This is a genomic window from Paraburkholderia sp. EG304, assembly GCF_046543485.1.
Taxonomy (GTDB): Bacteria; Pseudomonadota; Gammaproteobacteria; order Burkholderiales; family Burkholderiaceae; genus Paraburkholderia; species Paraburkholderia youngii.
Genome location: NZ_JBKGUA010000003.1, coordinates 281896 through 339566, shown reverse-complemented (window position 1 = coordinate 339566; position 57671 = coordinate 281896). Strand labels below are relative to the sequence as shown.

Annotated in this window: 48 protein-coding genes and 1 pseudogene (1 of these 49 running past the window's edge); 31 read left to right on the top strand and 18 right to left on the bottom strand. The window is 63.9% G+C overall.

Going from position 1 to position 57671, the window contains the following annotated elements:
* The 5 genes from ACLFKU_RS05915 to ACLFKU_RS05895 form a co-directional block, all read left to right on the top strand.
* Positions 1-1138, top strand: the 3' portion of a protein-coding gene (locus tag ACLFKU_RS05915; RefSeq protein WP_410848481.1) for an AMP-binding protein. The gene continues 437 nt to the left of window position 1, outside the view; only the last 1138 of its 1575 coding nucleotides appear in the window; its start codon lies off the left edge, out of view; the stop codon is at positions 1136-1138.
* Between the two features lie 4 nt (positions 1139-1142).
* Positions 1143-1949 (top strand): enoyl-CoA hydratase/isomerase family protein, encoded by an 807-nt coding sequence (locus ACLFKU_RS05910; protein ID WP_410848480.1) that lies wholly within the window; start codon positions 1143-1145, stop codon positions 1947-1949.
* 45 nt (positions 1950-1994) lie between these two features.
* Positions 1995-3716 (top strand): GMC family oxidoreductase, encoded by a 1722-nt coding sequence (locus ACLFKU_RS05905; protein WP_410848479.1) that lies wholly within the window; start codon positions 1995-1997, stop codon positions 3714-3716.
* Positions 3717-3782: 66 nt separating this feature from the next.
* Positions 3783-5159: an MFS transporter gene (locus ACLFKU_RS05900; RefSeq protein ID WP_410848478.1), complete on the top strand. Its 1377-nt coding sequence runs from the start codon at positions 3783-3785 to the stop codon at positions 5157-5159.
* A gap of 62 nt (positions 5160-5221) precedes the next feature.
* Positions 5222-5923 (top strand): sterol desaturase family protein, encoded by a 702-nt coding sequence (locus tag ACLFKU_RS05895; protein ID WP_410848477.1) that lies wholly within the window; start codon positions 5222-5224, stop codon positions 5921-5923.
* Here ACLFKU_RS05895 and ACLFKU_RS05890 read toward each other — a convergent pair.
* Positions 5920-6840 (bottom strand): LysR family transcriptional regulator, encoded by a 921-nt coding sequence (locus ACLFKU_RS05890; protein ID WP_368581584.1) that lies wholly within the window; start codon positions 6838-6840, stop codon positions 5920-5922. The two genes, ACLFKU_RS05895 and ACLFKU_RS05890, sit on opposite strands and share 4 nt — an antisense overlap.
* 290 nt (positions 6841-7130) lie before the next feature.
* Between ACLFKU_RS05890 and ACLFKU_RS05885 the strand changes: the two genes are divergently transcribed.
* Positions 7131-8717 carry a gamma-glutamyltransferase family protein gene (locus ACLFKU_RS05885; RefSeq protein WP_410848476.1) on the top strand — a complete coding sequence of 529 codons (1587 nt, stop codon included), beginning with the start codon at positions 7131-7133 and terminating at the stop codon, positions 8715-8717.
* 181 nt (positions 8718-8898) lie between these two features.
* Here ACLFKU_RS05885 and ACLFKU_RS05880 read toward each other — a convergent pair whose 3' ends face one another.
* Genes ACLFKU_RS05880 through ACLFKU_RS05870 form a run of 3 tightly spaced genes read right to left on the bottom strand, consistent with a single transcriptional unit; the run spans position 8899 to position 11196 of the window.
* Entirely contained in the window at positions 8899-9489 is a 591-nt protein-coding gene (locus ACLFKU_RS05880) for a flavin reductase family protein (RefSeq protein WP_368581582.1), read from the bottom strand.
* Complete coding sequence (locus tag ACLFKU_RS05875; protein ID WP_410848475.1) at positions 9479-10234, bottom strand: GntR family transcriptional regulator; 756 nt, start codon at positions 10232-10234, stop codon at positions 9479-9481. The genes ACLFKU_RS05880 and ACLFKU_RS05875 overlap by 11 nt, the downstream gene beginning before the upstream one ends.
* Complete coding sequence (locus ACLFKU_RS05870; RefSeq protein WP_410848474.1) at positions 10231-11196, bottom strand: polysaccharide deacetylase family protein; 966 nt, start codon at positions 11194-11196, stop codon at positions 10231-10233. The genes ACLFKU_RS05875 and ACLFKU_RS05870 overlap by 4 nt, the downstream gene beginning before the upstream one ends.
* 322 nt (positions 11197-11518) lie before the next feature.
* Here ACLFKU_RS05870 and ACLFKU_RS05865 point away from each other — a divergent pair, with 322 nt between their 5' ends.
* From ACLFKU_RS05865 to ACLFKU_RS05820, 10 genes are all read left to right on the top strand, one after another.
* Positions 11519-12577: an ABC transporter ATP-binding protein gene (locus tag ACLFKU_RS05865; protein ID WP_410848473.1), complete on the top strand. Its 1059-nt coding sequence runs from the start codon at positions 11519-11521 to the stop codon at positions 12575-12577.
* Positions 12578-12658: 81 nt separating this feature from the next.
* Positions 12659-13954: an ABC transporter substrate-binding protein gene (locus ACLFKU_RS05860; protein WP_410848472.1), complete on the top strand. Its 1296-nt coding sequence runs from the start codon at positions 12659-12661 to the stop codon at positions 13952-13954.
* Positions 13955-14082: 128 nt separating this feature from the next.
* Positions 14083-14997: an ABC transporter permease gene (locus ACLFKU_RS05855; RefSeq protein ID WP_410848471.1), complete on the top strand. Its 915-nt coding sequence runs from the start codon at positions 14083-14085 to the stop codon at positions 14995-14997.
* Between the two features lie 2 nt (positions 14998-14999).
* On the top strand, positions 15000-15905 hold the full coding sequence (locus ACLFKU_RS05850; RefSeq protein WP_410848470.1) for an ABC transporter permease: 906 nt from the start codon (positions 15000-15002) through the stop codon (positions 15903-15905).
* 325 nt (positions 15906-16230) lie between these two features.
* On the top strand, positions 16231-17325 hold the full coding sequence (locus tag ACLFKU_RS05845; RefSeq protein ID WP_410848469.1) for an ABC transporter substrate-binding protein: 1095 nt from the start codon (positions 16231-16233) through the stop codon (positions 17323-17325).
* A gap of 12 nt (positions 17326-17337) precedes the next feature.
* Positions 17338-18216 (top strand): ABC transporter permease, encoded by an 879-nt coding sequence (locus tag ACLFKU_RS05840; RefSeq protein WP_368581576.1) that lies wholly within the window; start codon positions 17338-17340, stop codon positions 18214-18216.
* Positions 18217-18239: 23 nt separating this feature from the next.
* Positions 18240-19139, top strand: coding sequence for an ABC transporter permease (locus tag ACLFKU_RS05835; protein ID WP_410848468.1), 900 nt, complete (start codon positions 18240-18242; stop codon positions 19137-19139).
* Between the two features lie 27 nt (positions 19140-19166).
* On the top strand, positions 19167-19952 hold the full coding sequence (locus ACLFKU_RS05830) for an ABC transporter ATP-binding protein (protein WP_410848467.1): 786 nt from the start codon (positions 19167-19169) through the stop codon (positions 19950-19952).
* Positions 19953-20006: 54 nt separating this feature from the next.
* A complete protein-coding gene (locus ACLFKU_RS05825) occupies positions 20007-21389 on the top strand; it encodes an LLM class flavin-dependent oxidoreductase (RefSeq protein WP_410848466.1) in 1383 nt (460 codons plus the stop codon).
* Positions 21390-21606: 217 nt separating this feature from the next.
* A complete protein-coding gene (locus ACLFKU_RS05820; protein WP_410848465.1) occupies positions 21607-22203 on the top strand; it encodes a nitroreductase family protein in 597 nt (198 codons plus the stop codon).
* An 87-nt stretch (positions 22204-22290) separates the two neighbouring features.
* On the opposite strand, the gene ACLFKU_RS05815 is transcribed toward ACLFKU_RS05820, so the two are convergent.
* Both ACLFKU_RS05815 and ACLFKU_RS05810 read right to left on the bottom strand, forming a co-directional pair.
* A complete protein-coding gene (locus ACLFKU_RS05815) occupies positions 22291-23238 on the bottom strand; it encodes a TauD/TfdA dioxygenase family protein (protein WP_368581572.1) in 948 nt (315 codons plus the stop codon).
* 102 nt (positions 23239-23340) lie between these two features.
* Complete coding sequence (locus tag ACLFKU_RS05810; protein WP_410848464.1) at positions 23341-23874, bottom strand: OsmC family protein; 534 nt, start codon at positions 23872-23874, stop codon at positions 23341-23343.
* A gap of 407 nt (positions 23875-24281) precedes the next feature.
* Between ACLFKU_RS05810 and ACLFKU_RS05805 the strand changes: the two genes are divergently transcribed.
* The 7 genes from ACLFKU_RS05805 to ACLFKU_RS05775 all read left to right on the top strand — a co-directional run bounded on the left by ACLFKU_RS05805 (position 24282) and on the right by ACLFKU_RS05775 (position 34227).
* Positions 24282-25523: an SfnB family sulfur acquisition oxidoreductase gene (locus ACLFKU_RS05805; protein ID WP_410848463.1), complete on the top strand. Its 1242-nt coding sequence runs from the start codon at positions 24282-24284 to the stop codon at positions 25521-25523.
* 465 nt (positions 25524-25988) lie between these two features.
* A complete protein-coding gene (locus ACLFKU_RS05800; RefSeq protein ID WP_410848507.1) occupies positions 25989-27197 on the top strand; it encodes an LLM class flavin-dependent oxidoreductase in 1209 nt (402 codons plus the stop codon).
* Between the two features lie 34 nt (positions 27198-27231).
* Positions 27232-28293, top strand: coding sequence for an ABC transporter substrate-binding protein (locus tag ACLFKU_RS05795; protein ID WP_410848462.1), 1062 nt, complete (start codon positions 27232-27234; stop codon positions 28291-28293).
* A 46-nt stretch (positions 28294-28339) separates the two neighbouring features.
* On the top strand, positions 28340-29959 hold the full coding sequence (locus ACLFKU_RS05790; protein WP_410848461.1) for an ABC transporter substrate-binding protein: 1620 nt from the start codon (positions 28340-28342) through the stop codon (positions 29957-29959).
* Between the two features lie 40 nt (positions 29960-29999).
* Positions 30000-31049 (top strand): aldo/keto reductase, encoded by a 1050-nt coding sequence (locus ACLFKU_RS05785; RefSeq protein WP_410848460.1) that lies wholly within the window; start codon positions 30000-30002, stop codon positions 31047-31049.
* A gap of 2 nt (positions 31050-31051) precedes the next feature.
* Positions 31052-32695: an ABC transporter substrate-binding protein gene (locus ACLFKU_RS05780; protein WP_410848459.1), complete on the top strand. Its 1644-nt coding sequence runs from the start codon at positions 31052-31054 to the stop codon at positions 32693-32695.
* Between the two features lie 23 nt (positions 32696-32718).
* Positions 32719-34227 carry an amidase gene (locus ACLFKU_RS05775; RefSeq protein WP_410848458.1) on the top strand — a complete coding sequence of 503 codons (1509 nt, stop codon included), beginning with the start codon at positions 32719-32721 and terminating at the stop codon, positions 34225-34227.
* Positions 34228-34254: 27 nt separating this feature from the next.
* Here ACLFKU_RS05775 and ACLFKU_RS05770 read toward each other — a convergent pair whose 3' ends face one another.
* From ACLFKU_RS05770 to ACLFKU_RS05755, 4 genes are read right to left on the bottom strand one after another with little or no spacing between them, the layout of a single operon-like run.
* Entirely contained in the window at positions 34255-35991 is a 1737-nt protein-coding gene (locus ACLFKU_RS05770) for an ABC transporter ATP-binding protein (RefSeq protein WP_410848457.1), read from the bottom strand.
* Positions 35992-36027: 36 nt separating this feature from the next.
* Positions 36028-37008, bottom strand: coding sequence for an ABC transporter permease (locus ACLFKU_RS05765; RefSeq protein WP_410848456.1), 981 nt, complete (start codon positions 37006-37008; stop codon positions 36028-36030).
* A 35-nt stretch (positions 37009-37043) separates the two neighbouring features.
* Entirely contained in the window at positions 37044-38024 is a 981-nt protein-coding gene (locus tag ACLFKU_RS05760; RefSeq protein ID WP_410848455.1) for an ABC transporter permease, read from the bottom strand.
* Between the two features lie 13 nt (positions 38025-38037).
* A complete protein-coding gene (locus ACLFKU_RS05755) occupies positions 38038-39645 on the bottom strand; it encodes an ABC transporter substrate-binding protein (RefSeq protein ID WP_410848454.1) in 1608 nt (535 codons plus the stop codon).
* A 294-nt stretch (positions 39646-39939) separates the two neighbouring features.
* Here ACLFKU_RS05755 and ACLFKU_RS05750 point away from each other — a divergent pair, with 294 nt between their 5' ends.
* Positions 39940-40770 carry a VOC family protein gene (locus ACLFKU_RS05750; RefSeq protein WP_410848453.1) on the top strand — a complete coding sequence of 277 codons (831 nt, stop codon included), beginning with the start codon at positions 39940-39942 and terminating at the stop codon, positions 40768-40770.
* Between the two features lie 40 nt (positions 40771-40810).
* Here the strand turns inward: ACLFKU_RS05750 and ACLFKU_RS05745 are convergent, their stop codons facing one another.
* From ACLFKU_RS05745 to ACLFKU_RS05730, 4 genes are read right to left on the bottom strand one after another with little or no spacing between them, the layout of a single operon-like run.
* Entirely contained in the window at positions 40811-41611 is an 801-nt protein-coding gene (locus tag ACLFKU_RS05745) for an ABC transporter ATP-binding protein (protein ID WP_368717440.1), read from the bottom strand.
* On the bottom strand, positions 41608-42477 hold the full coding sequence (locus tag ACLFKU_RS05740; protein WP_410848452.1) for an ABC transporter ATP-binding protein: 870 nt from the start codon (positions 42475-42477) through the stop codon (positions 41608-41610). Before ACLFKU_RS05740 ends, ACLFKU_RS05745 begins: the two co-directional genes overlap by 4 nt.
* Before the next feature lie 11 nt (positions 42478-42488).
* Positions 42489-44312, bottom strand: coding sequence for an ABC transporter permease (locus tag ACLFKU_RS05735; RefSeq protein ID WP_410848451.1), 1824 nt, complete (start codon positions 44310-44312; stop codon positions 42489-42491).
* Positions 44309-45487 (bottom strand): ABC transporter substrate-binding protein, encoded by a 1179-nt coding sequence (locus ACLFKU_RS05730; RefSeq protein WP_410848450.1) that lies wholly within the window; start codon positions 45485-45487, stop codon positions 44309-44311. The genes ACLFKU_RS05735 and ACLFKU_RS05730 overlap by 4 nt, the downstream gene beginning before the upstream one ends.
* Positions 45488-45825: 338 nt before the next feature.
* On the opposite strand from ACLFKU_RS05730, the gene ACLFKU_RS05725 reads away from it, so the two are divergent.
* From ACLFKU_RS05725 to ACLFKU_RS05705, 5 genes are all read left to right on the top strand, one after another.
* A complete protein-coding gene (locus ACLFKU_RS05725) occupies positions 45826-46836 on the top strand; it encodes a LysR family transcriptional regulator (RefSeq protein ID WP_410848449.1) in 1011 nt (336 codons plus the stop codon).
* Complete coding sequence (locus ACLFKU_RS05720) at positions 46833-48338, top strand: NAD(P)-binding domain-containing protein (protein ID WP_410848448.1); 1506 nt, start codon at positions 46833-46835, stop codon at positions 48336-48338. The genes ACLFKU_RS05725 and ACLFKU_RS05720 overlap by 4 nt, the downstream gene beginning before the upstream one ends.
* Positions 48339-48352: 14 nt before the next feature.
* Entirely contained in the window at positions 48353-48922 is a 570-nt protein-coding gene (locus ACLFKU_RS05715; RefSeq protein WP_410848447.1) for a CMD domain-containing protein, read from the top strand.
* Positions 48919-49494: a peroxidase-related enzyme gene (locus ACLFKU_RS05710; RefSeq protein ID WP_410848446.1), complete on the top strand. Its 576-nt coding sequence runs from the start codon at positions 48919-48921 to the stop codon at positions 49492-49494. The genes ACLFKU_RS05715 and ACLFKU_RS05710 overlap by 4 nt, the downstream gene beginning before the upstream one ends.
* A 125-nt stretch (positions 49495-49619) precedes the next feature.
* Entirely contained in the window at positions 49620-50795 is a 1176-nt protein-coding gene (locus tag ACLFKU_RS05705; RefSeq protein ID WP_410848445.1) for an ABC transporter substrate-binding protein, read from the top strand.
* A 53-nt stretch (positions 50796-50848) separates the two neighbouring features.
* On the opposite strand, the gene ACLFKU_RS05700 is transcribed toward ACLFKU_RS05705, so the two are convergent.
* Positions 50849-52171, bottom strand: coding sequence for an LLM class flavin-dependent oxidoreductase (locus ACLFKU_RS05700; protein WP_410848444.1), 1323 nt, complete (start codon positions 52169-52171; stop codon positions 50849-50851).
* Positions 52172-52460: 289 nt separating this feature from the next.
* Here ACLFKU_RS05700 and ACLFKU_RS05695 point away from each other — a divergent pair.
* Together ACLFKU_RS05695 and groL are read left to right on the top strand one after the other, a co-directional pair.
* Positions 52461-52752, top strand: a pseudogene (locus tag ACLFKU_RS05695) (co-chaperone GroES).
* Positions 52753-52765: 13 nt separating this feature from the next.
* Complete coding sequence (groL, locus tag ACLFKU_RS05690) at positions 52766-54406, top strand: chaperonin GroEL (RefSeq protein ID WP_368581548.1); 1641 nt, start codon at positions 52766-52768, stop codon at positions 54404-54406.
* 132 nt (positions 54407-54538) lie between these two features.
* On the opposite strand, the gene ACLFKU_RS05685 is transcribed toward groL, so the two are convergent.
* From ACLFKU_RS05685 to ACLFKU_RS05675, 3 genes are read right to left on the bottom strand one after another with little or no spacing between them, the layout of a single operon-like run.
* Positions 54539-55894, bottom strand: a complete 1356-nt coding sequence (locus ACLFKU_RS05685; RefSeq protein ID WP_410848443.1) for an LLM class flavin-dependent oxidoreductase — start codon at positions 55892-55894, stop codon at positions 54539-54541.
* A 41-nt stretch (positions 55895-55935) separates the two neighbouring features.
* A complete protein-coding gene (locus ACLFKU_RS05680) occupies positions 55936-57285 on the bottom strand; it encodes an LLM class flavin-dependent oxidoreductase (RefSeq protein ID WP_410848442.1) in 1350 nt (449 codons plus the stop codon).
* 21 nt (positions 57286-57306) lie between these two features.
* Entirely contained in the window at positions 57307-57651 is a 345-nt protein-coding gene (locus tag ACLFKU_RS05675; RefSeq protein ID WP_018436380.1) for a DUF3088 domain-containing protein, read from the bottom strand.
* Between the last annotated feature and the right edge of the window lie 20 nt (positions 57652-57671).

Here is a 57671-nt window from a genome sequence, read left to right as displayed (position 1 = left end):
CAGTGCAGAGGCGACCGACACGACGCGCGCCACCGCCGACGACATCTCGCTGATCCTCTATACGTCCGGCACGACGGGCAAAGGCAAGGGCGTGCCGCGCCGGCATCGGCATGAACGCGCGGGCGCGCTCGCGCACGTCGCGCAGAACCTCTACAGGCGCGGCGAACGCACGCTCGGCGTGATGCCGCTCTATCACACGATGGGCGTGCGCTCGCTGCTCGCGATGGCGCTCGTCGATGGCCTGTTCGTCTGCGTGCGGCGCTGGAACGCGAAGCTCGCGCTCGATTGCATTTCGAAGCACGCGCTCACCTGCCTCTATCTCGTGCCGACGCTCTATCACGATCTGCTCGCCGACAGCGCGTTCGCGAGCACGGACACGTCGTCGGTCAGAAAGCTCGGCTTCGCCGGCGCACCGATGAACGACGGCCTGCTCAAGCGCCTTTCGGCCGCGTTCGAGCCGGAGCTGTTCGTCAATCACTACGGCTCGTCCGAGGTCTACACGTTCAGCATCGACCAGGACGCGACAAAGAAGCCCGGCAGCGCGGGCCGCGCGGGCATCAATACGCGGCTGCGCGTCGTGAAGCTCGATGCCCTCTCGCCCAACGAGATCGCCGAAGCCGGCGAAGAAGGACAGATCGTCGTGGACCTGCTCGGCGACGAAGCCTTCGAAGGCTACTGGAATCGTCCGGACGCGAATGCGAAGTGCCTGCGCGAGGGCTGGTACTTCACCGGGGACACGGGCTATCTCGACCGCGACGGCGATCTGTACGTGACCGGCCGCGTCGACGACATGATCATCAGCGGCGGAGAAAACATCTCACCGGTGGACATCGAATCGGTGCTGTCGCTGCATCCCGCCGTCGATGAAGTCGCGGTCGCGGGCGTCAAGGACGAGCGCTGGGGGCAACGTGTGGTCGCATTCATCAAGCGCCGCGAGTACGTCGATGCCGACTCGCTCGATGCATGGTGCCGTCAGTCGGACCTCGTCAACTTCAAGCGTCCGCGCGATTACGTGTTCGTCGACGACATTCCGAAGTCGCCGGTCGGCAAGATTCTGCGCCGCAAGCTGCAAGCGGGCGAGTACACGCCCGATTCGAACGCCCAGGCCGCGCAACCTACAGAAACCACCAAGGAGTAACACAATGAGTGATCTCAACCATCGCGGCCAGACACTGCTGCAAGACCTCGACGGCTTCTCGGTCGAAATCGACGCGCAGCGCGAGCGCGCCGACATCATCCTGCATCGGCCGCCGTTCAACGTCATTTCGATGCACGCACGCGATCAGTTGTGCGCCGTGTTCGAAGCCCTCGACGAGGACGACCGCGTGCGCGTGATCGTCGTGCGCGCGAAGGGCGAGCATTTTTCGAGCGGCGGCGACATCAAGGGCTTTCTGGAAGCATCGCCGGAACACGTGTCGAAGCTCGCGTGGAATATCGCGGCGCCCGCGCGCTGCTCGAAGCCGGTGATTGCGGCCAATCGCGGCTTCTGCTTCGGCGTGGGCTTCGAATTGTCGCTGGCGTGCGATTTCCGGATCGTCACCGATACGACCTTCTATGCGCTGCCGGAGCAGAAGCTCGGCCAGATTCCCGGCTCGGGCGGTTCGGCGCGTTTGCAGTCGATGGTCGGCATCGGCCGCACGAAGGACATCGTGATGCGCTCGCGCCGCATTCCTGGCGAGCAGGCGTACGAGTGGGGCATCGCGGTCGAATTCGTCGCGGACGCCGAACTCGAAGCGGCGACGGACGCGCTCGTCGACGAACTGCGCGCATTCTCGCCGCTTGCGCAACGCACCGCGAAGAAGCTCTTGAACGATTCGGAAGACGCGCCCTTGTCGATCGCGATCGAACTCGAAGGCCATTGCTATAGCCGTCTGCGCTCGTCGGACGATTTCCGCGAAGGCGTCGAAGCGTTTCATGGCAAGCGCAAGCCGGTGTTTCGCGGCAGCTGATACCTGACACGCCGCGCGGCGGACGAGACAAGAGGAGACAACGCGATGAATCGCTTCGACTACGTGATCGTAGGCGGCGGCTCGGCCGGATGCGTGCTCGCGCATCGGCTGTCGGCGGCGCCGTCGGTGCGCGTCGCGCTGATCGAGGCGGGCGCCGATACGCCGCCGGGCGCGGTGCCCGCGGCGATTCTCGACAGCTATCCGATGCCTGTCTTCTGCGGCGACGCGTACATCTGGCCCGATCTGAAAGCGAAGGCCACGCAGCACGCCGCGCCGCGCGTCTACGAGCAGGGCCGCGTGATGGGCGGCGGCTCGAGCATCAACGTGCAGTCGGCCAATCGAGGCCTGCCACGCGACTACGACGAATGGGCCGCGAACGGCGCCGAAGGCTGGTCGTGGCGCGATGTGCTGCCGTACTTTCGCAAGCTCGAACGCGACGTGAACTTTCCCGGCGGCGAATTGCACGGCAGCGACGGACCGGTGCCGATCCGCCGGATCATGCCCAAGGACTGGCCGGCGTTCTGCCATGCATTCGCGAAGGGTTTGCGCGCGAACGGCTTGCCGGAACTTCAGGACCAGAATGGCGAATTCGGCGACGGCTTCTTTCCGGGCGCATTCTCGAACATCGACGACAAGCGCGTGTCGACGGCCATCGCCTATCTCGACGAAGCCACGCGCAAGCGTCCGAACCTCAGCATCTATTCGAATCTGCGTGTCGAACGCATCGTGATGGCAGGCGCGACGGCCCGCGGTGTCGTCGCGATCGCTTCGAACGGCGAGCGCGTGGGTTTCGATGCGGGCGAGGTGGTGCTGAGCGCGGGCGCGTTGCAGTCGCCCGCGATGCTGATGCGCGCCGGTATCGGCGATGCTCGCCAACTCGTGGCGATGGGTATTCCGTGTGTGGCCGACCTGCCAGGCGTCGGACGCAATCTGCAGGATCATCCGTCGCTCACCTTCTGTCATTTTCTCGAGCCGCGCTTTCGCATGCCGCTCGCGCGCCGCCGCGCGAGCATGATGGCCGCGCGCATGAGTTCGGGCGTCGCGGGCTGCGACGAGTCGGACCTGTATCTGTCGAGCGCGACGCGCGCCGCGTGGCATGCGCTCGGCAACCGGCTCGGCCTCTTTTTCCTCTGGTGCAATCGGCCGTATTCGCGAGGCCGCGTGCAACTGGCATCGCCCGATGCGGCCGTTGCGCCGCGCGTCGATCTGAATCTGCTCGACGACGAACGCGATTTGCAGCGGCTCGCCGCCGGCGTGCGGATGCTGGCGCGCGTCGTCGACGCATCCGGTCTTGGCCGCGATTCACGTGACTTCTTCCCGGCCGCGTTCTCACCGCGCGTGAAAGCGCTGAGCAAGGTCGGCGAAGGCAATGCGCTTCTGACTTCGATCCTCGGCGTGCTGCTCGATACGCCCGCGCCGCTGCGGCGTCTGCTGATCGAACGCTTCTTCACGCGCGGCCTGCAGATGACTTCGCTGATCCACGACGAGCGCGCGCTCGCCGATTTCATCCGCGCGAACGTGTTCGGCGTGTGGCATGCGAGCGGCACGTGCCGCATGGGCGGCGCGCAGGACCTCGACGCGGTCACCGATACCGAAGGCCGCGTGCGAGGCACGCGCGGGCTGCGCGTCGTGGATGCATCGCTGATGCCGCGACTGCCATCGGCGAATACGAACATACCGACCATCATGATCGCCGAGAAGATCGCCGATGCGATGGTCGCCCAGCGACGGGCGAGCGTGGCATCGCCGTTCGCCTCCGCGCACTGACGGTTTTTCAACCTCGACAAGAGCGCGCATCCAACAAAGCGCGCCTGTGACACAAAGGAGATGCAAATGTCTGTAGCAGCGCAAGACGGGGCCACCGTGCTTTCGGTCAATCAGCGCCAGGTGATGGGCGCTGTGATGGCTTCATGCTTCGGCTGGGCCCTCGACCTGTTCGACCTGTTCGTATTGCTGTATGTGGCGCCGGTTGTCGGGCGTCTGTTCTTTCCGTCCGAACATGCGATGCTCTCGCTCGCGGCGGTGTACGCGTCCTTCGCGGTGACGCTGCTGATGCGCCCGCTCGGTTCCGCGCTGTTCGGCTCCTATGCCGACCGTCATGGCCGCAAGGGTGCGATGATCGTCGCGGTCGTCGGCGTCGGGCTTTCGACGGCGGCCTTCGGCGCGCTGCCGACGGTCGCCCAGGTCGGGCTCGTGGCTCCGGTCCTGTTTCTGCTGCTGCGTCTCGTGCAGGGCGTGTTCGTCGGCGGCGTGGTTGCGTCGACGCATACGATCGGCACCGAATCCGTCGCGCCGAAGTATCGCGGCGCGGTGTCCGGTCTCATCGGTGGGGGTGGGGCCGGGCTCGGCGCGTTGCTCGCATCGCTCACGTATCTGGCGATGTCCGCGGTCTTTCCCGGCGATGCGTTCGACGCCTGGGGCTGGCGTTGCATGTTCTTCACAGGCATCCTGAGTTCGGTGCTCGGTCTCTTCGTGTTCAACGGTCTGGAAGAATCGCCGCTCTGGAAGAAGCTCGCCGCGGAAAAAGCTGCGAAAGCCGCTGAACAGAAGAAGATCGTCAACGCCGATCAGGCGCGCTCGCCGATCCGCACGCTGTTTTCGCGGGAATATCGCGGCGTGCTGTTCGTCAATCTGCTGCTGACTATCGGCGGCGGCAGCGGCTACTACCTCACGTCAGGCTATCTGCCGACCTTCCTGAAAGTCGTGAGTCATGCGCCGAACGGCGCCGCCGCCGCGATCCTGATGATCTGCAGCGTAGCCGTGGTGATCGCTTCGGTCGCGGCAGGGCACGTCAGTACGTTCATCGGACGCAAGGGCGCGTTTATCTGGATCGGCATCATCCGGCTCATCGCGATGCCAGCGCTGTTCCTGCTGCTGCCGACGGCGCAAAGCATCACGATGGTCGGCGTCTACGCGGTGCTGCTTTCCGCGCTCGGCAGCGCCGGCTATGCGCCCGTGCTGATCTTCCTGAACGAACGCTTCCCGACCGCGATCCGCGCGACCGGCACGGGTCTGTCGTGGAACATCGGCTTCGCGATCGGCGGAATGATGCCGACCTTCGTTTCCCTCGTCGCGAAGGACGCGGGCCAGTTGCCGTCGACGCTCGCGATCTTCGTCGGTGCGATCAGCATGATCTTTCTCGTGGGCGCGTTCGTGGTGCCCGAGACGCTCGGCAAGCTCGAAGGCGGTTGCGCGCGCAGTCGACCCTGAGTCATTGGACGTAACGGCGGACGTCAACCGGCGCACGCCTTTCACTATAGCCGGAGATATCGATGAAATATGAAGAAGACGTTCGTGCGCGTTCCTACAAGTTCCGTGACGAGTATGTCAATGCCACGCCATGGTGGTATCGCGGCGAAATGCACCTCGGCTTCACATTGCTCTTCACCGGCGGCGTGATCGTGTATTGCCTGATGCAGCTTCATACACCGACGCTTGCCGAATGGCTGGCGGTCATTCCGCTCTTTCTGTTCGGCAACTGGGCGGAATGGGCGGCGCACCGCTACGTGCTGCATCGTCCGACGAAGTATTTCAGCATGATCTACAAGCGCCATTGCGCCGTCCATCACCGGTTCTTCACGCATGTGACGCTTGAATACAAGGGCCACCGTCACTGGCGCGCGCTGCTGTTTCCGCCTTTTGCGCCGGTTGCGTTCGTGCTGGCGGCCGTGCCGTTCGCGCTCCTGATTGGGTTCGTATTCTCCCGCAACGCAGGTTACATCGCGCTGCTCACGATGGCGGCGTACTTTCTGATGTATGAGGGCCTGCATACGCTTTCACACGTCACCGACAGCCCGTTGCTCGACCGCGTTCCGTTCGTCAACACAGTGCGGCGCCTGCACGCCACACACCACGATCCGGAAGTGATGGCGACACAGAACTTCAACCTCACGTTCCCGATTTGCGACACGCTGTTCGGCACGCGCAGCGACGTTCCGAGCCGTGCGCGCGAACCGTTGGAACGCGGCCGCTAAGGCGCCTGTTTTCCCACAACGCCCGTCGTCACGCGCTTTATCTCATCAGTGATGATCGTGATGAGCGCCTGGGCGGCCGGTCCGATCGGCCGCTTCGGATGCGTGACCTGAATGATGTGGCGCACGATCGGCGGCGACGCTATCGTGCGTGCGCGCAAGCGCCCTTCCTCCACTTTCGCCTGCACGACGACGCGCGGCAGGATGGTCGCGACACCGCTCTGCTCGACGAACTGCACGATGGTGCTGAGCAGATCGATCTCGAACTTCGGCTTGATGACGACGTCAGCCGCCATCAGCGCGGCATCGAGCGCGCCGCGCAGGCCGTTGCGGCGCGTGGGCAACACGAATTCGATGTCCGACTGCTGCGTGAGATCGATCTCGTCGGGCAGCTTTGGGCCGTGCTCCACGCTCGTCACCAGCACCATTTCCTCCACCAGCAACGGTTCTACGTGGAGCGTCAGCCGTCCGCGCGGCTTGTTGATGATGGCGGCATCGAGCCGGCCCGATTCGACAGCGTCGATCAGCTGCGCGCTGAAGCCATCGGCGACGGAGACTTCGACTTGCGGGAAAAGCGCATCGAATCGGGCGAGCGATTCGGGCAATACGCTCTGCGCCTCCGACGACACCATTCCCAGCGACACGCGGCCCGTCACGATGACATCGCGACGGCTCAGGTGTTCGCGTGCGTGATCGATGTCGCGCATGATCGGCGTGTAAAGGCGGTACATCAACCGTGCGGCTTCGGTCGGCGCCATGCCGTGCGGCCCCCGCTCGAAGAGCTTCTGCCGAATCTCCGTTTCGAGCTTGGCGATCTGCATGCTGAGCGCCGGTTGCGCGATGTTGAGCCGCCTGGCGGCGCGCGTGACGGTGCCTTCTTCGAAAAGCGCGATGAAGTACTGGATCTGCTTCAGTTCCATGGGACAGGCGTATACGTGACGGGCCGACGAAGATAGTACCGCGCACTGTCTTTCATGAGGTGGGCGTCGTATGACTAACCCACGGTATCGAGTCGCTGTTCGCAGCCGAGCGTCCCTATGCGTGCCCGATCCGGCAGCACTTCGCACCGAAACGACATGTGCTGCGTGCTTGTCTCTATCGAGAGCGTTGCAGATCGGCATCGATTTTTTTCGATGCGCTCCGTGAACATATAATCCGTACTCCGACGAGCTCACGCGCGGCTCGTCTCCCTGTAACGGAGCAGCGATCGATGCGCGACACGCGACTCGCCGGCCTGACCGGCGGCATGGTCACCAGCCCCCACGCGTTGGCGAGCGAGGCCGGACGCGACGTGTTGCGCGCCGGCGGCAATGCGATCGAAGCGGCTATCGCGATCGGTGCCGCGCTGTGCGTGACGTATCCGCATTTCACAGGACTCGGCGGCGACGCGTTCTGGGTAATCGGCGACCGCGAGGGAACCTTGCGCACGCTGTCGGGCATCGGCCAGGCCCCGGCGCAACTGCCCGCGTTCGACGGCGCGATCCCGTTGCGCGGCGCGGCATCCGCGCTCACCACCGCGGCGACCGTCGATGCATGGCAGCACGCATACGAGATCAGCAAAGGCGCATGGGGCGGCACACAGTCGTGGTCGTCGCTGTTCGACCGCGCGCTCAACTATGCCGGCGACGGCTTTCCCGTCACGCCGTCGCAGCATTTCTGGCAAAGCCTGCGTGTCGGCGAACTGAATACGTTGCCGGGCTTTGCGGCAACCTTCGCTCCGCACGGCAGGATTCCCGCTGTCGACGAGCGTTTCACACAACCGGCGTTGGCAAAGAGCATCGAGCGGATTGCCCGTTTCGGCGCACGCGAGTTTTATGAAGGCGAACTGGCGGAGCGCATCGCGCGCGGTTTGCAGCAGGCCGGCTCGCCGCTCACTTCGAGCGATCTCGCCAGAACGCGCGCGCGCGACGAAGCACCGCTGCGGGTCGCGTATCGCGGCGGCGAACTGGTGAGCCTGCGTCCGCCTACGCAAGGCGTGACGACGCTGCAAATCATGGGCACGCTGGATCGCTTCGACATCGGCGCGATTCGCGAAGGGACTGCCGATTACTATCACCTGCTGGTGGAAGCGGTGAAGTGCGCGTTCGTCGACCGTGACCGCTTCGTATCGGATCCCGAGTTCAACACCGTGCCCGTCGAGCAGATGCTGTCGCCCGCGACGCTCGACGCCCATGCTCGTTCGATCGACCCACATCGAGCGCGCGAGTGGCCACACGTGTTCCATCCGGGCGACACGGTGTTCATCGGCGCGACGGATAGCCAGGGCCGCAGCGTCAGCGTGCTGCAAACGGTCTACTTCGACTGGGGCAGCGGCGTAGTCGCGGGCGATACCGGCATTCTGTGGCACAACCGCGGCGCGTCGTTCAGCACGCACCCCGCGCATCACAACGCGGTGCAGCCGGGCAAGCGCCCTTTTCATACGCTCAACCCCGGCATGTACCTGAAAGACGGCCGACCGTACCTGCTGTTCGGCACACAAGGCGCCGACGGTCAGCCGCAAACGCTCGCCGCCATTCTCACGCGGCTGATCGACTACGGGATGGACCCGCTCACCGCACTCGCCCGTCCGCGTTTTCTGCTCGGCAAGACGTTCTCCGACACGCGCGATGCGTTGAAGCTCGAAGAAGACGCAGGCGCCGACGTGTTCGCGGCGCTCGCCGCGCGCGGCCACGAGGTGAGCGCGATCCCGACGCAGAGTCCGCTGGCGGGTCACCCTGGTGTGATACGCATCGATGCGCACGGCGCGGTGTCAGGCGCGCACGATCCGCGCAGCGATGGCCGGGCGCTCACCGTGTGATGGATCGGCGCGTGGCTTCTTGCCCGCGTGCTGGTTCACGCGGGCCGTTCAGGTTCGCCTACGTGGCGGCCTACGCACACGGTCCAGACGCAGTGATTCGCCAGCTAACACAAGCGCGTCTATACGCGCGTTGATCGCCGAAGGGGCTAACGCTTGTGGTCCATACGCGTGAACGTCAACGTCAACCCAACGTAAAGCGGTCACGCGTCGTCACATAGTCGCTCGCGCCGAAACGGCCCACCGGAAAGTAGTGCTGCAAACGCACGCGCCACGTTTCGGTGTCGATCAACCCGTCGCGCGCATGCAGCCGATGTACGCGGCCAATAAAGATCTGCCGGGTGGTGGTCTCCAGCGTCTCCCATATCGTGCACTCGAACGCAACCGGCGCTTCGGCAATGCGCGGCGGCGCAACGCACGAGCTCGGCACCGGCGTCAAGCCGACCTCGACAAGTTCGCTAACGTTGGGCGGCAGCCTTTCCCCGCAGCGATGCATTTCTTCGGCGATCGTCTCGTCGGCGAGATGCACGACGAACTCGCCGGTCCGCACGATGTTGACCGCCGTGTCCTTCAGCGTGCCGTCCGCCGCGCGGTTAATGCTGATCATCACGATCGGCGGTTCTTCGCCGAGCATATTGAACATCGAAAACGGCGCGGCGTTGATCGTACCGTCGGCGCCGAGCGTGGTGACGAGCGCGATCGGACGCGGCACGATCAGGCTCGCCATCAGCTTGTAGCGCTGGTATTCGGTGATCGCTTCGAAATCAATTTCCATGTCGGGCCGCCTGGTTCGTAGTCGCGTGTTCAATGATGCCGAGCAATTGGCCGAGGCTTTTCTCGCCGCGCATTCGCGAGGTTTCAATGCGTTCTTCGAGATCGCGCAGATGCGCTTCCATATGCTCCATTGCGCCCGCCGAGTCGCGCGCCTCGATGCAGTCGACAATCGCAGCATGCTCGGCGTGCTCGCACGGCGCATGGCCCGGCGGCTCGTACACCCCGACGATCAGCGAACAGCGCGATACCAGTTCCTTCAGATAATTCTGCAGGATCGAATTGCCGGCCAGCGCGGCGATGCGCATATGAAAGCCGCTGGCGAGCGTCGCCCACGAAGGCTGGTCGTAGCGGTGCATGGCGTCATGCTCGCTCGCGAGTTGTTGCCGCAGCGCCTTGATGTCCGTCGCACTCGCGCGCTGCACGGCAAGCTCTACCAGCATCCGTTCGACTGAGCGCCGCGCCTCGAATATCTCGCGCGTTTCCTCGGGCGAGGGCTCGGCGATTACCGCGCCCTTGTTCGGCCGCAATACGACGATGCCGTCATAGGCGAGCTTTTCCAGCACACGACGTACGACCGCGCGGCCCACGCCGAACAGTTGGCACAGTTCGGGCTCCGGTAACTTCGTGCCGGGAATCAAACGATGATTCATCACGCCGTCGAAGATCGACTGATAGATGCGTGCGTTGATATCCGTGTCGTCACCGGCGTTTTTCTTCGCGGTGGCCGCGCCGGCTTTCGCGCTCATGCGACGGCCGGGCGCACGATGCCGGCCCGCTCCAGACCGTCCATATGACTCGCGATCTCGCCAGGAGTGGTGATCCACACATCGCCTCGTGCGCGCGCCGTGGCGATATGTTCGAGCGCGCGGCGCAGATGCCGCAACCGGTATGGCTGTCCGACCAGATACGGATGCAGCGCGATGCCCATCACCAGCGCTTGCGCTTGCGCGCCGCGATTCGCCTGTTCGAGCATCTCGTCGAACTGATCGACGATCATGTCGGCGAACGCGCGGCCGTCCATGTGACGGCCCACCATCATCGGCAGATCGTTGAGTTCCTGCGGATACGGAATCGACCACAGCGGCGCGCCACGCGTGGCCATTCGTACGGGGCGGTCGTCGTGACACCAGTTCAACGTGTAGCGATAGCCGGTCTCGGCCAGCAGATCGGGCGTCAGATGCGACTCCGAAATCCACGGCGACAGCCAGCCTTGCGGCGGCGTACCGGATTCTTCCGCGATCCGTTCGTAGCAATGCAAAAGCAGCTCGCGTTCACCGCTTTCGTCGAGGTCGCTCTGCCGGTGCGCGTTCGTGTGGCCGTGGCCGATCAGTTCATCGCCACGCGCGACGCAAGCCTCGATCAGTTCAGGACAGTGGTCGTAGAGCGCGGTATTGATCAGCGTGCCCGCGGGCAGCGCGAGCTGATCGAACAGTTCAATGCAGCGCCACGCGCCGACGCGATTGCCGTATTCGCGCCAGCTATGGTTCAGCACATCCGGTTGCGGCGAGAGCGGACCGAGTGCCGCACCGAGGCCTTCGCCGAACGCAAAGTGCTCGATGTTAAAGCCAAGATAGACCGCGAGTCCGGTGTCGCCAGGCCAGCGGAACGCGTCACTATCGGTGATAGGGCGGTAGGCAAAGCGGCCATGCGTGGCAAGCGATTGACGCGCGCGGTTCTCTGCTACGGGCATGTTCCGTGTGTCGTTCATGAGCAAGAAATCGTGGATGTCGAAAAGCGCCACGACACGTAATGGATGAACCCGATTGGTCAGTTCATGCCCCGAGACGGATCGAAGACGCACCGTGATCGCGCAATCCCATCCTTTCTGATCGCAAACGATCGACGCTGCGGATCGTTTGCAATATGTGAGCCAACTCGTAGACGTTAAGCACAACGGTACGTCGGCAATCGCGAGCGTCACAATTCGAAGGATGGCACACGTCTTGCGTTTGCATGGCTTCGCATGGGCGGCGCATTGATTTGACGCGTGCCCCACCCCACTGTTCGCCGTTCACGAGGACACATCCTTCATGATTCAGCCTGCTTCAACGGTGCTCGAAACCAAAGCCGCCGATATCGAACTGGTCCACGTGTCAAAGCAATATGGCGATTCGCTGGCCGTCGACGCGATCGACCTGCGCATCGCCGGCGGCCAGTACTGTTGCCTGCTCGGCCCGTCCGGATGCGGCAAGACCTCGACCTTGCGCATGATCGCCGGTCATGAATCCGTCACTGAAGGTGACATTCTGATCGCGGGCCGCAACGTCACGCGCGCCGAACCCGCCGCGCGCGGCACCGCAATGGTGTTTCAGAACTACGCGCTGTTCCCGCATCTGAGCGCGCTCGACAACGTCGCATTCAGCCTGAAGGTGCGCGGCGTCGCGAAGGACGTGCGGCGCAAGCGCGCCGCCGAACTGCTCGAACTGGTCGCGATGTCCGCGTATGCCGAGCGCAAACCAGCCCAGTTATCCGGCGGCCAGCAGCAACGCGTGGCACTCGCGCGCGCGTTACTGAATCAACCGGGCTGCCTGCTACTCGACGAACCGCTCTCCGCGCTCGACCCGTTTCTGCGCGTGCAGATGCGCGCCGAGCTCAAGCGTTGGCAGAAGGATCTCGACATTACCTTCGTGCATGTCACGCACTCGCAGGAAGAAGCGATGGCGCTGGCCGATCTCGTCGTGGTGATGAGCCATGGCCGTATCGAGCAGAGCGGCACACCGCACGAAGTATTCAACCGTCCGCGTACCGAATTCGTGGCCCGCTTCCTCGGCGGCCATAACGTCTTCAATACGAATGGCCACCTGTTTACCGTGCGCGCCGACCATGTGCGCGTGGTGCCGCACGGCGTCACGCCAGTGCAGAACGCCGGCGGCGAGAGCGGCCTGACACGCATTGGCGGCGTACCCTGCAGGGTCCGTGAAACCGAATACCAGGGCACGCATCTGCGCATGACGCTCGACCCGCTCGACGGCTCGCCCGAATTGATCTCGCTCGTGAGCGACGGCGACTACGACGCGACACGGCTCGGTCCCGACGCGCGCGTGGTGATCTGGTGGAACGAGCGGGACGCGCATCCGCTGGCAGCCTGAGTGCTTGCATCGCAGCGGATCGCAATGCAGTGAACCGAACGTCGAATAAGCGCGAATTGAACGTCAACTGAGGAGAAAGCAATGAGTGAAACGAACGAGAGCCCGGCAGTGGCCGCAGCCGACGTGAAGGAAAAAGGCCTGTCGCGCCGCACGTTCATCAAGGGCGCGGTGGCGGCGGCCGGCATTGCCGGCTTTCCGTACGTGCATGCGCAGGAAAAGATCACGTTGCGCTACCTCGGCACCGCGGTCAATCAGAGTGCCGACATCGCGAAGAAATTCAAGGAAGACACCGGCATCGAGATTCAATACGTGCCAGTGACCACCGACGACGTCGCCAAGCGCATCATCACGCAACCCAACTCGTTCGATATTGTCGACACCGAATACTTCGCGCTCAAGAAGCTGATTCCGGCCGGCACGCTCGCGGGCATGGACGCCAAACGCATCAAGCTCGCCGACAAGATCACGCCCGTGTTGACGCGCGGTGAAGTCAACGGCAAGAAGATCGGCGACCAGGGCACCGCGCCAAAGAAGGTGATGTTCCTGACCGGCCCGCGCTCGACCGAGTTCTCAGCGACGCCGACCGAATGGATGACGCTGATCCCCACCACCTATAACGCGGACACGCTCGGCATTCGTCCCGACCTGATCAAGCGCCCGATCGACAGTTGGTCAGAACTGCTCAACCCGCAGTTCAAAGGCAAGGCGGCGCTGCTGAACATTCCCGCGATCGGCATCATGGATTCGGCGATGGCGATCGAGGCGATGGGTCACATGAAATACGGCGACAAAGGCAATATGACCAAGGCCGAGATCGACCAGACCATCAAGATCCTGATCGACGCCAAGCATGCTGGCCAATTCCGCGCGTTCTGGAAGGACTTCAACGAAAGCGTGAACCTGATGGCGTCGGGCGAAGTGGTGATCCAGTCGATGTGGTCGCCGGCGGTGACGAAGGTGCGCACGATGGGCATCGCGTGTAAATTTCAGCCGCTCAAGGAAGGCTATCGCTCGTGGGCCTCGGGCTTCGGCTTTCCGCGCTCGCTGCAAGGCAAGAAGCTCGACGCCGCGTACGAATTCGTCAACTGGTTCCAGGACGGCTGGGCCGGCGCCTACCTGATGCGCCAGGGCTACTACCCCGGCGTGATCGAGACCGCGAAGACGCACATGCAGCCGTACGAATGGGACTACTGGATCGAAGGCAAAGCGGCCGCGCAGGACATCAAGGCGCCGGACGGCCAACTGCTCGAAAAGGCCGGCGCCGTGCGGGACGGCGGTTCATACACCCAGCGCATGAGTGCGATTGCGTGCTGGAACGCGGTGATGGACGAGAACATCTACATGGTTCAGAAGTGGAACGAGTTCATCGCGGCCTGATCGACGCCGCGGCTCGATGTGCTTGCCGGGGTGTGACGCGCCGGCAAGCACGGCTCCTTTGAGCAGCGTAGTCATTTCTCGTTCTCGCGCAGCGATGCGCCGCGCAGTCATTCGATAGATACCCGCCCATGGCAACCATCGACCTTCCCTCGCACGCGCAGGACACGCCCGTCAAACATCGCCGCGCACCGGCATGGTTGCAGGCGACGCCGCTGTCGCTGACCTTCCTGCTGTTTTTCATCGTGCCGCTGGTCATCACGCTGATCGTCAGTTTCTGGGACTTCAACGAATACCAGATCATTCCCGCGTTCACGCTGAAGAACTACACCGCGATCTTCAACGGCTGTTCGTCGATGACGGACGTTTGCGTGACCTTCAAGACGTACTGGTCGACGCTCAGGTTCTGCGCGATCGTGTGGGCAATGACCTTGCTGCTGGGCTTTTCGATCGCCTACTTCCTCGCGTTTCACGTGCGCACGACGAGCATGCAGACGGTGCTGTTCCTCGTCTGCACGATTCCGTTCTGGACCTCCAACGTGATCCGGATGATTTCGTGGATGCCGCTGCTCGGCCGCAATGGCCTCGTCAATCAGGTGCTACTCGGCGCGCATCTTATCAACCAGCCGCTCGAATGGCTGCTGTACTCTAACTTCTCGGTGGTGCTCGCGTTCGTCCATCTCTACACGTTCTTCATGATCGTGCCGATCTTCAACGCGATGATGCGCATCGAGCGGTCGCTGCTCGAAGCCGCGCGCGATGCCGGTGCGAGCAGCTGGCAGGTGGTACGCGACGTGGTCCTGCCGTTGTCGAAGACGGGCATCGTAATCGGCTCGATCTTCGTGATCACGATCGTGATGGGCGATTTTCTGACCGTCGGCGTGATGGGCGGGCAACAGATTGCATCGGTGGGCAAGGTCATTCAGGTGCAGACCGGCTACCTGCAATTTCCCGCCGCGGCAGCCAATGCGATCATTCTGCTCGCCGTCGTACTGATGATCGTGTGGGGTTTGACGCGGGTCGTCGATATCCGCAAGGAGCTGTGAAAATGCAGGCCATTCGCGTCAAACATCGGGAACGCCGTCCAGCCAGTTTCTACTGGCTTGCGCTGCTGTTCGGCCTGTTCGTGCTGTTCTTGTATGGGCCGGTGATTACGATATTCATTCTGTCCTTTCAGGGCCCCGAAGGCGGCCTGACGTTTCCGATGCGCGGTGTCTCGCTGCATTGGTTCGCCGCGTTGCGCGACGGCGTCGGCGATGTTGATATTTGGGGCGCGTTCGGACGATCCGTGCGGCTCGCGCTGGCGGTCACGGTGCTGACGGTGCTGTTTTCAGTGGCGGCGGGCCTCGCCTTTCGTCGAAAGTTTCGCGGCGACACGGCGGTGTTCTACGTGTCGGTCGCGAGTCTGATCATGCCGTCCATTATTGTGTCGCTTGGGATCGGTTTGACGTTCCGGCTGCTCGATAATGGGGTGAAGTACCTCGCGTCGGCATGGGGGTATCAATCGTTTTCCGATAGCTATACGACGTCGATGGGCCTGTTCACTTCCGCGCTCGGAGCGCATTTGACGTGGACGCTGCCGTTCGGTTTGTTGGTGATGTTCGCGGTGTTCAACCGCTTCAATCCGGCCTATGAAGAGGCGTCGCGCGATCTGGGCGCGACGCCGTGGCAGAGTTTCCTGCATGTCGTGCTGCCGATCATCGGGCCGTCGGTGGTCGGCGTCGCGATGTTCGGCTTCACGCTGTCATGGGACGAGATCGCTCGCACCTCGCAGGCGATCGGCGATCAGAACACGCTGCCGCTCGAGCTTCAGGGGCTCACGACGTCGGTGACGACGCCGGTCATTTATGCGCTCGGCACGATGACGACGGTGTTGTCGTTGACCGTGATGGGCGGGTGTCTGCTTGCGGTGAGGTTGTTGGCGCGTCGGCGCGCAGTGGCAGGGTTGAAATGACTCGTGGCGTGGCCGCGTGGCGAGCGCCAAGCGCCATTGCACGCTCACTGCCAAGAATCAGCAAAATGCTTCGTTGCTAGCGCCCCGCGTCCTCCCGTCTAGTGGATGCCATGCTATACGCGATGCCGACTTCGCTCAAAGTGACGCACCCGCGCTGCGACACGTATTTACCTGTCCCAACGGCTCCTTTGGGCAACGGTTCTCTCTCCGGTCCGAATAGCATGGCAGCGCATATACATAGCTGCATTGCTTTCTTGTCCCGACCAACAGCGTCGACAAGAATGAGCATTCCACGACCACGCCGCGCTACACGTCGCCCCGATCAATGGCTAACCAGAGCTCTCGGAACCTTCTGCAAATCCTCTCACTGCTGAAGTGCACATTGCTCGCCGCAGCTTTGGCACTCACGGCATCGGCCGCCCACGCGGACAAGCCAACCGTGATCCGCATCGGCGTCGCGCAGCAAGGTGCCGGCGACCCCCCAACCTTCGGCGGCTCGCCCGCCGCCACCGTGCAGCAGCTTCAACTGCTCGAAAAGGAGTTCGCCGCCGACGGCATCAAGGTCGAATGGCTCTTCTTCAAGGGCGCGGGCCCCGCTGTCAACGAGGCCATTGCCGACAAGTCGCTCGACTTCGCGTTTCAGGGCGATCTGCCGTCCGTGCTCGGCCGCGCGAACGGATTGAAGACGCGCATCCTGCTCGAATCAGGCGTGCGGGTCGGCGTCAAGATCGCCGTGCCGCCCGACTCGCCCGTGCAGACAATCAAGGATCTGAAGGGTCGGCGCGTGTCGATCTTTCGGGGCACCAATCTGCAGATCGTCGCGGACAACCTGCTCGCCGCAAACCAGCTCGACGAGCGCGATCTGCGCGTGATCAATCTCGATTCGGCCAGCGCGCTCGCGGCACTGTCCTCCAAGGGCATCGACGCGTCGGTCAGCGACTATCACCTCTACAAACTGCGCGAACAAGGTCTCGCCAGGATCGTCTTCGAATCGCAGACGGCCGGTCCACAGTTCACCCGGCAATCGCACCTGCTAGTGATCGACGATTTCGATCGCGCCCATCCCGATATCGTGCAACGGGTCGTCAACGTGTTTGTCAAAGGCGCGCAATGGTCGTCCGATGAAGCGAACCGCGACGCGCTGTTCAAACTATGGGCGAAGAGCGGTGTCAGCTACGCGTCGTGGCAGTCGGAGCTCGGGAACCAGCCGCTGAAGTCGCGCAACTCGCCGCTGATCGATCCTTTCATCGTCGCGCGCTACAAGGCCGTGGCGGGCGATGCGCTGAGGCTCAAGCTGATCCGGCAGCCCGTCGACGTCGACGGTTGGTTCGAGCCGCGCTATCTCGACAACGCGTTGCACAGCCAGTCGCTCGACCACTACTGGACGCGTTACGACGCGCAAGGCAAACCCCTCGGCTGACCGGAGTCGACAATGAGCAAGGTGCTTGGCGAATGGTCCCACGCCGCGGCGCACGCAACCGCGCGCCCCGCGGCCAAAGCGAACGACAGCAACCCGAAGGCACGCGCAAACCTGCAGCGACGCGCACGCGCCGTAGGCTGGCATCTCGCACCGTGGCTACTGCCCGCCGCGCTGTTCGCGCTGTGGACCGTTGGCTGCGAACGCGGCTGGATCGCGCCGCAAATTCTGCCGCCGCCGCAGACGGTCTTCGACACGTTGTACGAACTCGCGCGCAGCGGCGACCTCGCGCACCACACGGTCGTGAGCCTGCAGCGCGTGCTGCTGGGCTTCGGCGCGGGCACGCTGGCCGGTTTCCTGATCGGTGCGGCGCTCGGTATGTCGCGAACGCTCGAATCGTATGCGTTGCCGGGCTTCAATGCGCTCGTGCAGATTCCCGTGCTCGGCTGGCTGCCATTACTGCTGCTGCTCGTGGGCGTCGGTGAGCCGCTCAAGTACATCCTGATCGCGCACGCCGCGCTCGTGCCCGTCACGCTGAGTGCCATGCAGGGCTTTCGCCAGACGCCCGCCGCGCTCGATGAAGTCGCGCGCGGATTCGGCTATGGCCGCTGGCAGCGCATCGCATACGTGGTGCTACCCGCCGCCGTACCGACGCTCGCCACCGGCGTGCGGCTCGCGTTCACGAAAGCATGGCTAGCGCTGGTCGTCGTCGAACTGGTAGCGTCGTCAGAAGGGCTCGGCTATCTGATCGTCAATGGACGACAGCTCTTTCAACTCGATCTGGTCATGGCGTCCGTCGTGATCGTCGGCGCGATCGGCTTTGCGATCAACCGTCTGCTCGATGCGCTCGAAGCGCGGCTGCGGCGCGGCCAACCTTCGGCGTTTCGCGAGTAAGCGCTGTAGTTCGGGGACTTGTCATGTCACTCACTTCTGCTTCCGACGCGCTGCGCCGCTTCCTTGAGCCGCGGCGAAGTGCTCCACCGCCATGCGGTTGCGAAGCGCCGGCGAGGCAAACTCGCGTGTCAGCGCTTCGGAAGCGCCTGGGCACATTCAACTGGCGCGGACTGGTGCTGCCGCTCGCGGTGTTCGCATCCTGGTGGCTCGTGTCGGCGTTGCATATCGTCAAGAGCGGCCTGCTCGTGAGCCCCGCCGATGTCGCACACACCGCGTGGCAGCAAGTCGAAAGCGGTGCATTGCTGCGCGCGCTGTCGGCTTCGCTGGCGCGCGAGGCGAGCGGATTCGTCATCGGCACGGCGGGCGGCCTGCTGCTCGGCTCGGCGCTCGGGCTCTCGCGCCTTGCGACGCGGCTGATCGGGCCGACGTTCGATACGTTCAAGCAGATCTCGCTGTTCGCGTGGATCCCCCTGATCTCCGTCTGGTTCGGCCTCGGCGACATGGCGAAGGTCGTGTTCCTGTCGCTCGCGGCATTGCTGCCGGTCGCCGCCCATACCTGCGACGCCATCCATGCGGTGCCGCGCCGCTATATCGAGGTCGCGCGCGCGTTGCGCTACTCGCGCATCCAGCTGATCCGCTACGTGATTCTGCCCGCCGCGTTACCGTCGATTTTCACCGGTCTCTATCTGGGGCTCATCTATTCGTGGCTCGCGACGCTCGGCGCCGAGTATCTGCTCGTTGCAGGCAGCGGCATCGGCAATATGCTGATCGACGGCAGCGAGCAGTTCCGGATGGACCTCGTGCTATTCGGCATCATCGTCGTGGGACTGACGGGTTGGGCGCTCAACGCACTGGCGCGCGGCGTCGAGCGACGAGTGATCGCGCGCCGCAGCGGTGCGCCGCGCGAACGCGCCGTAGCTTGAAGCGGCTCAACAACAGGAAGCGAACTCATGACCACCACGATTTCCGAAGGCATCCCCATCCGCGGCGTCAGCAAGCGCTATGCGCGCCAACCCGATGCGGACGACGACCTGCTCGTGCTCGATGACATCTCACTCGACATCGCGGCCGGCGAATTCATTAGCGTGCTCGGCGCCAGCGGCTGCGGCAAGTCGACGCTGCTGCGGCTAGTCGCCGGACTCGACACCGACTATCGCGGCGAGATCAGCGTGGACGGCGAGCGGGTGCACGATACGTCTCTCGAACGCGGCATCGTGTTTCAGGATCACCGGCTGTTTCCGTGGCTCACAGCCTCGCAGAATATTCTCGCCGCGCTGCGCAACGCGCCGCTTTCGCCGCAGCAGAAGCGCGACGCGGTGTCTGAGCACGTCGCACTCGTCGGCCTGCAAGGCTTCGAGCATGCGTATCCGCATCAGCTTTCCGGCGGCATGGCGCAGCGCGTGGCGATTGCGCGCGGGCTCGTAAATCGCCCGCGCGTGCTGTTGCTGGACGAACCGTTCGGGGCGCTCGACGCCCTCACGCGCACACGTTTGCAAAACGAGTTGCAGCGGATCTGGAACAGCGAGCGCATCACGATGATCCTCGTCACGCATGACGTCGACGAAGCGATCCATCTTGGCGATCGCGTGGTGACGATGGCGCCGCGCCCCGGCCGTATCAATCGTATTACGCAGGTTGGCTTGCCGCGGCCGCGTGACCGCAGCGACCCGCGTTTCGTGCAGTTGCGCGAACGGATCCTCGCGGATTTCTCGGAGCGCGCCGAAAACGCACGCTGACATCTGCGCCGATCAACACGATCTTTCCTCAACGTCGGTCACAAGGAGCGAGCAGTGAGCGCAGCATCACAACATAAACGACAGATGAGCCTCGGTGCATTCCTGATGGAGACGGGCCATCATATCGCCGCGTGGCGTCACCCCGACACGCATGCGGCGGGGGGCCTCGACTTCGCCCACTACGCGCAGCTCGCGCGCATCGCCGAGCAGGCCAAATTCGACGCGATCTTTTTCGCGGACAGCGTCAGCGTGCGCGATACGCATCTGCCCTCGCTGTCGCGCACCGCGCGCGCCGATCACTTCGAGCCGTTGACGCTGCTGGCCGCGCTGTCGGTCGTGACGGAGCGCATCGGGCTGATCGCGACCGTGTCGACCAGCTTTAACGAGCCGTACAACGTCGCGCGCAAATTCGCGTCGCTCGATCATCTGAGCGGTGGCCGATCGGGCTGGAACCTCGTCACGTCCAGCACGGAAACGGAAGCGCACAATTTCAGCCGTGACAAACACCTCGATCACGCGGTGCGCTACGAGCGCGCGAAAGAGTTCTACGACGTGGTCGCGGGTTTGTGGGACAGTTGGGAAGACGACGCGTTCGTGCGCGACAAGGCGAGCGGCATCTATTTCGATGCCGACAAACTGCATGTGCTTGACCATCGCGGCAAGCATTTCAGCGTGCGCGGACCGCTGAACGTCGCGCGTTCGCCGCAGGGTTGGCCAGTCGTCGTGCAGGCGGGCGCGTCGGAAGCCGGGCGCGAGCTGGCTGCGCAAACGGCCGAGGTGATTTTCGTCGCGCATCAGACGCTCGACGAAGCGCAGCAGTTCTACCGCGACGTCAAAGGACGGCTCGCGCGTTACGGACGCGCGCCCGAACACCTGAAGATCATGCCGGGCATCTTCCCGGTGATCGGCAAGACGCAGCAGGAAGCGCGCGACAAGTTCGACGCGTTGCAGGAGCTCATCGATCCGGCGGTCGGTCTCGCGTTGCTATCGAACATGTCCGGCGGCATCGACCTGTCGCAATATCCCGTCGACGGACCTGTGCCGGAGCTACCCGAAACCAATGGCGGCAAGAGCCGGCAAAGGCTGCTGCTCGACCTCGCACGGCGCGACAACCTGACGATCCGCGATCTGTATCTACGCATCGCGGGCGCGCGCGGACACCAGCAGGTGATCGGCACGCCGCAGAGCATCGCCGACCAGTTGCAGCAATGGTTCGAAGAGGAAGGTGCTGACGGCTTCAACATCATGTCGCCGTGGCTGCCGGGCGGACTCAGCGAATTCGCCGATACGGTCGTGCCGGAATTGCAGCGCCGTGGACTTTTTCGCACCGAGTACACGGGCAGCACGCTGCGCGAGCATCTGGGGCTGGCGCGTCCGGTCAATCGCTATACGCAGACAGCGCGGGAACGCAGGGAACTCGCGGTGGCCGCTTCCTGACCAGGGCACGCCGGCGAGCCGCCGAATGCGCATTGAGACGCGCATCGTCCGGCAGGATGCCGTTGCGGCTCAAGATGCATGCGCTGAGCGAACACGCTTCGCTCGGTTGTTCATGTGCACTGCACGCGCGGACAGCGGCGTGGCGCCAGTCGCCGTCCTGACTCCGGCGGGCGTACACGCGTAAGCATCGCCCCTCTCTCCCCTCAATGGCACAAACATGACCACCTCGAACTCCCGTACCGCCGAGTATCCGATCGACAGGCAATTTCTCGAACGCTGGTCGCCGCGCGCGTTCACGAACGACACCATTCCAGAATCGACGTTGCTAACCTTTCTCGAAGCGGCCCGCTGGGCGCCCTCCTCGTATAACTCGCAGCCGTGGCGGTTCGTCTATGCGCGCCGCGACACGGAGCACTGGACGCGCTTTCTGGGCTTCCTGAACGAGTTCAACCGCGGCTGGGCACAACATGCCGCCGCGATCCTGATCGTGCTGTCGAAGCGCACGTTCGCGCCACCGGGGGCCGCAACGGAAGTTCCGCTCGCGTCGCATTCGTTCGATGCAGGCGCCGCGTGGGGTTATTTCGCGCTGCAGGCAAGCCTCTCGGGGTGGAAGGCACACGGCCTTGCCGGCATTGAACGCGAGCATATCCGCGCGGAACTCGCGATCCCCGAGGACTATGCGATCGAGGCGGCCGTCGCCATCGGCCGCGCTGGCGACAAGGCTTCGTTGCCTGAAGCCCTGCAAAAGCGCGAGACGCCGAGCCCGCGCAATCCGCTACCGACATTCGTCGCGGAAGGCCGTTTCGCGCTCTGAGCGCGCCGCTTGCGGGGCGCGTCGCCGTCACCGGGTTTCGCGGCGCGCGCTTCAACGAACTCGACCGCCCCACGAGCGACCTGCGGCTCAGTTCAGCGCAATGGCTGCGGCCGCTCCCATCGGCGAACCTTCGAGCGACACCGACGGCCTTCCGTCTGGCCCGACCGGCACGTCACCAACGAGCGTCGTGCGATACAACTGACGGTCGAAGTCGAGATCGAAGATGTCGGTCGGCGCGAGATGTGCAGTCGTGCGGTTGTCCCAGAACGCCACGCTGCCGGCTTCCCATTTGAAGCGCACGGTGAATTCCGGTCGCGTGACGTGCTCCCACAGCAGTTCGAGCAGCACCTGGCTTTCGCGCGGCGTGACGCCGGCGATCTGCTTAAGAAAGCCGGGGCTCACATATAGCGCGCGCTCGCCGGTCTCGGGATGCACGCGCACAATCGGATGCTCGCTGACGAGGGTATGCTGCTCGACCGCCGACGCAAACGCGTCAGTGCCTTTCACGCCTTGCGGCGGCGCAAAGCGATGCACGCCGCGCAGACCGTCGACGAACTTGCGCAGCGGTTCGGACAGCTTTTCATAGGCTATGACGAGGTTCGTCCATTGCGTGTCGCCACCGTACGGCGGAATCGTGACACCGCGCAAAATCGACGCAAACGGAGGATTGACGGCGGCCGTCACGTCGGTGTGCCAGCCTGTCCATGGCCGCAGCAGTGGTTGCCCTTCGAAGCGCGTCGCCTTGCGAAACTTCGAAATCGAGTAGACCTGTGGGTGCCCTTCGACGTGGCCGAATACCGGGTGCCCGACCGTCAGTTCGCCGAATTGCGCGGAAAACGCAACGTGCTGCTCATGGCTTAGAAACTGCTCGCGAAAGAACAGGACGCGCCACTTCAGCAATGCGGCGCGGATCGCCCGAACCTGTTTCTGATCAAGCGGTCGGGTCAGATCGACTCCGCTGACTTCGGCGCCGATATGCGCCGACAGCGGGCTGATCTGGAATTCGGCTTCCTCCGTAATGCGGGCTGCGCTCATCATTTCTCTCCTTGGTCGCGGCGCTTGTCGCGCGACGTGCGTCGGGGTATTGGTGACGTGGCGCCGTGCAACGCGCAGAACGCCACGCGCATGGAACGCTAGCTACGCCGCGCTGACGTGCCGCAATTCACCGACGATCGACTGCGGGTTTTTCAGCAGGTTGTAGATCGGGCAAACCGCCTCCACCGCTTCATGCAGCGCGCGAATCGCTTCGGGTGGCTCCGGCGACACGATATCGAGCGTATAGCGCAGGTTGTGCGGAAAGATCGGCACATGCTCGAAACCCGGTTGCTGTGCGAGCGGATGCTGTTCACCGGTCACTTCCACATCGATTGAATCGATCCGCAACTGCCGCTCGGCAGCCTGAATCAGCGTGATATGCGTGAGGCAACTTCCCAGCACACCGAGCTGTAATTCAGGCGATGCTGGTCCGAGGTTGTAGCCGGCGAAATCAGCGGGGCTGTCGCTGATGACCTGAAAGTCACGAATGCGGATTTCGCGTACGCCACTGCGTCCCAAGGCACGCACATTGGCTTTCAGCTGGTTAGCCTTGATATCCGGGTCGTTGCGCGCCGCTTCGCGTTTCGCGAGCCACGCAATGCGTTTGTGCTGAAGGTACTCGTTTAGCGTCGTCATGAATGAATGGTCCGATCGATCGTTGAAACTGCGAGTAGGATTCGCCGAAAAGCATAGCCAGCTACCGTGGATACACCAACGAAGCGATTCTGCTTTGCTTACATCCATGTATCGGTTTCGCTGTCTCCCGATCAAGGCGCATATAAGAATAGAAATTATTGTTTGTTGTCCAATGGATTCATTTACCGGTACATTTTTTTGCTCAGCGCTGCCTTAGAGAGGTTCTGCTCTAAAGCGAACGTTGTATGTCAAAGCATCGTTATGTCTGTAAAAACCGATTTTCTTTCGCCACAGGCACTGAGCCGTCGTCGTGACCTCGGAAGAAGCCGACACCGCATCACTCGTTTAAAGGCGATCCCGCGTTAAGCCTTAGCCCCGTTCCCGAATGCACTGCCCAGGAGTCGTCGATGACCGCCCACGCTTCAGACGTCGTGTCCCAGGAGAGCGCCCGAGCTACCGCACGCGCCTATTCACCGGCGCACGTTCTCAAATCCGACGATGAAGCGCTGCACACCGCGCGAGCGCTCGCCCAGCGCTTCGTGCTCGACGCGGCGCGTCGCGATAGCGAACGCGTCCTGCCTTTCGCCGAGCTCGATGCCTGCTCCGGTGCGGGACTGTGGGCCATGACGGTGCCGCGCGAATACGGTGGAGCACAAGTTTCCTACGCGACGGTTGCGCGCGTATTCGCGATCCTCGCGGAAGCCGACCCGTCGATCGCGCAGATCCAGCAGAACCATAACAGCGCGGTGTTCTGGATCTGGAAAACCGGCAACGCGCGACAGCGGTCGTTCTTTCTCGGCGAGATTCTGGGCGGTGCTCGCTTTGGCAATGCGAATGTCGACGTCGGCGGACGGCAACCAGGCGGCTCCGCGATGACCATCACACCGGATCAAGACGGCTTCCGGCTGTCCGGCACCAAACTCTATTCGACCGGCGCGCTTTTCGCCGACTATGTGTCGACCATCGGTCAGGACCAGGAAGGGCGCCGCACGGTGGCCGTGGTGCCGGCCGGTCACCCAGGCATGAAGATCATCGACGACTGGCAAAGCTTCGGGCAGAAAACCACGGCAAGCGGAACTGTGATTTTCGACGATGTTTGGGTGCCCGCGCTCAACGTGCTACCGATTCACCAAAGCTACGCGCACTGGCCGCAAAACGCGGTCACACAGATCAGCCATGTCGGCATCGACGCGGGCATTGCGCGCGCCGCGATCGACGCGACGATCGCCTTTATTCGCGAACGCGACGCGGCTTCGTCGTCGAGCGCCATCTCGCCCCTCGGCGCCGATCCCTATGTGATCCATCAGCTCGGCGAATTGACGACGCGTCTGCACGCGGCCGAAGCGATGATGGAACGCGCCGGTCGCGAGATCGATCGCTGTCTCGCCGATATTGGGCCAGACTCGATTGCGGCCGCGTCCATCGCCGTAGCGCAAGCCAAGGCATTGACTACCGAAATCGCAATCGAAGCGAGCAGCAAGCTGTTCGAATTGGCCGGAACCCGCTCGACGCATCCGTCGCTCAATCTCGACCGGCACTGGCGCAACGCGCGAGTTCACACCGTGCATGATCCGGTGCGCTGGAAATACGCCGCTGTTGGCAACTTCTATCTTAACGGCGTGCGTCCTTCACCCACCGGTCAGACCTGAAACCCACGTGCGCGCTCGCGACGCGAGCATTCGGCAACTCCGGCAACGTGGGCTGCATCGTCCAGCAGGCGCCAGGCGGACATAACGACTAGATCGCCGCACAACCGTCGGGGCGGAACCGCGAGGGTATTCTGGTCCTCCGCGAGGATATCGACGGTTCCAAAGAAGCAGCTGCCTGGGCAAAGGCGCATTCCGACGAAGTTGCCGCGGCGCTTTCCACATCCTCTGGAACGAGCAGCGCTGACTGACGTCCACAGAGCAGTGCAATGCCTCAAATGAAAAGAAGAATTCATTGTTTTGCGTTGCAAACCTTGCGTGATCTACTGTGTTATCGGGATCCCTCATGCCTTGCTTTCAGGTGTGATTCGCGCGCCAGGCGCCAACCACTATGCAAGATAGCCGAGCGCTTGAAAGAACAAGCGCCTTTTACGTCAAACGGCACGGACAATAACTGTGACCCAATCCATTTTCGCCGCTCAACCGCAAGCGCCGGCGCAGTCATTGGACAGCAAGCGCGACGCTACGCCCTTCGTACCGGTGCGCTCGCCTGTCGAATTCAACGATAGTCCGGTTGCCCGGGCGCTCGAGCAGCCGTTGCTGCTCGGCCTATTCCTGCCGATTCAGGCAGGTGGCTGGAGCGCCTCGACGTTGCCTCGCACCACCGACTGGAACTTCGACTACAACCTGGCGCTCGTGCAAAAAGCTGAGAGCCTCGGCTTCGATCTGGTGTTCGCGCTGTCCCAGTGGCTGCCGAAGGGCGGCTATGGTGGCGTGTTCAACGGTCAGGCCCTCGACTCGTTCATGTCGCTCGCGGCGATGACCGCGCGCACCGAACGCATCATTCTTGTTGCTACCAGCCATGTGCTTTATGGCCCGTGGCATCCGTTGCACTTCGCGAAGTTCTCCGCGACGCTCGATCACATTTCGAAGGGGCGTTGGGGCATCAATGTCGTGACCGGCCATCGCGCGGTCGAGCACGAAATGTTCGGCTGGCAGCGCATCGAACATGACCGACGCTATGAACTGGCGGGCGAGTTTCTCGACGCGGTGCAACAGCTCTGGTCACAACCGGAGAACTTCAGCTTCGTTCCCGAGCTGTCGAGCTGGAAGCTCGACAAGGCGTTCGTCACGCCAAAGCCGCAATACGGGCGCCCGCTGCTCGTGAATGCGACGGGATCGGATGCAGGGATCGACTTCGCCGCGCGTTACTCGGACGTCGTGTTCATCACCAGCCCCGCTGGCTCTGAAATCGAAGCGGCGCTGACGGCGTTGCCGGCCCACACGGCGCGCGTGAAGGCGACGGCCGCGAAGTACGGACGCAAAGTCCGCACTCTGATCAATCCGATGGTGATTTGCCGCGACACCGAAGCCGAAGCACTCGCTTATCGCGACGCGATCGTCGCGCATGGCGACGAAGGGAGCTTCCATCGCTTCGATAGTGACGCCCACGCATGGCGAGGCAACGCCGAGCAGCGAAACCAGGCGGCCGCGAGAGCAGTCGGCGGCAACATCTCGATCGTCGGCTCGCCGCAGCAGATTGCCGAATACATCGTGCGCCTGCATCGCGCGGGTATCGACGGCGTGCAGTTGAGCTTCTTCGACTTCCAGCCGGACCTCGACTTCTTTGGCGCGCGCGTGCTCCCGCTGCTACGTGAAGCGGGCCTGCGCCTCTGACTGCCCCGCCATCTCCGAATGCAAAGGTGATTGAATGAGCCGACTCTGGTACACCCGCTGCCCTGCCCCGACTCCGTTCGGCATAACCATACAGAAAGGCTGGCTCGAACAGGAATTCGCCGCCGACGGCATCGACGTCAAAGCGCTCCAGGACGCCGACGACGTGACCGTGCGGCGCTCGCACTTCACGCACACGCAGCCATGGTCGTTTCGGCAGGGTGGCAATATTCCCGCGCTATGGGCGCGCTCACAAGGCAGCGATACGCGACTGATCGGCGTGAGCTGGGTGGATGAATTCCAGGCGCTGATCACGCTCGACCGGCAACTCGATGCCAGCGCGCAAGCGCTTGCAGGACGCCGCTTCGGCTTTCCGCTCAATACACGCGCAAGCGTGGTCGACTTCCATCGCGCGACTGCCTTGCGTGGCTTCACGTCATTGCTCGGCGCGCTTGGCGTGCAACTCGAAGACGTCGATCTGGTCGACCTCCCGCATACGCCGCGCGGCCTCGAAGACGCCAAGCCCGCTGCCGATGCCCCGCTCGCCGACTGGCTGGACGCGCAGCGCTCTCACGAATTCGCCCGCGAAGCCGAAGCACTGCTGCGCGGCGAGGCCGACGTGGTGTTCGTCAAAGGCGCGACCGGGCTCGATATCGCAAACCTGCTGAACGCGAAGATCCTGATCGATATCAGCGCCCAGCCGAATCGGCTGCTGCACGCGAACAATGGTACGCCGCGGCCGTTGACCGTCGACGCGCAACTGCTGCGCGAGCGCCCCGATCTGGTCGAGCGGGTGCTGGCCCGCACGCTGGACGCGGGTGACTGGGCGCAACGCCATGCCGGCGACATTGCGCGCTACGTGGCGCGCGAAACGCGCAGCGCGGAGCACTGGGTCGAGCGAGCCTATCCGGGCGGGCTACATCGGCAATTGAGCATCGGACTCGATCCGCAAGCGTTGGCGGCGCTCGCCGACTTCAAGCATTTCCTGTTCAAGTGGGGATTCATTCCAACGGACTTCGATTTCGACGCGTGGGTCGATCCCGCGCCTCTGCGTGGCGCACTCGCGCGCCGTGACACGACAGCTCACGCCACGGTCTGAGCCGGTTCCCGCTTTCTTCCCTTCTCTCTTCTCGCACAACCATACGATGGCATACGTCACATCGCAGGCGGCGCCGCGCCGGCGCGGCGCGCGCCTTGTCAATGGCGCGCTCGGATTCGCGGCCGCGCTCGTCGTCGCTCTCTCTGTTTCTCACGCTCACGCCCAAACGCGCGGCGGCACACTCAATTTCGTCGTCACGCCGGAGCCCACCGCTCTCGTCGATCTCGCGACGACCGCGACCAATGTGCTGAAGGTCAGTCCAAAAGTCGTCGAAGGTCTGCTCGAATACGACTTCAGGTTGCAGCCGAAAGCTTCGCTCGCGACGTCGTGGGAAGTCAGCGACGACAGCCGCAAATACGTTTTTCATTTGCGTCACGACGTGAAATGGCATGACGGTCAGCCCTTCACGTCCGCCGATGTCGCGTATTCGATCCAGACGCTCAGGCAAGTCCACCCGCGCGCCAAAACCACCTTCGCGAATGTCACCGCTGTGACGACGCCGGACCCTTATACAGTCGTCGTCACGCTGTCGAAGTCCGCGCCGTATCTGATCAAGGCGTTCTCGTCGTCGGAAACGCCGATCGTGCCTAAACACATTTACGAAGGCACCGACCCGCTGACCAACCCAGCCAATAACGCGCCGATCGGCACGGGCCCCTTCCGCTTCGTCAAGTGGGTGCGCGGCAGCTACGTCGAATATGCACGCAACGACGACTACTGGGACAAGGGCAAGCCCCTGCTCGACAAGATCGTCGTCAAGGTCATCACCGATCCTGCCGCGCGCACTGTCGCGTTCGAAGACGGCTCCGTCGACCTGAGCGGCGACACGCCCGTGCCGCTCTCAGATATCGAGCGGCTGAAAAGCAATCCGAAGCTCGCGCTCGACCAGCGCGGCTATGAGTTCCAGGCTGGTGTGACGCGCATCGAGTTCAATCTCGACAACCCTGTACTGAAGAAACTCGAAGTGCGTCAGGCGATTGCGTCGGCGCTCGATCGCGACGTGATCCGCAAGGTAATCTTCTACGGCTATGCGACGCCGCTCGCCAGTCCGATCATTCCGACGAGCCCCTACTACGACCCGGCACCTACGCCGTATCCGTTCAACGTGGAGCGCGCCAACGCGCTGCTCGACGAAGCCGGCTATCCGCGCAAGGCGGACGGTACGCGTTTCGCGCTGACCGTCGACCCGCTGCCGATCGGCGATCTGCCCACGCGCACCGCCGCTTATGTGAAATCCGCGCTGGCGCGGGTCGGCATTGCGGTCACCGTGCGCAGCCAGGATTTGCCCGCGTATCTGAAACGTATCTATACCGATCGCGACTTCGACTTTTCGATCAACGGCATGAGCAACCTGTTCGATCCGGTGGTCGGCGTAGCGCGGCTCTATACGAGCAACAACTTCCGGCGCGGCGTGCCGTTCACGAACGGATCGCACTATAGCAACCCGCAGATCGACCTGCTGTTCACGCAGGTCGCCGAAGAAACCGATGAAGGCAGACGCAAGCAGCTCTTCTCGCAGATTCAGCGCATTCTCGAACACGATCTTCCGGACATCAACCTGGTGTCGCCGCAATACCTGACCGTGTACTCGCGCGCGGTCCATAACCATACGACGGGCCCGGACGGCGTGTCGGCGAGTTTCGCCGACGTCTGGCTGCAACGCTAAAACGCTTTCGCCTCAAACTCTCTCACGGAATTCGACTCTCATGGAATACAGACAACTCGGTCGCAGCGGTATCAAGGTCTCGGCACTGACTCTGGGCACGATGATGTTCGGCGGCCCCACGGACGAGGCCACCGCTGCACGTATCATCGAACAGGCGCTGGAACAGGGTGTCAATTCGATCGACACCGCCGACGTCTACGTCAAAGGCGAGTCGGAACGCGTGGTCGGCCGCGCGATTTCCGCACAGCGCGAGCGCTGGGTGCTGGCGACCAAATTCGCCAATCCGCTCGATGAGCGCGACGTCAATGCGCGAGGTGCGTCGCGCAAACATATCGCGCGCGCCGTCGATGCGAGCCTGCAACGGCTCGGCACCGACTACATCGACCTGCTGTACATCCATCGCGAAGATCATCAGACGCCGGTCGAAGAAACCGTGCGCGCGCTCAACGAGCTGATCCGCGCTGGCAAGCTGCGCTACTACGGGCTGTCCAATCATCGCGCGTGGAAGATCGCCGAGTTCAGCCATACCGCCCAGGCGCTCGGACTCGACGCGCCTATCGCAAGCCAGCCGCTCTACAACATCGCGAACCGCCAGGCCGAAGCCGAGCAATTGACGGCGGCGCATCGTTACGGGCTCGGCGTCATTTCGTATAGCCCGCTCGCGCGCGGCGTGCTGACGGGCAAATACGAACCGGGCGCGACGCCCGGCGCCGACACCCGCGCGGGGCGTAGCGACCGGCGCTTGCAGCAGACCGAGTGGCGTCCCGAATCGCTCGAACTGGCGCGGCGCGTGTGTGAGCATGCGCAGGCCCGCGGTCTTTCTGCCGGTCAATTCGCGCTCGCGTGGGTGCTCAATAGCCGCTACATCAGTTCGACGATCGCCGGGCCTCGCACCGAGGCGCAGTGGCAGGACTATCTGCCCGCGCTCGCCTACCGCCTGAACGCTGAAGACGAAGCCTTCGTCGATTCGCTCGTGACGAGCGGACATCCGTCCACGCCGGGTTTCAACGATCCGGGGCATCCATTTTTTGGTCGCCTCGTGCGTCATGGCGAGGTTGAAGCCGTCCAGACGCCGCTTCAACAGGGTTAGCCATGCGCTTAGATCGCCGGCATTTCATCCAGGGCTCACTGGCGCTTCTGTCCGCCGGCGCGCTGGACGCCTCGGTGCGCCTCGCACATGCGGCCAGCGCCGCTGCTTCGTCGAGCGCGCTTGCCGGAGCCAACGCCGCGCCCGTACAGGGCGGCACGCTGACCTACGCGGTGCAACAGGAACCGCCGTCGTTGGTGTCGCTGCTCGACACCAACACGGTGATCCGCAACATCAGCGCCAAAATCACCGAGGGACTCTTGCGCTATGACGCGCAGTTCAGGCCGCAGCCGTTGCTTGCCATCGCGTGGAGCACGAGTGCCGACGGTCTGCACTACACGTTCAGGCTGCGGCCCGGCGTGAAGTGGCACGACGGCGAGAACTTCACATCGGCCGACGTGCGTTACTCGATCCTCACGCAAAAACGTCTCGGTCCGCGCGGGCGCATCACGCTCGCGAACGTCGAACGCGTCGACACGCCCGATCCGTTGACGGCCGTGATCGTACTCGGCAAACCAACGCCGTATCTGATCAAGGCTTTGTCGTCGGCGGAATTGCCGATCGTGCCGCAGCATCGCTATGGCGACGGCGATCCGCTCACGAGCCCCAATCTGAGCGCGCCGATCGGCACCGGTCCATTCGTGTTCGATGAGTGGGTGCGCGGCAGTCACATCAGCCTGCGCAGAAATGCGAACTACTGGCGCGCGGGGGCGCCGCATCTCGACCGTGTGGTCTATCGGATCGTGCCCGACCAGGCATCCATCTCGGCCGCGCTCGAAACGGGCGAAGTCGACGCCGCGGCCAATGTAGGTCTGGCCGATCTCGGGCGGCTCGCGAAAGTGCCGTATCTGAAAATCGACGACAGCTACGACGCGTACCTGAACAACGCGGCCTTCCTCGAATTCAACCTGGAAAATCCGGTGCTTGCGCAGCTTCCGGTTCGCAAGGCAATCGCGCATGCAATCGATCGGAACTTCATCAAGGACAACGTGTTCTACCGGCGCGCGAGCGTGGTCGACTCGCCGGTGCCAGCCGTCTTGGCAGCCTACTACGACGACAGCACGTTCCACTATCCGTTCGACATCGACGCCGCGAACCGTCAGCTCGACGCTGCGGGTTACCCAAAGCAGGCGGACGGTCAACGCTTCGCGCTGAAGATCAACTACATCAGCGGCGCGGATTTTCGGCGCGCGGCGGAGTATCTGCGCGCCGCGTTGGCGCGCATCGGCATCAAGGCGACGATTCTCGACGGCGACCTGCCAACCTATTTGCGCCGCGCGTACACGGCACGCGAATTCGATTTGAACCTGAATGGTCTCGGCCGGTTGTATGACCCGACCGTCGGCGTGCAGCGCATCTACTGGTCGGACGGCGTCCGGCATCCGCTGATCTGGATCAACGCGTCGCACTATCAGAACCCGCAAGTGGACGAGTTGTTTCGCGCGGCCGCGACCGAAACCGACGAGACAAGGCGCGCGGCCGCGTTCAGGGAAGTCCAGCAGATCGTCGGCCGCGACCTGCCGGTGTTGCCGCTCGTTACGGTGCCCTCGGCATTGCAGGTGTATCACGCGCGCGTGCACAACCTGAACAACAGTATTGACCTGACCGCCGGCGATTTCTCCGACACCTGGATCGAACCGAAATCCTGACAAACCGACGAGGGCCTCGAACAATGAGCACACCAGAACTGGACGACCCGAAATCCGCGCTACTGAATGCGCTGACCTTTGCGAGCGCGAAGCAACAAGCCGACGCGCTGGCCGAGGGCCGCGTTTCTGCGGTCGACCTGCTGGAACACAGCCTCGCTCGCATCGCGCGCTTCGATGACGTATTGAACGCCGTGGTCGCGCGTGACTTCGACGCAGCGCGCAACGCCGCCCGCGAAGCCGACGCGGCGCTTACGCGTGGTGAGCGACGGCCGCTGCTCGGCGTGCCGATCACAGTGAAGGAATCGTTCGATGTTGCCGGGCTAGTTACTAGTGTCGGCAACCCGTCCTATGCGGATAATCGCGCCGAACGCGATTCGCTCGCCGTCGCCGCGTTGCGTGAAGCGGGCGCGGTGATCATTGGCAAGACCAACGTGCCGCTCGGTCTCGCGGATCTGCAAAGCTATAACGAAGTCTACGGGCTGACGCGCAATCCGTGGGATCTGGAAAGGACGCCCGGGGGATCGTCGGGCGGCTCGGCGGCGGCGCTCGCGGCCGGCTATGTCGCCCTCGAACTGGGCTCGGATATCGGCGGCTCGATTCGCATTCCCGCGCACTTCACCGGCGTTTTTGGCCATAAGCCGAGCTACGGCCTCGTGTCGCTCGCCGGCAGCGGTGTGCCGAGAGGACGTGCGTCCGCACGCGATCTCAGCGTGGCGGGCCCGCTTGCACGCAGCGCGGCTGATCTCGAACTCGCACTGGATCTGCTGCTCAACCGCGATCCGCTGACGTCCAAGGCATGGCGCGCCACGTTGCCACCTGCGCGCCACGCACGGCTCGCCGAGTTCCGGGTGCTCGACACATGGCCAGGCACGCAACGCAGCCTGTCCGAGCGCCTCGTGATCGAGCGCGTGGTCGAGCGGTTGCGCACGCAGGGCGTGTATGTAAGCCGCCCCGCCGATCTGCCGCAGGGGCTCCTACCCGATCTGGTGCGTGCGCATGCGCTGTACCGGACGCTGCTCGGCTCGTCGCTCGCCGAACCGCCTGTGCCGAGCGAAGCGGCTCGACAACGCCTCGCGGCGCTCGCCCCCGCTAACGAGAGCGCCGACGCCGCATGGCTGAGGGCGCCATACCTCGCGCACCGCGACTGGCTCAAAGCCGACGAGCAACGCCATGCATTGCGTCACCAGTGGGAGCGGCTTTTCAAAGCATTCGACGTGATCGTCGCGCCGGTCGCTCCGGTCGCCGCGTTCCGTCACAACCATCAGGAGCCGAAAGACGAGCGCACCTATCCGGTCGCCTTCGACGACGGCGTGCGGGACGTGCGCTTCCTCGATTTCTTTCATTGGGCGGGTCTGCCCGTGCTGCCGGGGTTGCCGGCCACCAGCTTTCCGCTCGGTCTCGATGACGACGGCTTGCCCGTCAGTGCGCAAGCCGTTGGCCCGTGGCTCGAAGACCGTACGCCGATCGCGTTCGCGCATTTGCTCGAACAAGCGTATGGCGGTTTTGTCGTGCCGCCCGGATATGGGGCGTAGGCCGTCGCCATCGCGCGACGGGTGAGGTCAAGCCGCCCGCGCGTCGTCGAAGGTCTTGCCCGGAATCGCGTCGAGCAACGTACGGGTGTAGGGATGCTGCGGCGCACGCCAGATATCGCGGTGGTCTCCGCTTTCGACGATCCGACCTGCCTGCATCACATGCACCCGGTCGGCGATGTAGCGCACCACGGACAGGTCATGCGAGATGAACAGATACGCGAGCCCGAGGTCGCGCTTCAGATCGACCAGCAGATTGAGAATCTGCGCCTGAATCGACACGTCGAGTGCGGAAACCGGTTCATCGCAGATCAGCAGATCCGGTTCGAGGACCAGTGCCCGCGCAATGCCGATGCGCTGCCGCTGCCCGCCGGAGAATTCGTGCGGATAGCGGCCGAGCGCCGAACTGGGCAAGCCGACGCGGTCCAGCATCGCAGCGATGCGTGTGCGGCGCTGCTGGGCGTTACCGATCCGATTCACCACGAGCACGGTGTCGAGAATCTCGGCCACGGTGCGGCGCGGATTGATCGACGAATACGGGTCCTGAAACACCATTTGCACATGGCGCCTCAACGGCCGCAATTCGCGTTCACCGAGCGGCGCGAGATCGGTGCCTCGCAAGCGGATCGCGCCCGCGGCAGCCGGCACGAGCCGCAGGATCGCTTTGGACAGCGTCGATTTCCCGCAGCCGGATTCGCCCACCAGGCCGACCGTCTCGCCGCGCGCGATCGTCAGCGACACGCCATCGACCGCGTGCAGTGCGGGTTGGCCGCGCCGCTGCGGATAGTCGACGCGCAGATCCTGCAATTCGAGCAACGGCGTGGCGCTCACTGCGTTGCCTTCCAATGACGCATTGCTGTGCGCGTCCGCTTTGACATCCGCCACATGGAGCCCGGGGCGCGGCGAGCGCGGCAGCACCGTAAAGGAAGGCCCGCCGTCTTCGGCGATGCCATGACGGATTTCCGGAAGCTTCCAGCCGCGATAGTGCAGATCGTCCGCGAGATTGAGCGACGCGCCCAGCAGACCCCGCGTGTAAGGATGCTGCGGCTGCGTGAAGAGCCGGGCGACCGGCGCTTCTTCGACTTTTTCGCCCGCCAGCATCACGGCCACGCGATCCGCATGCTTCGCGACGACGCCGAGGTCGTGGGTGATCAGCAACAAGGACATCGACAGCTCCCGCCGCAAACCGTCGAGCAGCTCGAGAATGTGCGCCTGAATCGTGACGTCGAGCGCTGTGGTCGGCTCATCCGCGATCAGCAGACGCGGGCGGCATGCCACCGCCATCGCGATCATCACCCGCTGCCGCTGCCCGCCGGACAACTCGTGGGGATAATCGAACACCCGGCGTTGCGGCTCGGGGATCTGCACGAGTTCGAGCAATTCGACGGCGCGCTTTAACGCGGCCGCCTTCGACAGATCTTCATGCTGACGCAAGGTCTCGACGATCTGCGCGCCAATCGACAGCACCGGATTGAGCGACGTCATCGGCTCCTGGAAAATCATCGAAATCTGCTGGCCGCGGACCTGGCGGATTTCGCGCGGCGACAGGTCGAGCAGCTCGTGGCCATCGAAGCGCAAGCTCCCCGTCACGCGTCCCGGCGCGGGCACGAGGCGCATCAGCGACAGCGCCGTTGCCGATTTGCCGCAACCGGATTCGCCGACGAGCGCCAGCGTCTCCCCTTGCGCGATGTCGAAACTCAGGCCGCGCACCGCTTCGTGCGTGCCGAAACTGACGCGCAGATCGCGTACTTCAAGCAGGTTTGCCACAGAGCGTCCTCGATTACATTGTGAGCCGCGGGCTCTTCAAGCTCGTTCCCGCAGGCGCGGATTGAGCGCGTCGTTCAGACCGTCGCCGAGCAGGTTCAGCGCGAGCACCGCCAGAACAATCGCGGCACCTGGCACGGCCGTCAGATACCAGGCGGTACGCAACGAGTCACGGCCCGCGCCGATCATGCCGCCCCAGCTGACCACGTTCGGGTCTCCCATGCCGAGAAACGACAGCGACGACTCGATCAGGATCGCACTCGCCACCATCACGGAGGCGGTCACGATCACCGGTGGCAACGCGTTCGGCAGAATCTCGCCAAAAATGATGCGTGCGTTGCTGAAGCCCTGGCTGCGCGCGGCAAGCACGAAGTCGGAACGGCGCAGGCTGCGAAATTCGGCCCGCACGATCCGCGCAACGGTGGGCCATGACGCAATGCCGATTGCCAGCGCGATGATCGTCACGCTGGGATGCCCAATCGCGACGATCACGATGACCAGCAGAAAAGACGGCACGGTTTGAAAGAGTTCGGTAATGCGCACCAGCACATCGTCGATCACCCCGCCGAAGAAGCCGCCCGTCGCACCAACCAGCGTACCGATCACGAGCCCGATGCTGGCCGCGCTCGCGCCGATCAGCAGCGACACGCGCGCGCCGTGCGCAATGCCGGCGGCCACGTCGCGTCCGAGCGAATCCGTGCCGAGCCAGTATTGCGGATCGGTGCCCGGCCATACGAACGGCGCCGCCACCATGTCGAGCGGATCGCCCGGAAACAGATGTCCCGCGCCCAGCGCAAGCGCGATGAACGCCGCGAGCAGCGCGAAACCCCCGAGCGCCGAGCGATTGCGCAGCAGCGCGCGCCACACGCCGAACCCCGCCGCACCGTGCGGAGCGTGGTTCGTGGCAGTCGCCGCGCCGTCGCGCCGGAAACCGAATAGCGCGCCGCCAAGCTGACGCCGCCATGTGGAAGCACGGGGTTCGGGCGGCGTGGAAACCAGATTGGAAGAGTCGGAAGCCATGTATGCCTTGGGGGAGAAATCGCCGGTGCGTGCGATCACGCGACGCGCGGATCGAGCCAGGCCTGCAAAAGATCGACCAGCACATTCGCCAGGATCACGAGCATCGACGACAGCAGCAGCACGCCGAGCAGCACGCTGAAATCACGCGCCATCACCGCATCGAGCGCGAGGCGGCCCAGTCCTGGCCAACTGAACACCGTTTCGGTCACCGCGGCGCCACCCAGCAAGGTGCCAAAGTGAATGCCGACCATCGTTGTGAGCGGCATCAGCGCGTTGCGCAGGACATGCCGCACCGTCACACGCCACGGATGCAAGCCCTTGGCCTGCGCTGTACGCACGAAGTCCTGGCGCTGCACTTCGAGCATCGCCGCGCGCGTAAGCCGTGCGTAGATCGCGATGAAGAACGTCGCCAGCGTCGCGGCAGGCAGCAGCACGTGCTTCAGTGCATCGATCACGTAGGCGGCGCCGTGAAGCTGCGCGCCGAGCGTAATATTGCCGCCGCTCGGCAACCAGCCCAGATGCACCGAGAACAGCACGATCGCGAGCAGACCGATCCAGAAGCCGGGTGTCGAGTAGAACAGCATAGCCACGACGGACAGCACGCGATCGGGCCATCTGCCAGCCCAATGCGCCATCACCACGCCGAGCACTACGCCCACGACGATCGCGACCGATAGCGCGACGCCCATCAGGAGCAGCGTATTAGGCAGGCGCGAGAGGATCAGTTGCATCACCGGCATGTCGTAGCGCGGCGAATAGCCCAGACTGAAGTGCGACAGATGAGCGAGGTACGACCACAACTGGTGCAGCACCGGTTGATCGAGGCCGAACTTCGCGCGCAATACCTGCATCGTTTCCACCGTCGCCGAGCCGGCTTCGCCGGCCAGCACATCCGCGGCGTCGCCCGGCATCAGCTTCAGCAGGAAAAAGTTCAGGATCATGATACCGATCACCGTCGGAAGCGCCTGCCACGCGGTACGCCGCGCGATCGCGGCAAAACGCAAACCCCTGCTCATCGTGTCGCTCCTGTCATGCGCTCAGATAGACGTCGGCCAGATTGCCTTCGAGGCCTTGCGCGGACACGGTGTGGTTGTGAACGCGCCGGTTCGCGAGCGTGACCATGCGAGGTGCGACGAGGTTGAGAATCGGCAGCTCGCGATAGACGATCTGCTGGAATTGTTGATAAAGCGCGACGCGTTTGTTTTCGTCGGTTTCGATCGCGGCGCTCTCGAGCAGGTGGTCGACCTCGGCATTGCTGTAGTGCGGCGCGTTCGAGAACGGCACGCCCGGCCGAATGTTCTGCGACCAGTAGAGCCGCTGCACGCCGACGCTCGGATCGAATAGCGTATTCACGCCGATGCTGGTGAAATCGAACTGGCGGTCGGCATACACGCGCTTCAGAAAAGCGGGCAGGTCCTGAGAGCGCACTGTCACGTCGATGCCAACGCGAGAGAGTGCCGATTTCACGTAATCGGCCTGGCGGCGGTACATGTCGCCGTACGGCAGGAAATCATGCGTGAGACCGAAGCGCACCCCGCCCGCCTTGCGCGGATAGCCGGCCGCGTCGAGCAGCTTTTCGGCGGCGGCAGTATCGAACGGGTACGGTGCGAGTTTGCCGTCGTGATAGGGCGAGCCCGGCGTGATCGGTGTCGGCGACAAGTCGGCGTAGCCATACGCGACCGTGCGCAGCACCACTTGCGGATTGATCGCATGCGCGATCGCCTGGCGCACCCGCAGGTCGCCGAGGATCGGATGTTGCAGATTGAAGTCGATCTCGGACAGCGGTTCGAGGAACCGATAGCCGCGCGTTTCGACAACCAGCTGCGGCAATTGAGTGAGGCGCGGCAAATCGGTGAGCGGTACTGGATTTTCGCCGCCCAGATCGAGCGCGCCTGTCTCGAACGCGGCGGATCGCGCGGCGGCGTCGGGAATCACCTTCAGTACGAGACTGTCGATGTACGGTTTGCCGGCATCCCAGTAGTCCGGATTGCGTTCATAGACGATGCTGGCACCGCGCGTCCACGACTTGAAGCGAAACGGCCCGGTGCCGATTGGCGCGTTATTGTGCGGGTTGGACAGCGGATCGCCCGACGCATACAGATGCTTTGGAACGATTGGGGATTCACCGGCCGACAGTGCCTTCAACAGATAGGGCGCCGGCTTCGACAATTCGATCACCGCGGTCCGGGCGTCCGGCGTCGATACGCGCGTGACATTGGCGAAAGTGCTGCGTCCGCGCGGATGCACCGTCTTCAACAATTCGATCGAGAACGCTACGTCCGTCGACGTGAATGGCTGCCCGTCATGCCATTTGACGTTCTCGCGTAGTGTGAAGCTGTACTTCAAGCCGTCAGGACTGACTGCCCACGCGGTTGCCAATTGCGGCCGTGGACGCAGATCGAAGTCGTATGCGAGCAAGCCTTCGAGCACCTTGGAGCTCGCGACCAAAGCGGGCCCGGTGGTCTGAAAGATCGACACCAGCACTGGCGGTTCCGGATTGATCAGCATATTCAGCGTGCCGCCCCGCTTCGGCACCGATGCTGCGCTGCCTTGTGCGAACACGCGTGCCGGCATGCCGGCGGCCGCGAGAGCAGCGCCTGAGGAAATCAGAAAGTCGCGTCGATTCAGCCGTGCCATGTAATTCATATCCTGGTGCTTCGGCCGGGTCACGTTGGCCGCGTCAAAGTACCGAGCGGCTTGCCGCTCGTGCAGCGCTTACGATAAAGCCGCAGTCGCAGTAAAAGAACCAATCGTTCGGCATATGCAAAGCACGCCACCGAAGAAAGACGGATTCCTCATCGAGCAGTCCGATCGCATCTTGCGCGACGGAGCCTAATCCAGTTGCGGCGCTATGCAATCGACAATCCATTACTAGCGTTTTGGCGGCAGGCTTCGCATACTCGGACCACCCTACTGTGGACCTCGCTCGTCATGTCTCTTTCAATCGACCACATCGTGATCCGCGTGCAGGATCTCGAGCAGACCATCGCCGATTTCACTACGCTTGGCTTCACCGTGCAACGCGGCGGCACGCACGCCGACGGCGCCACACATAACGCGCTGATCGGTTTCGCCGATGGCAGCTACATCGAACTCATCGCCTTTCTGCGCGACGCACCGGAGCATCGCTGGTGGGACGCTAGCCGTCGCATAGGAGATGGTTTCGTCGACTACGCGCTGCTGCCGCAATCGGTTGCCAGCACCATCGCCGCGGCACGCGAACGAGGTCTCTCTTACGACGGCCCCCTAGCCGGCGGACGTCTGCGTCCCGATGGCGAGCGCCTCGAATGGCAGATCGGCAAGCCGTCGAGCGCGGATCTGCCGTTCCTGTGCGGCGACGTGACGCCGCGCCGCCTGCGCGTGGCCGAAGGCGACGTTCGCCATCATGCGAACGGGGCGCACGGCGTCGCGAACATTACGCTCGCGGTGCACGACCTGGATGCGAGCCTCGCACGATATCGCGCGCTGCTCGGAGAACCCGACGTGCAGCGCGCGCCGCTGCCTGGTTACGACGTCGCATTGGCGATCCTGTCGCTTGGCGCGACGACGCTCACGCTTGCAAGCCCAGCCCGCGAAACCCGTCCGCCAGCCGAAGGTCTTGCCGCTGACCTTCGGCACCACCTCGCCTCGCGCGGCGAAGGGGTTTTCGCGGTCGCCCTGGAGACGTACGTCGATGGCGCCGCGCGGCGCCTCGAGCGTACGCTCGCCCATGGCGCCATCATCGAACTGGTAGCAAACCCGTCGATCCGACGCGACCGATAGCGTCGCGCGGCGAGCGAAACACCAGGCGATCCGGCGCCGCTCACGACGCCGTCTGCGCCGCCAGCGATCCGCCGAGATAAGCGTCGCGAATGCGCTGGTCGCCGAGCAATTCGCTCGCGGTGCCGGACAACACCATGCGCCCCGTCTGCAGCACGTAGCCACGATGCGCGATCTGCAGCGCGAGGCTCGCGTTCTGCTCGACCATGAAGAACGTGATGCCCTGCCGGTTGATGGTCTGGATCAGGTCGAGCACCTTGTCGACGTATAACGGCGACAGGCCCATCGTCGGCTCGTCCATGCAGACCAGCGCGGGGCGGCTCATCAACGCGCGCGCCATCGCCAGCATCTGCTGTTCACCGCCGGAAAGCGTGCCGGCCCGTTGGGTCAGCCGCTCTTTCACGCGCGGAAACAGTTCGAGCATGCGTTCGTAGTCCTCGCCGATGCCCGCGCGGTCGTTGCGCGTGAAAGCGCCCATCAGCAAGTTTTCGCGCACGGTCATGTCGCCGAAAAGCCGCCGGGCCTCCGGCACCGAAGCGATGCCTCGCCGCACGATCTGCGAAGTCGGCAGACCGTTCAACGGCTTACCGTCGAAGCTGATGGTGCCGGCTCGCGGTTTGTGCAGTCCAAGAATCACCTTCATCGCCGTCGATTTGCCGCTCGCATTGCCGCCCAGCAGGCTGACGATCTCGCCGCGCCCGATGCTGAGATTCACGCCGAAGTGCACCTGGATCTGTCCGTAGAACGTGTCGATCTGTTCGAGTTTCAGCAGCGGCTCGGTCATGGCGGCTTGTGTGGAGGCTAATGGGTTCGGCGCAAGCAGATGCAGATTTGATGTCTTCATGCTGCCGCCGTTTCGTTGCGGCCGGCAGCCGCGCCGACCTGACGGTGTCCAAGGTAGGCCTCGATCACGGCGGGGTCCTCGCGCACCTCGGCCGGCAGGCCGGAAGCGATCTTGCGGCCGTCTTCGAGCACGAGCACGCGATCGGAAAGCTGCATCACCAGGTCCAGCTTGTGTTCGATAAGCAGGATGGTGAGCCCGTCGCGCTTGAGTTCGAGTATCAGTTCGAGCATTTCGGCGGTTTCGGACTCGTTCATGCCGGCGGTCGGTTCGTCGAGCAGAAGGATGCGCGGCCGCAGCGCTAGCGCACGCGCTATCTCGACGCGCCGGCGATTCGCATAGGACAGGCTGTGCGCCGGCTGATCGACTCGCGGCGACAGGCGCGTACCGAAGCGGGCCAACAGCGTCGTCACTTCTTCACGCAGCGCGGCGTTTTCGCGACGTACCGATGCAGGCCCGATCAGCGCGCGCAACGCTTCCGCGAATGCCCCCACCACCGGCCAGCCGCAGCGCGTCATCGCAAGCCTTGCGTGCGCGCCGATCAGCACGTTATCGAGCACGCTCAGATTGCCGAATACCCGTCCATGCTGGAACGTGCGAGCGACGCCGCGCGCGGCAAGCTGCTCGGGCGCCATGCCGGTCACGTCTTCGCCGGCGAATCTCACCTCGCCGGCGTCCGGCGCGTCGATACCGGTCAGCAGATTGAACAGCGTGGATTTGCCGGCGCCGTTCGGACCGATCACGCTCACGCATTCGCCGCGCGCAACCGACAGGCTCACCTCGTCGACAGCCACGAGACCGCCGAAACGGCGCGTAACGCGCCGCACGTCGAACAGGATATCCGTGCCGCGTGGCAAAGAAGATGTCATGGTCGCCTCCGTCATACCGAACCGAACAGCCCTTGCGGCCGGAAGCGCACGAGCAGCAACAAAATCATGCCGTAAATCAGCATCCGGTAGTCGGCGGCAAAACGGAACAGTTCCGGCAGGCTGATCAGCGCCACCGCACCGGCGACCGCGCCGATCACGCTGCCGAGACCGCCGAGAATGACCATCGTCAGCGCAAGGATCGACACTTGAGAGTCAAAGGTCTGATAGTTGATATAGCTGTACAGGTGGGCGGCGATCCCGCCGCCGATGCCAGCCGCGAGGCCGCCGCAGGCGAACGCGATCGCCTTGTAGCGATTGGGGCGGATGCCATACGCGCGCGCCGCCACGTCGTCCTCGCGGATCGCGCGCCACGTGCGGCCCAGGTGCGAGTTCAGGAGCCGCGCCTGCAGCATTGCGAGCAGCACGAGCACCGCGAGCGTGAACCAGTAGACGGCGCGCACGCCCGTCAACTGCCACCCGAACAGCGACAGCGGGGCAATGCCGGTGATGCCCACCGGACCGCGCGTCAGGCTGTCCCAGTTGAGCACCACGAGGCCGATGATTTCACCAATGCCAAGCGTCGCAATCGACACATAGTGGCCGCGCAGCCTGAACGACGGGTAAATCAGCACCGTGCCAATCGCCGCGGTGATGAGGCCGGCGAGCGGAATCGTCAAAGCCGGCGACCAGCCCAGATTGACGGACAGCAGCGCCGACGCATAAGCGCCGATCAGCAGCAGCGCCGCATGCCCTAATGAAATCTGCCCGACCGTGCCCGCGACGAGCGTCAGACTGAGCGCCAACAGCCCATAGATCCAGCCGTTGGTCAGCGTCTGCAGCACGTACGACGACGGCACGACGAGCGGCAGCACGAAGGCGAGCGCCACCAGTGCCACGATCGTGCGACGCGCAACGTGCAGCGCGCGGCGGTTCGACAGAAACGTGCCGGTCAGCGGCTCAGGCGGCAACCGGCGGCTGGCGCTGAAGAGACCATTTGGCCGCCAAACGAGAAACACCAGCAGCAGCACGAACGCGAAGAGGTCGCGATAGCTGGTGCCGAACAACGCGACCCCATAGCTCTCGACCAGACCGAGCAGCAAGCTGCCGGCAATCGCGCCGGGCACGTTCCCCAGGCCGCCGATCAGCAAGGCGACGACGCCCTTCAACGTCGCCTGAAAGCCCATCGCCGGATCGATGCTGTTGTAGTACATGCCGACGAGCAAGCCGCTCAGGCCGCCGAGCCCGCAGGCGATCGCAAACACGGCCTGATTCACGGCATTCACATTGACACCCATCTGCTGCGCGGCATCGCGATCCTGCGCGGTCGCGCGCACCGCCCAGCCGAGCCGCGTGAAGCGCAGGAACAGGTAAAGCATGCCCGCCGCGCCGATGCCGATTGCCGCAATCAGCAGATCGAGCGAGCCGATGGCGGCCCCGCCAAGCGATAGCGTCCAGTCGGGCAGCGAACTCGGCACAGGACGTGGATCGGGCCCGAACACGATCTGCGCGAGCTGGTCGAGCACGAAGCTGATACCTATGGTGGCGAGCAGCGGCGCAATACGGGCCGCGCCTTGCAGCGGCCTGAGGCCAAGCCGTTCGATCAGGATGCCGAGCAGCGCGCAGCCCGCGACCGTCGCGAGCAGCGCCACGGGTAGCGGCAAGCCGAGCCGCGTCAGACATAGCCAGCCGATGAAGCCGCCCACCATATACACCGAGCCGTGAGCGAAATTGATCAGATGCGATACGCCAAAGATCAGCGCGAGGCCGACCGCGAGCAGCGCATAGATATTGCCGACGATCAGGCCGTTGACCGTGTAGTCGAACCAGGCGGTCATGGCGTATGCACGGCGCTCGCCCCATCCCACAGAGCGAATTTGCCGTCCTTCACGACGAGTTCGAGATTCTTCGCGCCTGCCACGCGGCGCGTCTGCGGATCGAACCTGAACTTGCCGAAGATCACGCTCGGTACATCGCTGATCTTCGCAAAGCCGTCGCGCACGGCCGCGCGATCCGCGCCGTAGCGGCGAATCACTTCGCCCGACAGGATCATCGCGTCGTATGCGCGCGCGGCAAAGGTGTCCGGATCGGCGCCGTATCTGGCGCGGTAGCGCTGCACGAAGCTTTGTACTTCAGGACGCGGATCGCCGGGGAAGAAGTTCGACTCGGTGTAGACGCCGTTCACCGCAGGGCCGCCAAGATCGATGAATTTGGGTGAATACACCGAGCCGACCGCCGCGATCGGCGTGCTCACACCGGCCGCTCGCGCCTGGCGAACGATCTGGGCACCGTCGGAATAGTAGGAGATCAGCACGATTGAGTCGGGCTGTTCGCTTCGCACGCGCGTGAGCGTCGCGCGAAAATCCTTCTCGTTCGGTTGATACGCTTCGGCCGCGACGACCTGCGCGCCGTCCGCGCTCGCGGCCTTTGCGAAGATGTCCTTGCTGGTGCGACCCCAGTCCGTGTTCAGATAGAGCACGGCGATCTTCCTGAAGCCGAGTCCTTTGGTCACATAGTGCGCGAGCAGCGGCTGTTCCTCGGCCTGGCTGATCGCGGTACTCCACATATAGTCGCCGCCTTTCGTGAAGTCGGGATGCGAATTCGTAAAGCCGAACTGCACGAGACCCGCGCGCTGATACACCGGCGACGCGGCCATCGACGCACCGCTCGACAGATCTCCCAGTTCCAGCAGGATGCGCTTGTCGTCGGCGAACTTCTGTGCGATGGCTACGGCCTGACGCGGATCGCTGCGGCTGTCCTCGAACTGATAGCTGAGCGGATGGCCGTTGATGCCGCCGTTGCCGTTGATCTGATCGAGCGCGAGATCGAAGCCGCGCCTCCATTGCTCGCCGTACTGCGCATCCTGGCCGCTCAGCGGTCCGGTCACGCCGACCCAGTAAGGATCGGCCGCGTGCGCCACGGGCATCACGCCGCAGGTTGCCAGCGCCAGCGCGCCGGCCAGGTGAAGCAGTGAGCGGATCGCGCCACGCTTGTTGTTCCACAGAATCGCCATACAGGTCTCACGCATTCGAATTGAGTGAGGCCATGTAACCATGTCGCGCGGACGCGGGCCAACGAAGATACGCGACGAAGCTTATTCCATTGCATTAGCAAAGCTTTTGACGACGAATGCCGAAGCACTTTAGAAGCGCCCTCGGTACAGGATCGGATTACAAAAAACTCCTTGTTTCAGGCACTTTTCCGCGATCGATGATCGTAGTCAACCGACCGCTATTGAGTACATAGGCGTCGGCGATTCGTCGTTTTCATCAATTACATAGCGGAATTTATTATAAGAATTGCGCATTCAAGCGCTCCTAAAATGCACCCATCACATGGATGAGGCATTGCATGGAGTTGCATCAACTCGAAGCGTTCTCCGCAGTCATGTCGACGGGCAGTATGACCGGGGCCGCTCGTATGCTCGGCCGCTCGCAACCCGGCGTCACGAGAACAATCCAGGATCTCGAACAGGAGATCGGCTACGCGTTGTTCGACCGTAAAGGACCTCGCGTCACGCCGACGAGCCGCGCGTTCCGGCTTTATGGCGAAGTCGAGCGCTCACTGATCGGCCTGGCCGCTATCGAGGCCAGCGCGCGGGCGATCGGCCGCGACGAGACCATGCCATTGCGCGTCGTTGCGACACCCGCGCTCGCCGCGACATTGGCGCCACGTGCAATCTCAAAGCTCGCGCAGGCAGGCACACGGGTCGACACGCAATTGCGCAGTGCGTCCGCCGAGCAGGTCGTCGAGGCGTTGCTGTCACGTTCGGCCGACATCGGCATCGCGACATTGCCGCTCGATCATGCGGCGCTCGACGTGCACTACATCATCGAGGCGCCCTGCGTCGCGGTGCTGCACCGAAACGATCCGCTCGCGCACGAGGCCGTGCTGCGACTCGCGTGGCTCGCGGGCAAGCCGGTCGCCACGCTGGCGAACCGTTATCGGCTGCGTAGCCGCATCGATCGCGCATTCGACGAGGCCGGCGTCGCGCTTCACGTTGCACTCGAAACGAATGCGTCGCTCAATGCGATGATGGCCGCGCAACAGCAGCTCGGCGTCGCCATCGTTGATCCGGTGACCGCTTTCGGCATGCGCGTCGCGGACGTCGAGGTCAAAGCGCTCGATGTGCCTATTCCGTTTCTGTATGGCGTCGTCACGCTTTCCGGCCGTCCCCGCAGCGACGACGTCAACGCAATGATCGATGCGCTCGCGGAGGTATCGCACGGGCTGCTGCCCGGAGCCATGCGTCACGCAGCGTCACGGCATGGCGCGCTGGTTGCCCACGACCAGGCGGATGGAGCGCAAACCGCCGCCCAATCGCCCACTTTCACTCACCGCGACATCGGGACCACTGCATGAGCGCAACGACTCCTTTCCACGCCGCTGCCGGACTGAACGCGCTCGAAGCGCGGCTTCGCGAGGATCTCGCCTGGCTCGAGCTTCCCGCGCCTTCGTGGGTGCCCGCGCGGACATCGGCCGGCCAACGTGTGCTCGATGTGGCCATCATCGGCGCCGGCATGGCCGGGCTGACCGCGAGCGCCGAATTGCGCCTGCTCGGCATCGACAATCAGCGGCTCTTCGATCAGGCGCCGGCCGGTCAGGAAGGACCGTGGATCACCTACGCGCGAATGCAGACGCTGCGCTCGCCCAAGCAACTGACGGGGCCCGCACTGCGCTTGCCCGCGTTGACGTTTCGCGCGTGGTACGAGGCCCAGTTCGGCCGCGAACAATGGCACGCGCTCTACAAAATTCCACGCGTGCAATGGATGGACTACCTGCGCTGGTATCGGCGCGTGCTCGATCTGCCGGTCTCCAATGACACGCGCGTAGAGAAACTGCAGACGCGCAGCGACGGTCTGATCGAACTCGTGCTGTTGCGCGGAGCGGTCAACGACCGCAAAGATGCGCGGCGCGAAACCGTGCTTGCTCGTCATGTCGTGCTCGCGACCGGCCGTGAAGGACTTGGCGGCCCGTACGTTCCCGACGTGGCCCGCGACATTCCGCGGCACTTGCGCGCGCACTCGTCGGACCCGATCGACTTTGCCGCGCTGCGCGGCAAACGAGTCGGTGTGGTCGGCGCGAGCGCATCCGCGTTCGACAACGCCGCGAGCGCTCTCGAGGCGGGGGCCGGGCGAGTCGATCTATTCGTGCGGCGCGCCGCGCTGCCCCGTATCAACAAGCTGACCGGCATCGGTAGTCCCGGTCTCGTTCACGGGTTCGCGAATCTGCCCGACGCCTGGAAGTGGCGCTTCCTGCACTATTCGGCGCAAACGCAGGCTCCACCGCCGCGCGACAGCGTGCTGCGGGTCGCCGCTCACGCGCAGGCTCACCTGCACCTGGCGAGTCCGCTGACGGGGTTGCGCCACGAAGGCGACACGATCGTCGTCGACACGCCCCGAGGTCAATACACGCTCGACTACCTGATCTTCGCGACCGGCTTTCACTCGGAAATCGACACGCGCGACGAGTTTGCGCCCATTGCGCCGCACGTGCGCCGCTGGCGCGACCGCTTTACACCGGCGGCGGAATTGCCGAACGAAGAACTCGCCAGCTCGCCGGACCTCGACCGCAACTTCGCCTTCCAGGAACGCGTTCCCGGGGCCTGCCCGGCGCTCGCGCGCATCCACTGCTTCAATCACGCAGCCAGTCTGACGCACGGCAAGGTCGCCGGCGACATCCCCGCGATCAGCGACGGCGCGCAGCGGCTCGCGCGCGCGATCGCCGCAATGCTGTTCGACGCCGACCGCGATACGCACTACGCGGCGCTGCAAGCCTTCGACACCGCGGAACTCGCGGGAGACGAATGGGACGACGCCGATGCCACTGCCGGCACGGTGGCCGCCGACAACGCTGCCCTCTAATGGACCCACATCTGATGTCTTCATCCGCTGATTCCCTATCGGCCACCACCATAGCCGATGACTTCGTCGCGCAACTCGCGGGATTGGCGCCCGACGGCGCGACCGCGGCTCTGCGCGCGTTTCGCGGCGACGCGACGCGTTATACGCAAGGCAGCCACGACGCGCTCTTCTCGACCGATGTCGCCGATCTGACGCTTCGCGAACGCCTCTTTGCGGCGTGGTATGCGGCGCTGTTGTCGAATTCGGAGCAGACGGCACTCGCATATCGCGAGCGTCTGCTGACACTGGCGGCCGCGGCTGACGCGCAAACTGAAACCACGAGGTCGCTTCTCGATGCAATCGCCGCACAGCGCGCGGTTCCCGCCGCGTCGATGGCAACGACGGACCAGCGGCTCGTCGCGATCCTGCGTCACACGGAAGCCTTGACGCTGCGTCCCGCCGCGACCGGAAAGCCGGCGCTCGCAACACTGCAGGCTGCCGGCCTCACGACGCGCGCCATCGTCGCGCTATCGCAGCTCGTCGCGTTCGTCACGTACCAGGTGCGGGTCGTCGCCGCGTTGCGCGCATTGGAGGCACGAGCATGAGTTCCGATCACGGCTTTACGACGCAGACCCTCGGCTGGTCCGCATGGCTCGATACAGTCGCGCTCGAACAGGCATCCCCCGAGCAGACCGCGGTACTCGAAGCGAGCCACCCGCAAGCGAAGACTTCCGATTACTACCTGTTGCTGGTCCACCAAGCGGAAATCCTGCGGCAACGATCAGGCGCGTTCAACAGCATCATGTATGCGCCGGGCGGATTGTCGCGAGCGGAGCGCGAGTTCGCGAGCACGGTGGTCTCGCGTGTGAACGGATGCGTGTATTGCGCGTCGGTGCATGCGCAGCGTTTCCAGCAACTCGCGAAGCGCGAGGACGTCATCCAGCAGATCTTCGCCGCGCCTGAAACGGCGGGTACGACCGAACGCGAGCGCGCCATCGTGCGATACGCGATCGATCTCACGTTGCAGCCGCAGGCGCTCACGCCGGAATCGCTCGATGCGCTTCGCCGCGCGGGGCTCGACGATGCGCAGATTCTCGATCTCAGCCACACGATTGCGATCTTTGCCTGGGCCAACCGCTTGATGCTGACGCTGGGCGAACCGGTGTTTCCGGCTTGACCGGGACCGCCGCGTCGACTTCGCAGTAGTGCGGTCCCCAGCGAATGAATATGACAATCGCTTCGTTGCCGCACGATGCGATGCGTTAGAGACTTGCAGTCCCACTCACTACGAGAGAATCCGTCATGTATGCCTCGCGTTTCTCCGCGCTGCACCGGCGACTTTTCACGCTCGCCGGCGCGGTAATCGTTTTCTCGCTTTCCGCCGTTTCTTCTGCGGCGCCTGCCAGCGGCGAGCCGGTTTTCTTCGGCGTCAGCGGACCGCTGACGGGTCCGAACGCGCAATACGGCGCACAGTGGAAAGCCGGCTTCGACCTCGCGCTCGATGAAATCAACCACGACGGCGGCATTGACGGCCATCCGCTGCAGTACGTGTTCGAAGACAGCCAGAGCGATCCGCGCCAGGCGGTCGCGATTGCGCAGAAGTTCGTCGACGACAAGCGCATCCTGATCGAACTCGGCGACTTTTCGAGCCCCGCTTCGATGGCGGCCTCGCCGATCTATCAACGCGCGGGCCTCGTCCAGTTGGGCTTTACCAACTCGCACCCGGACTTCACGAAAGGCGGCGACTTCATCTGGAGTCCGTCGGTCAGCCAGGCGGATGCGCAACCGCTGCTCGCGGATCTGGCCGTCAAGCAGGGCTTCAGGCGAGTCGCCGTGCTGTTCCAGAACACCGACTGGGGCCGCGCGAGCAAGGACGTGTTCGTGAAGGCAGCAGCCGCACGGGGGGCGCAGGTAATCGCGACCGAAGGTTACCAGCCCACCGATAAGGACTTTCGCGCGACGCTGCTGCGCGTGCGCGATACCAAGCCTGACGCGCTCGTGCTGATTTCGTACTACTCGGACGGCGCGCAGATCGTGCGTCAGGCCCGCACGGGCGGCATCACGCTGCCGATCGTCGCGGCGAGTTCGGTGTACTCGCCGAAATTCATGGAACTCGGCGGCGATGCCGTAAACGGCGTGACCACCAACACGAGCTTTTTCCCCGGTGACCGGAGCCCTGAAGTCCAGCGCTTTGTTCGCGACTTCCAGGCGAAATATCATCACGAGCCCGACGCGTTCAATGCGTTCGCCTACGACGCCACGATCATTGCCGCTTACGCGTTGCGCACCGGCGGACTCGATCGCCATGGCGTGCGTGATGCGCTCGCGAAGTTGCATGACGTGCCGAGCGTCGTCTTCGGCAAGGCGACGTTCGATCCGGCGACTCGACGCGTGATCGGTGTAAAAAGCGTCAATCTCGTCGTCGAGAACGGACAGTGGGCGCTGCTTGGCAGCAAGCCCGCACTGGCGGCCAGGTAGCGGCACGCACATTCGCGCGGGCCGCCTGCCGATGCGGCCCCGCGCGATTCGCCTTATGAGGCAAAGAACCGGTTCGCAGGTCGTGGCAGCCCAAGATTCTCGCGCAGGGTCTTGCCTTCGTACTCGCGCCGGAACAGCCCCCGCTTCTGCAACTCGGGAATGACTTTGTCGACGAAGTCGTCGAGGCCGGCCGGAAGATGCGAGAACATCACGTTGAATCCGTCGGAGCCTTCTTCCAGCAACCACTGCTCCATCTGATCTGCGATCATCCGGGCGGTGCCGATCATCTCCAGCCCGGAGTATCCGCCGATGCGCTGCGCGAGCTGACGGATTGTCAATCCATCGCGCTGCGCCCATTCCACGACTCGTTGCCGCGCGGTACGGCTTGCGTTGGTCTCGGGAATTTCCGGCAACGGGCCGTCCGGATCGAGACCGGATACATCATGCCCCAACGCGATCGACAACGAAGCGATGCCGCTCTCGTAGTGGACGAATGTATCGAGCCGCTCACGCGTTTCGCGCGCCTCTTCGAGCGTATCGCCCACCACGACGAAAGCCGCCGGCAAAATCTTCATGTGATCGCGCGAGCGGCCGAGTTTCTCCATGCGGCTTTTTACGTCGGCGTAGAAACGCTTCCCGTCGGCCAGCGTGGTTTGCGCGGTGAACACGACTTCGGCCGTTTCCGCGGCAATCTGCCGTCCCGCCTCCGATGAGCCCGCCTGCACGATCACGGGCCAGCCCTGAATCGGCCGGGCAATATTCAACGGACCGCGCACCGAGAAGTTCGCGCTTTTGTAGTTCAGCACGTGCAGCTTTTGCGGGTCGAAGAATGTTCCGCTCGCCGTGTCGCGGATAAAAGCGTCGTCGGCCCAGCTATCCCACAGACCTGTGACCACGTCGAAGAACTCGCGGGCGCGCCGGTAGCGCTCGTCGTGTTCGACGTGCTCGTCGAGGCCGAAATTGAGCGCCGCGTCTGGATTCGATGTCGTCACGAGATTCCATCCAGCGCGGCCACCGCTGATATGGTCGAGCGAGGCGAACCGCCTTGCAACGTGGTACGGCGCGTCGAAGGTCGTGGACGCGGTCGCGACGAGACCCAGCCGCTCGGTGACCGCCGCGAGCGCGGGCAGCAGCGTGAGCGGCTCGAACGAGGTGACCGTGTGGCTGTGCCTGAGGGCGTCGAGCGGCATGTTGAGCACCGCGAGGTGGTCGGCCATGAAGAACGCATCGAAGCGGCCACGCTCGAGCGTCTGCGCAAAACGCTTCAGATGCCCAAAATTGAAGTTGGCATCAGGATAGGCGCCAGGATAGCGCCATGCACCGGTGTGGATCGTCGTGGGGCGCATGAAGGCGCCGAGGCGAAGCTGACGTGACATGAATCGACCTCAATCGGGAACAGGTCGCGCCAGTGTAATGCGGCCGCGCTGACGCTGCCTGGCGGCAACTCGATTTCGATTTGCAGACCGACAGCAGCGACGTTCAAAGTCCGCCGTATGCAGGCGCTTTATGCCTGATGCGCTGCGTACGGACGAATCGATTTCCTTCCTCGAGTGCTTTTCATATGCGCAAACATTGGTTGGATTTGCGCTGGCGCCGACTTACCTTCCTGAATCTGGCGCCGTGGAGCGCATTGTCAACAGCTACCCATCAGGAAGGAAATAACAGATGAGCCTACGTCCTTTACATGATCGAGTGATCGTCAAGCGTCTCGGTCAGGAGACCCGCACCGCGTCTGGCATCGTGATCCCCGACAGCGCCGCGGAAAAGCCCGACCAGGGCGAGATCCTCGCTGTCGGTCCCGGCCGCCGCGGTGACGATGGCAAGCGTGTCGAACCGGACCTGCAGGTCGGCGATCGCGTGCTGTTCGGCAAGTACTCAGGCCAGGCGGTAAAGGGTCGACGGCGACGAACTGCTGGTGCTGCGCGAGGAAGATATCGTCGCAGTCGTTCAAATTTGAGGAGAAAGCAAACATGGCAGCCAAAGAAGTCGCTTTCAGCGACAACGCGCGTTCCAAACTGGTTGAAGGCGTCAACCTGCTCGCCAATGCGGTGAAAGTGACGCTCGGGCCGAAGGGCCGCAACGTTGTGCTCGAACGCAGTTTCGGCAGCCCGGTCGTGACGAAGGACGGCGTGTCCGTCGCGAAGGAAATCGAGCTGGCCGACAAGGTGCAAAACATCGGCGCGCAGCTCGTCAAGGAAGTCGCGTCCAAGACCAGCGACGCCGCGGGCGACGGCACGACCACCGCGACCGTGCTCGCACAGGCGATCGTGCGCGAAGGCCAGAAATACGTCGCGGCGGGCCTCAACCCTCTCGATCTGAAGCGCGGCATCGACAAGGCCGTCGCCGCGGCCGTCGACGAACTGAAGAAGATCAGCAAGCCCACGACCACCAGCAAGGAGATCGCCCAGGTTGCGACGATCTCGGCGAACGGTGAAGAATCGATCGGCCAGCGCATCGCCGAAGCGATCGACCGGGTCGGCAAGGAAGGCGTGATCACCGTCGAAGACGGCAAGTCGCTCGCGGACGAACTCGACGTCGTGGAAGGCCTTCAGTTCGACCGAGGGTATCTGTCGCCCTACTTCATCAACAACCAGGACCGGCAGCTCGCCGCACTCGAACAACCATTCGTGCTTCTGCACGACAAGAAGATCGCGAACATTCGCGATCTGCTGCCGATACTGGAACAGGTCGCAAAGTCCGGCCGGCCGCTTCTGATCATCGCGGAAGACGTCGAAGGCGAAGCACTCGCGACGCTCGTCGTGAACAATATTCGCGGCATTCTGAAGACAGTCGCGGTGAAGGCGCCAGGCTTCGGCGATCGGCGCAAGGCGCTGCTCGAAGACATCGCGATCCTCACCGGCGGCCAGGTCATTGCGGAGGAAACGGGTTTGACGCTCGAGAAAGCGACGCTCGCCGAACTCGGCGAGGCCGCGCGCATCGAGGTCGGCAAAGAAAACACCACGGTTATCGATGGCGCCGGAGAAAAGGCCAGCATCGAAGCTCGCGTCAAGCAGATTCGCGCGCAGATCGCGGAAGCAACCTCGGATTACGACCGTGAAAAGCTGCAGGAACGCGTAGCGAAGCTCGCGGGCGGAGTCGCCGTCATCAAGGTGGGCGGCGCGACGGAAATCGAGGTGAAGGAGAAAAAAGACCGCGTCGATGATGCGTTGCACGCGACACGCGCCGCTGTCGAAGAAGGCATCGTTCCGGGCGGCGGTGTCGCGCTGATTCGCGTGAAGCAGGCGATCGCCGCACTTCAGGGCGCGAACGCGGATCAGAACGCCGGCATCAACATCGTTCGTCGCGCGCTCGAAGAACCGTTGCGTCAGATCGTCGCCAATGCGGGCGAGGAACCGAGCGTGATCGTCGCCAGGGTGGCCGAAGGCAGCGGCAATTACGGCTACAACGCCGCCACGGGCGAATACGGCGACCTCGTCGAAACCGGCGTGGTCGATCCGACGAAAGTCACGCGTACGGCCCTGCAGAATGCCGCCTCCGTGGCGAGCCTGCTGTTGACGACCGACGCCACCGTGCACGAAGCGCCGAAAGATGCGGCACCGGCTGCGTCGCCGGCGGGACCTGGAGCCGGCGGTCCCGGCTTCGACTACTAATCGAACTGCTCGAGCCTGCTGACGCCGTGAGGCGTCGGCGCAACGCGCCGCGCATCGCGACCGTCGATGCGCGGCGCGTTGTTTTGAGGGGGCAGGCCGCAATCGCTTCGTGTGCCCTGCCCCGATCCTGATTCAATCCGTCACGGCGTCACGCTGGTAGCGCGACACCGGCTGTCGCAAGCCGAGATGCTCGCGCAACGTGCGGCCTTCGTATTCGTGGCGAAACAGGCCTCTGCGCCGCAATTCCGGCAGCACGAGCCGGATGAAGTCGTCGAGACTGTTGGGAAGCAACGCCGGCATCACGTTGTAGCCGTCTGCGCCGTAGTTGACGAAACGCTCCTCGAGCGCATCAGCTATCTGCTGCGGCGTGCCGACCAGTTGCCAGTGCCCGCGTGCGCCAGCCACGCGCAGATAAAGCTCGCGGATCGTCAGGTTCTCGCGCCGCGCCAGTTCGAGGGTCAGCGACTGGCGGCTCTTGCTCGCGTTGGTTTCGGGTAGTTCGGGGATCGGCCCGTCGAGCGGATAGCCCGACAGATCGAAGCCGCCGCTCAGCGTGGACACCAGCGCAAGACCGACCGCGGGGTCGATCAGTGCCTGCAGCGCATCGAACTTTTCGCGCGCCTCGCGCTCGGTCTCGCCGACGATTGGCATCACGCCCGGCATGATCTTCAGGTCGTCGGGCTCGCGACCGTATTGCGCGAGGCGGCCCTTGACGTCCGCGTAGAACGCGACCGCGTCTTCGAGCGTCTGTTGCGCGGTAAATATGACTTCCGCGGTGCGCGCCGCGAGCGCCTTGCCCGCTTCCGACGACCCGGCCTGCACGACGACGGGCCGACCCTGCGGCGAGCGTTCGACGTTCAGCGGTCCGCGCACGTTGAAGAACTCGCCGCGATGATCGAGCACATGGCGTTTCGCGGGATCGAAGTAGCGTCCCGCTGTCTTGTCGCGCACGAACGCGTCGTCGTCCCAGCTGTCCCACAGTCCGGCGACCACTTCCGCGAATTCGACGGCGCGCTCGTAGCGCCGCGCATGCGCAAGATGTTCGTCGAAGCCGAAGTTCTTCGCCTCGTGCGCGCTCGACGACGTGACCAGATTCCATCCTGCGCGCCCCGCGCTGATGTGATCGAGCGACGCAAACTTGCGCGCGATGTGATACGGCTCGTTGAAGGTCGTCGAAGCGGTGCCGACGAGGCCGATACGTTCGGTCAACCCGGCCAGTGCCGAGAGCAGCGTGATCGGCTCGAGCTGGGCCACATAGCTATGCGCGGTGCGACTCAGGAAATCGACATTGTCGCCGCGCGTGCCCGAGCCGTCGGCGAGAAAAATCAGATCGAACTTCGCGGCTTCCGCTGCCTGGGCAAGCTGCACGTAGTGGCGAAAGTCGCGGCCGGCATCCGCATGCGCGTCCGCATGACGCCACGCGGCGATGTGATGTCCGGTCGGATAGAGAAACGCGCCGAGGCGCAGATGTCCTTTGCGTTGGCTCATGATCTGTGCGAGTCGTTGATCTGGCGGTAAGGTGGCGCAGCCTATGCGCTGTCGCGCCAGCGTTGCGGGTTCGATGGACGGTCCAGTCCGAGGTGCTCGCGCAGCGTCGTGCCCTCGTATTCGCTACGAAAAATGCCGCGCTGCTGCAGGATCGGCACGACGCCATCGACGAAATCTCGTAACCCGCCGGGCAGCGCATCGGGCATCAGGTTGAAGCCGTCGGCCGCGCCGCCGTCGAACCAGCGCTCGATGTCGTCCGCGATCTGCTCTGGCGTGCCGACGATCACCCGGTGACCGGTGCCGCCCGCCAGCGCACGGATCAGCTCTCGTACGGTATGGCCATGACGGCGCGCCTCGGCGAGCGTCGCGTGAAAGAACGTGTGGTTTCCGTTGCCGCCGCCGGGCAGCGCGAGATCGTCGGGCAACGGCGCGTCGAGCGTCAGACGCTCTACGTCGATGCCTAGCGTACCCGCGAGGCGGTTCAGGCTGTAGCGCCACGGAATCTGCTCGACGAGTTCATCGCGCCGGCGCAATGCTTCGCTGTGAGTCGCGCCGATGATCGTCGTCAGACCGGCGAGCACCTTGACGGGCGGGCGGCCATAGGCGGCTGCCCGCTCGTTCAGATCGCGCCGGTAAGCCGCCGATTCCTCGAATGATTGCGACGCGGAAAAGACCGCTTCTGCATGACGGGCTGCCAGCTCCCGGCCATCTGCCGACGCCCCCGCCTGCACCACCACAGGATGCCCTTGCGGGGAGCGCGGCAGGTTCAGCGGCCCTTGTACGTCGAAGTAGCGGCCGCGATGCGCGATCGCATGCACTTTTGCAACGTCGACGAAACGGCCGCCGGCTTTGTCGCCGACGAACGCGTCGTCCTCCCAGCTATCCCATAGCGCCTTGACCACCTCTGTGAATTCGGCGGCCCGCTCGTAGCGTTGCGCATGGTTTGGTACCGCGTCGCGGCCGAAATTGCGCGCCGATGGCAGGTCGGCGGTGGTCACGACGTTCCAGCCGGCGCGGCCGTTGCTGACGTGATCGAGCGTCGCAAAGCGCCGGGCGATGTTGTACGGCTCGTTGTAGCTGGTCGACGCAGTGCCGATCACGCCGATGTGCGTCGTCGCCGCCGCGATGCTGGCGAGCAGCACCGTCGGTTCAAGCGCGGTGATGGGGCGGAAGTCGATCTGGTCGACGATCGCTGCATTGTCGGCGAGGAATACCGCGTCGAGCTTGCCCGCCTCGGCGATCCGCGCGACGCGCACGTAGTGATCCGCATCGACGAACGCGCGTGGCTCGGCCTCGTCAAGCCGCCATGCCGAGGGCACGAAACCCGAGTGCAGAATGTTGACGTTCAGATGCAGGCGGCGCCGCGCGGCGCGTGCCGGAAGACGACTCATCGGCGATGACCTCGCGTTGGATCAGTGGACTTTCGGAAAACCGTGCCGCTCGGCGAGCAGGTCGAGGATGCGGCGCGGGTCGGTGACGAAGCGCCGCTCCCCGAGCGAGTCCGCATCGGCGGGCGCGGGCTGTTCGTCGCCGAACACGAGCGCGGGCAGCCCCTGATGCGCTTCATCGAGCGCTTCGATCACGGCCTTGCGAGGCCGCTCGAATGGCACGCGCAGCACGTCGAGCCGTCCTACGCGCGCGGGGTCGCTCGCAAGCAGCCCTTCGATCGGGGCGCCATGCGGACAGATAAAGCGTTCGCCGGGATGATGCGGGTCGGTGAATCCCGGTTCCAGCAGGATCAGAAGGTCTCGGCTCATTGCGCAGGTTTCCTCAAAAG

Bases quoted from the DNA above. Each gene is read 5' to 3' on its own strand.
- ACLFKU_RS05875 (WP_410848475.1), bottom strand. From the start codon at position 10,234: ATGAGCGCGAAAGCCGGCGCGGCCACCGCGAAGAAAAACGCCGGTGAC.
- ACLFKU_RS05890 (WP_368581584.1), bottom strand. From the start codon at position 6,840: ATGGAACTGAAGCAGATCCAGTACTTCATCGCGCTTTTCGAAGAAGGC.
- ACLFKU_RS05850 (WP_410848470.1), top strand. From the start codon at position 15,000: ATGCAGGCCATTCGCGTCAAACATCGGGAACGCCGTCCAGCCAGTTTC.
- ACLFKU_RS05735 (WP_410848451.1), bottom strand. From the start codon at position 44,312: ATGACCGCCTGGTTCGACTACACGGTCAACGGCCTGATCGTCGGCAAT.
- ACLFKU_RS05700 (WP_410848444.1), bottom strand. From the start codon at position 52,171: ATGTCACGTCAGCTTCGCCTCGGCGCCTTCATGCGCCCCACGACGATC.
- ACLFKU_RS05845 (WP_410848469.1), top strand. From the start codon at position 16,231: ATGGCTAACCAGAGCTCTCGGAACCTTCTGCAAATCCTCTCACTGCTG.
- ACLFKU_RS05870 (WP_410848474.1), bottom strand. From the start codon at position 11,196: ATGAACGACACACGGAACATGCCCGTAGCAGAGAACCGCGCGCGTCAA.
- ACLFKU_RS05790 (WP_410848461.1), top strand. From the start codon at position 28,340: ATGGCATACGTCACATCGCAGGCGGCGCCGCGCCGGCGCGGCGCGCGC.
- ACLFKU_RS05730 (WP_410848450.1), bottom strand. From the start codon at position 45,487: ATGGCGATTCTGTGGAACAACAAGCGTGGCGCGATCCGCTCACTGCTT.
- ACLFKU_RS05855 (WP_410848471.1), top strand. From the start codon at position 14,083: ATGGCAACCATCGACCTTCCCTCGCACGCGCAGGACACGCCCGTCAAA.
- ACLFKU_RS05810 (WP_410848464.1), bottom strand. From the start codon at position 23,874: ATGACGACGCTAAACGAGTACCTTCAGCACAAACGCATTGCGTGGCTC.
- ACLFKU_RS05750 (WP_410848453.1), top strand. From the start codon at position 39,940: ATGTCTCTTTCAATCGACCACATCGTGATCCGCGTGCAGGATCTCGAG.
- ACLFKU_RS05805 (WP_410848463.1), top strand. From the start codon at position 24,282: ATGACCGCCCACGCTTCAGACGTCGTGTCCCAGGAGAGCGCCCGAGCT.
- ACLFKU_RS05775 (WP_410848458.1), top strand. From the start codon at position 32,719: ATGAGCACACCAGAACTGGACGACCCGAAATCCGCGCTACTGAATGCG.
- ACLFKU_RS05905 (WP_410848479.1), top strand. From the start codon at position 1,995: ATGAATCGCTTCGACTACGTGATCGTAGGCGGCGGCTCGGCCGGATGC.
- ACLFKU_RS05675 (WP_018436380.1), bottom strand. From the start codon at position 57,651: ATGAGCCGAGACCTTCTGATCCTGCTGGAACCGGGATTCACCGACCCG.
- ACLFKU_RS05815 (WP_368581572.1), bottom strand. From the start codon at position 23,238: ATGAGCGCAGCCCGCATTACGGAGGAAGCCGAATTCCAGATCAGCCCG.
- ACLFKU_RS05780 (WP_410848459.1), top strand. From the start codon at position 31,052: ATGCGCTTAGATCGCCGGCATTTCATCCAGGGCTCACTGGCGCTTCTG.
- ACLFKU_RS05785 (WP_410848460.1), top strand. From the start codon at position 30,000: ATGGAATACAGACAACTCGGTCGCAGCGGTATCAAGGTCTCGGCACTG.
- ACLFKU_RS05795 (WP_410848462.1), top strand. From the start codon at position 27,232: ATGAGCCGACTCTGGTACACCCGCTGCCCTGCCCCGACTCCGTTCGGC.
- ACLFKU_RS05705 (WP_410848445.1), top strand. From the start codon at position 49,620: ATGTATGCCTCGCGTTTCTCCGCGCTGCACCGGCGACTTTTCACGCTC.
- ACLFKU_RS05860 (WP_410848472.1), top strand. From the start codon at position 12,659: ATGAGTGAAACGAACGAGAGCCCGGCAGTGGCCGCAGCCGACGTGAAG.
- groL (WP_368581548.1), top strand. From the start codon at position 52,766: ATGGCAGCCAAAGAAGTCGCTTTCAGCGACAACGCGCGTTCCAAACTG.
- ACLFKU_RS05755 (WP_410848454.1), bottom strand. From the start codon at position 39,645: ATGGCACGGCTGAATCGACGCGACTTTCTGATTTCCTCAGGCGCTGCT.
- ACLFKU_RS05910 (WP_410848480.1), top strand. From the start codon at position 1,143: ATGAGTGATCTCAACCATCGCGGCCAGACACTGCTGCAAGACCTCGAC.
- ACLFKU_RS05710 (WP_410848446.1), top strand. From the start codon at position 48,919: ATGAGTTCCGATCACGGCTTTACGACGCAGACCCTCGGCTGGTCCGCA.
- ACLFKU_RS05680 (WP_410848442.1), bottom strand. From the start codon at position 57,285: ATGAGTCGTCTTCCGGCACGCGCCGCGCGGCGCCGCCTGCATCTGAAC.
- ACLFKU_RS05880 (WP_368581582.1), bottom strand. From the start codon at position 9,489: ATGGAAATTGATTTCGAAGCGATCACCGAATACCAGCGCTACAAGCTG.
- ACLFKU_RS05865 (WP_410848473.1), top strand. From the start codon at position 11,519: ATGATTCAGCCTGCTTCAACGGTGCTCGAAACCAAAGCCGCCGATATC.
- ACLFKU_RS05840 (WP_368581576.1), top strand. From the start codon at position 17,338: ATGAGCAAGGTGCTTGGCGAATGGTCCCACGCCGCGGCGCACGCAACC.
- ACLFKU_RS05725 (WP_410848449.1), top strand. From the start codon at position 45,826: ATGGAGTTGCATCAACTCGAAGCGTTCTCCGCAGTCATGTCGACGGGC.
- ACLFKU_RS05895 (WP_410848477.1), top strand. From the start codon at position 5,222: ATGAAATATGAAGAAGACGTTCGTGCGCGTTCCTACAAGTTCCGTGAC.
- ACLFKU_RS05835 (WP_410848468.1), top strand. From the start codon at position 18,240: ATGTCACTCACTTCTGCTTCCGACGCGCTGCGCCGCTTCCTTGAGCCG.
- ACLFKU_RS05765 (WP_410848456.1), bottom strand. From the start codon at position 37,008: ATGGCTTCCGACTCTTCCAATCTGGTTTCCACGCCGCCCGAACCCCGT.
- ACLFKU_RS05830 (WP_410848467.1), top strand. From the start codon at position 19,167: ATGACCACCACGATTTCCGAAGGCATCCCCATCCGCGGCGTCAGCAAG.
- ACLFKU_RS05820 (WP_410848465.1), top strand. From the start codon at position 21,607: ATGACCACCTCGAACTCCCGTACCGCCGAGTATCCGATCGACAGGCAA.
- ACLFKU_RS05900 (WP_410848478.1), top strand. From the start codon at position 3,783: ATGTCTGTAGCAGCGCAAGACGGGGCCACCGTGCTTTCGGTCAATCAG.
- ACLFKU_RS05745 (WP_368717440.1), bottom strand. From the start codon at position 41,611: ATGAAGACATCAAATCTGCATCTGCTTGCGCCGAACCCATTAGCCTCC.
- ACLFKU_RS05720 (WP_410848448.1), top strand. From the start codon at position 46,833: ATGAGCGCAACGACTCCTTTCCACGCCGCTGCCGGACTGAACGCGCTC.
- ACLFKU_RS05760 (WP_410848455.1), bottom strand. From the start codon at position 38,024: ATGAGCAGGGGTTTGCGTTTTGCCGCGATCGCGCGGCGTACCGCGTGG.
- ACLFKU_RS05885 (WP_410848476.1), top strand. From the start codon at position 7,131: ATGCGCGACACGCGACTCGCCGGCCTGACCGGCGGCATGGTCACCAGC.
- ACLFKU_RS05685 (WP_410848443.1), bottom strand. From the start codon at position 55,894: ATGAGCCAACGCAAAGGACATCTGCGCCTCGGCGCGTTTCTCTATCCG.
- ACLFKU_RS05740 (WP_410848452.1), bottom strand. From the start codon at position 42,477: ATGACATCTTCTTTGCCACGCGGCACGGATATCCTGTTCGACGTGCGG.
- ACLFKU_RS05715 (WP_410848447.1), top strand. From the start codon at position 48,353: ATGTCTTCATCCGCTGATTCCCTATCGGCCACCACCATAGCCGATGAC.